42 protein-coding genes and 1 pseudogene (1 of these 43 running past the window's edge) are annotated in these 57,671 nt (G+C 71.5%); 15 read left to right on the top strand and 28 right to left on the bottom strand.

All coding sequences use genetic code 11. The annotated features are described in order from the left end of the window. Positions 1-1,282 carry the 3' portion of an AMP-dependent synthetase/ligase gene (locus tag POF73_RS31645; RefSeq protein ID WP_272122388.1) on the top strand. The gene continues 614 nt to the left of window position 1, outside the view, so the window shows 1,282 of its 1,896 coding nt (coding positions 615-1,896); its start codon lies beyond the left edge, outside the window; its stop codon occupies positions 1,280-1,282. 70 nt (positions 1,283-1,352) lie between these two features. On the opposite strand, the gene POF73_RS31640 is transcribed toward POF73_RS31645, so the two are convergent. The 13 genes from POF73_RS31640 to POF73_RS31580 form a co-directional block, all read right to left on the bottom strand. Beyond that, positions 1,353-3,527, bottom strand: coding sequence for an MMPL family transporter (locus POF73_RS31640; RefSeq protein WP_272122386.1), 2,175 nt, complete (start codon positions 3,525-3,527; stop codon positions 1,353-1,355). Positions 3,528-3,621: 94 nt separating this feature from the next. Further along, positions 3,622-4,131, bottom strand: coding sequence for an ATP-binding protein (locus tag POF73_RS31635; RefSeq protein WP_272122384.1), 510 nt, complete (start codon positions 4,129-4,131; stop codon positions 3,622-3,624). Positions 4,132-4,166: 35 nt separating this feature from the next. Then, the gene (locus POF73_RS31630; RefSeq protein WP_272122382.1) at positions 4,167-5,846 is read right to left on the bottom strand and encodes a DHA2 family efflux MFS transporter permease subunit; all 1,680 of its coding nucleotides are present in this window, start codon (positions 5,844-5,846) and stop codon (positions 4,167-4,169) included. Between the two features lie 39 nt (positions 5,847-5,885). Next, positions 5,886-6,638: an SDR family NAD(P)-dependent oxidoreductase gene (locus POF73_RS31625; protein ID WP_272122380.1), complete on the bottom strand. Its 753-nt coding sequence runs from the start codon at positions 6,636-6,638 to the stop codon at positions 5,886-5,888. Continuing rightward, positions 6,635-7,015, bottom strand: a complete 381-nt coding sequence (locus POF73_RS31620) for a holo-ACP synthase (RefSeq protein WP_272122378.1) — start codon at positions 7,013-7,015, stop codon at positions 6,635-6,637. The genes POF73_RS31625 and POF73_RS31620 overlap by 4 nt, the downstream gene beginning before the upstream one ends. Beyond that, a complete protein-coding gene (locus tag POF73_RS31615) occupies positions 7,012-7,170 on the bottom strand; it encodes a hypothetical protein (protein WP_272122376.1) in 159 nt (52 codons plus the stop codon). The genes POF73_RS31620 and POF73_RS31615 overlap by 4 nt, the downstream gene beginning before the upstream one ends. Then, positions 7,170-9,641, bottom strand: coding sequence for a beta-ketoacyl-[acyl-carrier-protein] synthase family protein (locus POF73_RS31610; protein ID WP_272122375.1), 2,472 nt, complete (start codon positions 9,639-9,641; stop codon positions 7,170-7,172). The genes POF73_RS31615 and POF73_RS31610 overlap by 1 nt, the downstream gene beginning before the upstream one ends. A 63-nt stretch (positions 9,642-9,704) precedes the next feature. After that, positions 9,705-10,724: a glycine cleavage T C-terminal barrel domain-containing protein gene (locus POF73_RS31605; RefSeq protein ID WP_272122372.1), complete on the bottom strand. Its 1,020-nt coding sequence runs from the start codon at positions 10,722-10,724 to the stop codon at positions 9,705-9,707. A 77-nt stretch (positions 10,725-10,801) separates the two neighbouring features. Continuing rightward, positions 10,802-11,299: a 3-hydroxyacyl-ACP dehydratase FabZ gene (fabZ, locus tag POF73_RS31600; protein WP_272122370.1), complete on the bottom strand. Its 498-nt coding sequence runs from the start codon at positions 11,297-11,299 to the stop codon at positions 10,802-10,804. Beyond that, complete coding sequence (locus POF73_RS31595) at positions 11,296-11,583, bottom strand: phosphopantetheine-binding protein (protein ID WP_272122369.1); 288 nt, start codon at positions 11,581-11,583, stop codon at positions 11,296-11,298. The genes fabZ and POF73_RS31595 overlap by 4 nt, the downstream gene beginning before the upstream one ends. Before the next feature lie 46 nt (positions 11,584-11,629). Further along, positions 11,630-12,376: an SDR family NAD(P)-dependent oxidoreductase gene (locus POF73_RS31590; protein WP_272122367.1), complete on the bottom strand. Its 747-nt coding sequence runs from the start codon at positions 12,374-12,376 to the stop codon at positions 11,630-11,632. Then, complete coding sequence (locus tag POF73_RS31585; protein ID WP_272122365.1) at positions 12,373-13,368, bottom strand: ACP S-malonyltransferase; 996 nt, start codon at positions 13,366-13,368, stop codon at positions 12,373-12,375. The genes POF73_RS31590 and POF73_RS31585 overlap by 4 nt, the downstream gene beginning before the upstream one ends. Then, on the bottom strand, positions 13,365-13,814 hold the full coding sequence (locus POF73_RS31580) for a 4'-phosphopantetheinyl transferase superfamily protein (protein WP_272122363.1): 450 nt from the start codon (positions 13,812-13,814) through the stop codon (positions 13,365-13,367). Before POF73_RS31580 ends, POF73_RS31585 begins: the two co-directional genes overlap by 4 nt. A gap of 292 nt (positions 13,815-14,106) precedes the next feature. Between POF73_RS31580 and POF73_RS31575 the strand changes: the two genes are divergently transcribed. The 8 genes from POF73_RS31575 to POF73_RS31540 all read left to right on the top strand — a co-directional run bounded on the left by POF73_RS31575 (position 14,107) and on the right by POF73_RS31540 (position 24,146). Beyond that, complete coding sequence (locus tag POF73_RS31575; protein WP_272122361.1) at positions 14,107-14,553, top strand: acyl-CoA thioesterase; 447 nt, start codon at positions 14,107-14,109, stop codon at positions 14,551-14,553. A gap of 61 nt (positions 14,554-14,614) precedes the next feature. Continuing rightward, positions 14,615-16,015 (top strand): FAD-binding oxidoreductase, encoded by a 1,401-nt coding sequence (locus tag POF73_RS31570; protein ID WP_272122359.1) that lies wholly within the window; start codon positions 14,615-14,617, stop codon positions 16,013-16,015. Next, positions 16,012-17,508 carry a flavin-containing monooxygenase gene (locus POF73_RS31565; RefSeq protein WP_272122357.1) on the top strand — a complete coding sequence of 499 codons (1,497 nt, stop codon included), beginning with the start codon at positions 16,012-16,014 and terminating at the stop codon, positions 17,506-17,508. Before POF73_RS31570 ends, POF73_RS31565 begins: the two co-directional genes overlap by 4 nt. Before the next feature lie 81 nt (positions 17,509-17,589). Beyond that, the gene (locus POF73_RS31560; RefSeq protein ID WP_272122355.1) at positions 17,590-18,555 is read left to right on the top strand and encodes an alpha/beta hydrolase; all 966 of its coding nucleotides are present in this window, start codon (positions 17,590-17,592) and stop codon (positions 18,553-18,555) included. Positions 18,556-18,564: 9 nt separating this feature from the next. Further along, positions 18,565-19,983, top strand: a complete 1,419-nt coding sequence (locus POF73_RS31555; RefSeq protein ID WP_272122353.1) for an aldehyde dehydrogenase family protein — start codon at positions 18,565-18,567, stop codon at positions 19,981-19,983. A gap of 81 nt (positions 19,984-20,064) precedes the next feature. After that, positions 20,065-20,487, top strand: a complete 423-nt coding sequence (panD, locus tag POF73_RS31550; RefSeq protein WP_272122351.1) for an aspartate 1-decarboxylase — start codon at positions 20,065-20,067, stop codon at positions 20,485-20,487. A gap of 73 nt (positions 20,488-20,560) precedes the next feature. Continuing rightward, the gene (gene asnB, locus POF73_RS31545; protein ID WP_272122349.1) at positions 20,561-22,408 is read left to right on the top strand and encodes an asparagine synthase (glutamine-hydrolyzing); all 1,848 of its coding nucleotides are present in this window, start codon (positions 20,561-20,563) and stop codon (positions 22,406-22,408) included. A 343-nt stretch (positions 22,409-22,751) separates the two neighbouring features. Beyond that, a complete protein-coding gene (locus POF73_RS31540) occupies positions 22,752-24,146 on the top strand; it encodes a hypothetical protein (RefSeq protein ID WP_272122347.1) in 1,395 nt (464 codons plus the stop codon). 84 nt (positions 24,147-24,230) lie between these two features. On the opposite strand, the pseudogene POF73_RS46345 reads toward POF73_RS31540, so the two are convergent. Then, positions 24,231-24,338: pseudogene (locus tag POF73_RS46345) on the bottom strand (transposase); the annotation flags it as partial. Positions 24,339-24,599: 261 nt separating this feature from the next. Between POF73_RS46345 and POF73_RS31530 the strand changes: the two are divergent. Both POF73_RS31530 and POF73_RS31525 read left to right on the top strand, forming a co-directional pair. After that, positions 24,600-26,978 carry an AfsR/SARP family transcriptional regulator gene (locus POF73_RS31530; protein ID WP_272122471.1) on the top strand — a complete coding sequence of 793 codons (2,379 nt, stop codon included), beginning with the start codon at positions 24,600-24,602 and terminating at the stop codon, positions 26,976-26,978. A gap of 117 nt (positions 26,979-27,095) precedes the next feature. After that, the gene (locus POF73_RS31525) at positions 27,096-39,599 is read left to right on the top strand and encodes a non-ribosomal peptide synthetase/type I polyketide synthase (protein ID WP_272122345.1); all 12,504 of its coding nucleotides are present in this window, start codon (positions 27,096-27,098) and stop codon (positions 39,597-39,599) included. Here the strand turns inward: POF73_RS31525 and POF73_RS31520 are convergent. The 3 genes from POF73_RS31520 to POF73_RS31510 form a co-directional block, all read right to left on the bottom strand. After that, positions 39,544-40,581 (bottom strand): LLM class flavin-dependent oxidoreductase, encoded by a 1,038-nt coding sequence (locus tag POF73_RS31520; RefSeq protein ID WP_272122343.1) that lies wholly within the window; start codon positions 40,579-40,581, stop codon positions 39,544-39,546. The two genes, POF73_RS31525 and POF73_RS31520, sit on opposite strands and share 56 nt — an antisense overlap. Positions 40,582-40,711: 130 nt before the next feature. Continuing rightward, positions 40,712-42,214, bottom strand: coding sequence for a metallophosphoesterase family protein (locus POF73_RS31515; RefSeq protein WP_272122341.1), 1,503 nt, complete (start codon positions 42,212-42,214; stop codon positions 40,712-40,714). A gap of 82 nt (positions 42,215-42,296) precedes the next feature. Continuing rightward, the gene (locus POF73_RS31510) at positions 42,297-43,202 is read right to left on the bottom strand and encodes an MHYT domain-containing protein (protein ID WP_272122339.1); all 906 of its coding nucleotides are present in this window, start codon (positions 43,200-43,202) and stop codon (positions 42,297-42,299) included. Between the two features lie 388 nt (positions 43,203-43,590). Between POF73_RS31510 and POF73_RS31505 the strand changes: the two genes are divergently transcribed. The 3 genes from POF73_RS31505 to POF73_RS31495 are packed head-to-tail and all read left to right on the top strand — an operon-like array spanning position 43,591 to position 46,332. Next, positions 43,591-44,430, top strand: a complete 840-nt coding sequence (locus tag POF73_RS31505; protein WP_272122337.1) for an arginase family protein — start codon at positions 43,591-43,593, stop codon at positions 44,428-44,430. Between the two features lie 60 nt (positions 44,431-44,490). After that, complete coding sequence (locus tag POF73_RS31500) at positions 44,491-45,792, top strand: arsenic transporter (RefSeq protein WP_443049667.1); 1,302 nt, start codon at positions 44,491-44,493, stop codon at positions 45,790-45,792. A 48-nt stretch (positions 45,793-45,840) separates the two neighbouring features. Next, positions 45,841-46,332, top strand: a complete 492-nt coding sequence (locus tag POF73_RS31495; RefSeq protein ID WP_272122335.1) for a universal stress protein — start codon at positions 45,841-45,843, stop codon at positions 46,330-46,332. A 162-nt stretch (positions 46,333-46,494) separates the two neighbouring features. Here POF73_RS31495 and POF73_RS31490 read toward each other — a convergent pair whose 3' ends face one another. The 5 genes from POF73_RS31490 to POF73_RS31470 all read right to left on the bottom strand — a co-directional run bounded on the left by POF73_RS31490 (position 46,495) and on the right by POF73_RS31470 (position 51,599). Then, complete coding sequence (locus POF73_RS31490) at positions 46,495-47,427, bottom strand: hypothetical protein (protein ID WP_272122333.1); 933 nt, start codon at positions 47,425-47,427, stop codon at positions 46,495-46,497. A gap of 69 nt (positions 47,428-47,496) precedes the next feature. Next, a complete protein-coding gene (locus POF73_RS31485; protein WP_272122331.1) occupies positions 47,497-48,705 on the bottom strand; it encodes an MFS transporter in 1,209 nt (402 codons plus the stop codon). A 138-nt stretch (positions 48,706-48,843) separates the two neighbouring features. Continuing rightward, entirely contained in the window at positions 48,844-50,034 is a 1,191-nt protein-coding gene (locus POF73_RS31480) for an MFS transporter (RefSeq protein WP_272122330.1), read from the bottom strand. A gap of 64 nt (positions 50,035-50,098) precedes the next feature. Continuing rightward, positions 50,099-50,854, bottom strand: a complete 756-nt coding sequence (locus tag POF73_RS31475) for a dienelactone hydrolase family protein (RefSeq protein ID WP_272122328.1) — start codon at positions 50,852-50,854, stop codon at positions 50,099-50,101. A 124-nt stretch (positions 50,855-50,978) separates the two neighbouring features. Further along, positions 50,979-51,599 carry an L-threonylcarbamoyladenylate synthase gene (locus tag POF73_RS31470; protein ID WP_272122325.1) on the bottom strand — a complete coding sequence of 207 codons (621 nt, stop codon included), beginning with the start codon at positions 51,597-51,599 and terminating at the stop codon, positions 50,979-50,981. A gap of 216 nt (positions 51,600-51,815) precedes the next feature. Between POF73_RS31470 and POF73_RS31465 the strand changes: the two genes are divergently transcribed. After that, positions 51,816-53,366 (top strand): helix-turn-helix domain-containing protein, encoded by a 1,551-nt coding sequence (locus POF73_RS31465; protein ID WP_272122323.1) that lies wholly within the window; start codon positions 51,816-51,818, stop codon positions 53,364-53,366. A 190-nt stretch (positions 53,367-53,556) separates the two neighbouring features. Here POF73_RS31465 and POF73_RS31460 read toward each other — a convergent pair whose 3' ends face one another. The 6 genes from POF73_RS31460 to POF73_RS31435 all read right to left on the bottom strand — a co-directional run. Beyond that, entirely contained in the window at positions 53,557-54,789 is a 1,233-nt protein-coding gene (locus POF73_RS31460; RefSeq protein WP_272122321.1) for a cytochrome P450 family protein, read from the bottom strand. Further along, positions 54,786-56,057, bottom strand: a complete 1,272-nt coding sequence (locus tag POF73_RS31455; protein ID WP_272122319.1) for a cytochrome P450 — start codon at positions 56,055-56,057, stop codon at positions 54,786-54,788. Before POF73_RS31455 ends, POF73_RS31460 begins: the two co-directional genes overlap by 4 nt. Beyond that, positions 56,054-56,692, bottom strand: a complete 639-nt coding sequence (locus POF73_RS31450; protein WP_272122317.1) for a GTP-binding protein — start codon at positions 56,690-56,692, stop codon at positions 56,054-56,056. The genes POF73_RS31455 and POF73_RS31450 overlap by 4 nt, the downstream gene beginning before the upstream one ends. After that, a complete protein-coding gene (locus POF73_RS31445) occupies positions 56,664-57,026 on the bottom strand; it encodes a DUF742 domain-containing protein (protein ID WP_272122315.1) in 363 nt (120 codons plus the stop codon). The genes POF73_RS31450 and POF73_RS31445 overlap by 29 nt, the downstream gene beginning before the upstream one ends. After that, positions 57,023-57,445 carry a roadblock/LC7 domain-containing protein gene (locus POF73_RS31440; RefSeq protein ID WP_272122313.1) on the bottom strand — a complete coding sequence of 141 codons (423 nt, stop codon included), beginning with the start codon at positions 57,443-57,445 and terminating at the stop codon, positions 57,023-57,025. The genes POF73_RS31445 and POF73_RS31440 overlap by 4 nt, the downstream gene beginning before the upstream one ends. Continuing rightward, positions 57,442-57,671: hypothetical protein (locus tag POF73_RS31435; protein WP_272122311.1), on the bottom strand; the 230-nt coding region annotated here is incomplete at its 5' end. The genes POF73_RS31440 and POF73_RS31435, both read right to left, overlap by 4 nt.

Below are 57,671 nucleotides of genomic sequence, written 5' to 3'. Positions count from 1 at the left end.
CGATGCGGTGCGGGCCGAGGACCTGCTGGCGATCATCTACACGTCGGGTACCACCGGGCCCAAGAAGGGCTGTGCGCTCACCCACGGAAACTACGTGAGCGTCCTGCGCGCCCACCCTCAGCCCCCCGCCAAGGCTGACGCCGCGGCGGACCAGAGCAACGGCACGGTCTTCGTCGTCACGGGACCGCACACCATAGCGATGCTCATGCAAGTACTGGCGTGGTGGTCTCGCTACACACTCGCCTATCGCCGTGGCAGCAGCACCGATCGCCTCGCCGACGAAGTGCGCGAGGCGCGGCCGCAGATCCTGCCGCTGGTTCCGCTCGCACTGGAGCAGATCTACAGCGCGGTGCTCGCGTCGTGGCCGCAGGAGGACACTTCACTGCTCATCGAAGCGGCACGCGCCGGCCTGGAGGTGCGTGAGCGGCGCCTGCGGGGCGAACGGATCCCTCCCCAGCTGGCGAGCTGGTTCGAGGCATCGGACCGGACGCTCTTCGCGGACGTACGAGAACACTTCGGCGGTGCGGTGCGCCGGGTGACGGTGTCCGGCGCCCCCGTGTCACAGGACATCCTCGGGTTCTTCCTCGGCTGCGGAGTTCCCATCGTCGAGTGTTACGGGATGACGGAGACCGCTGCGGCTGCCACGTCCAACTCCCCGGACGACTACCGCCTGGGGACCGTTGGCAAGCCCTTGCCCGGTATCGAGGTGGACATCGCCCCCGATGGTGAGGTGCTGATCCGCGGCGCCAACGTCTTTCCCGGCTACTGGGGTTACTGCGAGGACGGGTTCGGCGCGGTTCGCGACGGCTGGCTGCACACCGGAGACCTGGGTTCCATCGACGGCGACGGCTACCTCCGCCTCACGGGACGCAAGAAGGAGCTGATCCAGCTCTCGCACGGCGTCGCGGTGACGCCCCATCCCCTGGAGCGGGAGCTGCGGACCAGCCCCCTGATCTCCAACGCCGTGGCTTACGGTGAGGGCAAGCCGTACCTCGTCGTGCTGCTGACGCTGGACGCACCCCAGGTCCGTAAGTGGGCGGTCGAAAGAGGGCTGCCCACCGACCTGTCCGGCCTGGTGCAGGAGCCGGCACTGATCGGTGAGCTCGCTGCGGTGATGGCGAACGCCAACGCACGGCTGCAGGAGTACTACCGTGCCCGGAAGTTTGTGGTGCTGGAGCGCGATCTGTCCATGGAGGAGGGGGAATTGACCATTTCGATGAAGGTGGCACGCCCCGTCGTGTACGACCACTTCCGCGAGCGTCTCGAAGCGCTCTACGAGTGAGACGTGATGCCGCAGGCCAGAACGAGGGCGCCGACGCAGCGATTGCGTCGGCGCCCTTCTTCCTTGGGCGTCAACCGTCGGCCGGGCCGCACTTCGCATGCAGCCGTCGCAGCCAATGCGGGCAATACCAGGCGAGCTCGCCGAGCAGCCGCAGGAGGGCCGGCAGGAGAACGCCTCGGACGACCGTGGCGTCCAGAAGGATGGCCAGGCCGCTGCCCAGTCCGAACATCTGCATAAAGCTGACCGAGCTGGTGGTGAAGGCAAGCAGGCTCACGGCGAGCAGCGCCGCCGCGGCGGACACGAGGGCGCCGGAGCGGGCGAGTCCCTTCGGTACGGCCTGGGCCGGCGGCAGCCCCTGATCGTGCAGTTCCTTGATGCGGCTCAGCACGAAGACCTCGTAGTCGGTGGAGAGGCCGAAGACGATGCAGGACATCAGCACCGTCATCGCCGTGTCCATCGGCGTCGGCGTGAATCCCAGCAGGGAGGAGAAGTGCCCGTCCTGGAAGATCCACACGAGGATTCCGAGAATCGCGCCCAGCCCGAGGGCGTTGAGCGCCAGCGCGCGCAGCGGCTGTATCACGCTGCCGGTGAACAGGAAGAGCAGGACGAAGGTGCTGACGGCGATCATCGCGATCACGAACGGGAGCCGTTGTGCGATGGCGAACTCGGCGTCCATGACCTGGGCGGTCGCCCCGCCAACGAGAGCGGTGGTGTGACCGGGAGGGGCCACGGCGCGGATCCGGGCGACCAGCTGACGCGCTTCGGCCGAGGCGGACGCATGGCCGCTGCGTACGGTGAGACGGCGTACTTCACCCGCCTGCTGCGGGTGAAGGGGGCACTGGGGCGTTGCGCCGCCGGCGCGGCGTGCGGGGGCGGTGTCAACGGCGATGACTCCGGGGAGAGCTGACAGAGTCCGTCGGTAGTCGGCAACGCGCCTGCGGTCGGCCAGGCCGGTCAGCACGATCTCGGTGGTGCCGTCGCCGCTGAATCCGGGGAAGTCGGTGCGCAGAGCGGCGGCCGCGGTCCGGCTCCTGGAATTCTCGGGCAGCACACGTTCGTCGGGCATTCCGAAGTGAACGCCGAGCAGTGGTGCGGCGGCGAGCGCCAGCAGGGCGGCGGTGGGAAGGGCGGTGGTCAGGGGGCGGCGCATCACCGTGCGGGCGGTCTTGTACCAGATGCTGCTTCCGTTCCGCGGACGGGCCTTGCGGGCCCGCGTCCCGGCGTCGGCCGGGCCGACCCGGTGTCCGCTGACCGTCAGCAGCGCGGGCGCGATGACCAGCGCCGCCAGTGCCGCGGTCGCCACGACTGCGATGCCGGCGTAGGCGAAGGATCTGAGGAAGTAGAGCGGGAAGACCAGGAGCGCGCTCAATGCGGCGATGACCGTGGCTGCGGAGAACACAATGGTCCGTCCGGCCGTGGCCATGGTGTGCACCACGGCTTCCCGGATGCTACGGGCGGAGTTCATCTGCTCGCGGAAGCGACTGACCATCAGCAGCCCGTAGTCGATCGCCAGGCCGAGCCCCAGAGCGGTGGTGAGGTTCAGCGCGAAGACGGACACGTCCGTGACGCCGGCGAGCAGGCGGAGTTCCGCGAGGGTTCCCAGGATGGCCGCCCCGCCTATCGCGAGCGGGATCAGTGCGGGGACGAGACCGCGGAAGACGATGATGAGCAGCAGCAGGGTTGTCGGGACGGCTATGCCCTCGGCCAGCGCCAGGTCCTTGGCCACCTGCGCGGTGATGTCGTGGTTGGTGCCCAGTGGACCTCCCGCGCGCACCCGGAGTCCGGGGCCGGCGGCCGCGTTGGTGACGTACTCGTCGATGAGCGCGCCGGCATGCCGAGCTGCCGCTTCCTCGTTCTCCGCGAACCGTACGAGGACGAGTGCGGAGCGGCCGTCGTGCGCCTTGAGTGTGTCGTTCGGTGTGCGCCAGTAGGAGACGATGCTGTCGACCCCTGGGCGTCGGGCGAGCCGGTCGGTGAAATTGCGGCCCGTGTTCCGCACCGCCGGGGAGTCGACGGTGCCGTGCCGTGGGTGTACGAGAAGCACCAGCCCCGTGGTGCCGCCGAACTCCTTGTCGATGAGTTCGGCCGCCTTGGCGGAGGGCGCCGCGGGGTCCTGGAGTCCACCGGCTTTGAGGTGACCGAAGACGCCCGAGCCGATGCCCCCGGCCACGAGGGTCAGCAGGCCGGCGAGCACGAGGACGGTGCGTGCGCGGCGGGAGAGGAGAAATCCGAGTCGTCGTAGCATTCAGGGCCTCCGCGGGTCCCGGGGCGGACCGAACACGTACGCCCGAGAGGTGGTGTGGGTCGGGTGTCGTTGTGGTGTGAGCGAGGGGCGCAGGTCAGGTGATCCGGTGGCGCGGGCCCTGGTGACGGTGCCCTTGAGGCCCGCGGACGGCTTGTGAGCACGGTGCGTTGTGCAGGTCGGCCCACACGACGTGGCCGGCTGCGACACGGGCGGATCCCCAGGCGGTGGCCAGTGCGTCCACGATGTTCAGACCGCGTCCCGAGGTGCCCACGCCGTGATCGGGGCGCGGCCACAGCGGTGGCAGGGCGGCTCTGCAGCCGGGGCCGTGGTCGCCGACCAGGAGGTGGAGGGCTTCGCCGCCGTCGCCCAGCAGGACGTGGCTCATGGCGAGCCAGACGGGCCCCGCGCCGTGCTGGACCGCGTTGGCCACCAGCTCCGAGGCGATGAGCACACAGTCCTCCGCCAGCGCCGTGCACCGTGTCTCCACCACGAAGGAGCGCACATGCCGGCGCGCCATGCCGGCCGAGGCCTGGTGTGCAGGCAGGTACCAGGCCGGGGTGGCGTGGACGACGTGGGGGTGGTGGGGCGGTTCGGAGCAGTACATGGCTGCCTCCTGGGGGACGGGCGGTCTTGTGTGTTTCAGGGGGAGGAGGGTCCTCCCGGGTTGGTGGCGAAGGAGCCGGGTCGATGGCCGGCCGCGTGCCGTACTCGGCGGCGGGCGTGGCGTCCGCGCCGGCGGCGGGACATCGCCGCGGTGCCGTTGCCGGTGGACAGACCTCGGCTGACCAGGCAGCACAACACGATGACGGCGACGGGCAGGACCATCGAGGTGCGCCATGCGTCGACGAAGGCGTGCTGGAAAGCGTTGTCTGCGAGGGCGCGGAAGTGGACGGCCTCGGCGGGGCTCAGGCCGGTGGGAACCGGCGGGCGGGTGATGCCGTCTGCGGCGGCGCCTGAGAAGGCGTCAGTGAACGTGCTGCGCAGTGAGCGGGGAAGGCCGGCTGCGGCGGCGTCGGCGTGAGAGCGCAGGTCGGCGACCAGCCGTATGTGCAGCAGGGATCCGACGGCGACACCGCCGAGGAGGCCGCCTACCTGGCGGGCCGTGTTGAGCACTCCGGAGGCGCCCGCGGTGACGGAGGGGGTTATGTCGCCCAGTGCGATCTTGGCGACCGGGGCCAGGGTGCATCCGATGCCCGCGTCGGCGAGGAGCATGGCGGGCAGCAGCCGCCAGGCGTTCATGCCGGGCTCTGCGCAGGCCACGGTCGCCGCGAGCCCGGCCGCGTAGGCGACCAGGCCGGTGACCAGCAGCGATTTGGTACGAACCCCGTTGCTGAGCCGGCCCACGACCAGTGCGACGAGTCCGACGGCCAGCGCGGACGGCGCGGTGACCTGCGCCGCGGCGAGCGGTGCGTTGCCCAGCACGGACTGGAGGAAGAACAGGAGCGGCAGGGCGGTGCCGACCACCGCGAAGTGGACGCCGGCGCCCACGACCGTCGCCCGTACGAAGTCCCGCTGTCCGTATAGCGCGTGGGGCACCAGTGGCTCGCGGTGATTGGTCCGCTGCTGCGCCACGAAGGCGATCAGCAGGACCACTCCGGCGACGAGTGCGGCCAAGGGAGCGGTGGTCCCGGCGGGCCCTCCGGTCGACATCCTGCGGAACTCCAGCAGGCCGTAGGAGAGAGCGGCCAGGCCGGAGGTTGCCAGCAGGGTGCCGGTGAAATCCCAGCGGTGGCGGACCCGGGGGCGGTGATCGGGCACGACGAGGGCCGCCCAGACGAGCGCGACGACCCCGACCGGCACGTTCAGCAGGAAGATCCATTCCCAGCCCGCCGTGGCGACCAGTACACCGCCGACGAGGGGGCCGGCCACGGCGGCCAGTCCGATCACCCCGCTCCAGACCCCGAAAGCCGTGCCGCGCCGGTCAGCGGGGAAGAGGACGACGATGAAGGAACTGGTCTGCGGCGTCAGCAGGGCGGCCCCCAGGCCCTGGACCACGCGCAGGGCGATCAACTCGTCCGCCGAGCCGGCTGTGCCGCACAGGCCGGAGGCGGCGGTGAAGATGACCAGTCCCGTCAGGTACAGGCGCTTGGGGCCGAAGCGGTCGCCGAGCCGACCGGCCGTGATCAGGAAGGCGGCATAGGCCAGGACGTAGGAGTTCACCACCCACAGCGCCTCCCGCAGCCCGCTGCCGAGGTCGTGGCTCATGACCGGGATGGCCGCGTTGACCATCGTCGTATCCAGGATGATCATGAAGAATCCCGTACAGAGCACGGTCAGGACCAGCCACGGGCGGTCGCGCAGTTGATCGGTGCCGGACATCCAATTCACTTCCCTCCCACGACAGTTGGCGGCCTCGGCTCAGCGGGCCGTGTAGCCGCCGTCCACGACGAGTTCGGCGCCGGTGATGTAGGAGGCCGCCTTCGACGCCAGGAAGCCCACCGCCGCGGCGATCTCGTCGGGCTGGGCGCACCGGCGCAGGGGAGTGGCCTCGATGACCCGTTCGACGAAAGGCGCCGGAGCCTGAGTGGTCATGGCGGTGTCGACCATGCCCGGGTAGACGGCGTTCACGCGGATGCCGTGGGGAGCCAGCTCGACGGCCGCCGCGGTCGTCATCGTGCGCACGGCCCCCTTGGCCGCGTGGTAGGCGAAGGAGGTGCCCGAGCCGACGATCCCGTATATCGAGGCCACGTTGACGATGACGCCGCCGCCGGCGGAGCGCAGGCACGGGGCGGCCGCTCTCATGCCGAGGAACGTGCCGCTCTGGCAGACCGCTATGACACGCGCCCACTCCTGCTCGCCGACGTTCTCCAACGGGTTGTACCCCAGTACCCCGGCGTTGTTGACCAGCACCGTCAGGCGTCCGAAGCGGCGGCGGGCCAGCCGTGTCACGCGCTCCCACGCCTCCGGGCTGGTCACATCGAGCGCGCAGCCCACCGCCCGGCCGCGCCGTCCGCCGCGATTGAACGCGTCGGCTGCCCGGCGGCAGGCATCGCCGTCCAGGTCTGTCAGCAGGACCCCCATGCCCCGGTCGAGGAAGTGACCCGCGATTGCCCGGCCGATGCCGCCGAGCGCGCCCGTGACGACGGCCACCTGATTGCCCGTTGCCGTCATGGCGCGACTCTCCGGACCGGGAGCCACGCAAGAGCCGCCGCACAGCCCTTGGCATGGGCCAAGGACACTGCGGGGCGCGGGAGGTGAAGGGTGCGCAGGTGATCCGCCGCCACCCCGTGAAACTCCATGGTGGGGGCGGATCCGGGCCTGCGGCGTACTTCCATCGCATGCCAGGTGGCGGGGCACAGCGGCCATCCGAGGAGCTGGGCGACTGCCTCCTTGGCCGCCTTGCGCGCGGACAGGTGCTCGTGAGCACGCCGGTAGCCGTAGCTGAAGGCCAGCTCTTCGCGGGTGAGCCAGTCGCCCCAGCGGGCATCGTCGGGTGGCGGGACAAACGCGGGTGAGGTGAGCGCCAGGGCCCGGGTCGGAGTGTTCATCGCACGTCCTCCGGTGCACCGGTCCGACGTGGTCGCAGCGGGAACGGCGCCAGGACAGCGGCGATGATTTCGGTGACGGTGGGCCAATCGGTCCACCGGTGTTCCGGGGCGATCGCCGCCGCGACCGTCACCGGGACGGGAAGCGGTGTGTCCATCACGCGGCCTCCTTCGCGGCTGTCGAGGGCCCGGTGTCGTGACAGGGCGCGAGGACGAGGGAGGCGTAGGTTCCGCCCCAGTTGGCCGCCGTGATCAGGCACGAGGCCCCCGTCTCCGGCACTGGACCCAGGTAGTCGGTGACCGTGCCGCGGGGATCGGCGGGCGCGGGCGTCTCGGGGCTCCACCCGCTGCGCACGGTTTCGGTGGCGCAGACCGCGGACATCAGCGCGGTGGTGCTGTGCACATGCCCGACGTACGGGCTGAGATTGCTCAGCCGGACCCTGCCCGGCTCCCAGACCTCGGCGACCGCGCGGACCTCGGCGAGATCGATGGCCGCGGTGCCCCGCGCATCGCCGTAGACGGTGCCGATCTCACCCGCCGTCAGGCCCGCGTCATCCAGGGCACGGCGGAAGCTTTCGGCCCAGGCCCGGCCGGAGGGGTCGTTGCCCGCGACCCGGTAGGCGTCCGAAGTGACCGCATGGCCCTTGATCTCGGCCAGGATCGGGGCTCCCCGGCGCAGGGCGTGATCAAGCGACTCCACCACCAGCGCTGTGCTGCCCGCGCCCAGGACCGTGCCGTCCGAAGTCGCGTCGTAGGGGCGGATGGTGTCGTCGGAGAGCAAGCCCAGCCGGTCGAAGCCGCAGTGCAGCAGGGGCGTCAGCTCATCCGCGCTGACCGCGAGCATGACCTCGGCCTCACCACGCCGCACCAGGTCAGCGGCGTACGCCAGGCCGGTGAGTCCGGAAGCGCCTCCGGTGGCCAGTGTGGACAGCGGGCCGCGGATCTGCAGCGCGAGGCAGGCGTGGCCGGCCGCGGCGTTCATCACCGAGTTGGGAAACAGCCGTGGGTTGACCCGATGGGGGCCATGGGTTCCGATGGTCTCGCTGAGCTGTGCCACGGTATGCATCGGTCCGCTGAAGGTGCCGAAAATCATGCCCACGCGTTCCGAATTGGCCCGGGTGATGCGCAGACCGGCGTCGCGCAGCGCGATACGGCTGGCGGCGAGGGTGAGCAGGCCGATCTGGTCGAGGCGGCGTGCATAGGCCGGGTCGACGTGGCGGCGGCAGTCGGCGCTGTCGATCTCGGCCGCCCGCCGGGTCCGTGAGAGGGAGAGATCGGCCAGACGGGCCGGGCCGATGGCGCTCGTCCGCGCTCTCAGCGCGTCCACCAGCTCCCGCCGCCCGCTCCCGATCGCCGTGACCGGGCCGGCACCCGTGATGACCACGCGGTGGTCGGGTGCGGCGGCCGGCGGGACCGGGTGGCGGCCCAGTACCAGCGAGCAGTTGTTGCCGCCGAAGGCGAAGGAGTTGGAGACGACGACGTCGAGGGCCTGCGGCCGAGCCCGGTTGGGCACGATGTCCCGCGGCGTACCGGACGACTCACCGACGTTGATCGTCGGCGGGAGCATGCCGTCCCGCAGCGCCAGGACACAGGCCGCCGCCTCCATGGCCCCGGCAGCCCCCAGCATGTGTCCGACCTGGGACTTCGTGCTGCTCATCGGGGTTGAGGGCGAGTCGGCGAAGAGGTCGGCCACTGCCTTGGTCTCGGCCTTGTCATTGGTGGGCGTACCAGTCCCGTGGCCGTTGACGTAGTCGACCCGGTCCGGGGTGAGCGAGGCCTGCGCGAGCCCGCGGCGCATCGCCCTGGAGGCGCCGCTGCCCGCCGGGTCGGGAGCGGTGGCGTGGTAGGCGTCGCTGGTCAGCGCGTACCCGAGGACGTAGCTGAGGACTGGAGCGCGACGGGCCCGGGCCACCGACTCCGCTTCGAGAACCAGGAATGCCGCCCCTTCACCGAGGTTGAGACCGGTGCTGCGCGAGTAGGGGGCACAGGGCTCGGGGTCGAGCGCGTTGAGGCTGTCGAAGCCGGCCAGCGAGAGGATGTCGAGCACATCCACACCGCCGGCGATCATGACGTCGGCCCGTCCCTCGCGGATGGCGTCCACCGCGTATCCGATGGAGTTGGACCCGGCCGCGCAGGCGTTGGAGATCACCACTTTGGGGCCGCGGAGCTGGAAGGCGACACTGATCGCATCCGCCGAGGTGTAGAGCGGATAGCTCGTCAGCAGACCACGCCGGCCGGCCCCCGGCCCCCCGGCCAGGACGTCCCAGTGGAAGCGTTCCCCCTGGTCCAGGCCCCCGACCGAGGTGCCGACGGCCACCCCCATGCGGTACGGGTCGTAGTCGGCCGACGCCAGATGCGCGCTGTCGAAGGCTTCCTCCACGGCTGCCAGGGCCAGCCGGGTGGCTCGGTCCGGATGAGTTCCCGTCCGCCGTACGACGGCGGGCAGCGAGTCCACTTCGCCGGAGTACTTGCAGCTGAGTGTGGAGACGTCGAGCCGCTTGGTCCTGTCGATTCCGCTCGCGCCCTCGCACACGGCACGCCATACCTGCTCCACGCCGTGGCCCAGAGCGCAGCTGATGCCGATTCCGGTGACGGCGACGCTCTCTTCCCGCCGCTTGCTGGGACTCATGGTGTTCTCCTGTTCGCTGCCTTGGCGGCCATGGACGCCGGGGAAGAGTCGTACGGGGGTAGCTCAGTGGAGGGGTACGTCGAGGCTGGTGGCCGTCAGGAAGGGGGCGGAGACCGTGCGCACCGCCGTGCCCGTGCCGGCCAGACGGAAGTCCTGGCCGGAAGCCGCCACGCCGTGGTCGACGACGGCGGTGCCGATGAACCGGGCCAGTGAGGGCGACCACACGCAGTGCGTCACGCATCCCACCTCGGCGTCGCTGACCGCGATGACGGCCCCGTGGGACGGTGCGGCCTCCAAGGAGGCATCGGCGACCCAGCACACCGGGACGCGGTGCTCCTGCTGCCGGCGCTGTTCGAGGGCGTCCCGGCCGATGAAGTCCTGGCCCGTGTCGAGCATCCACTGCAGGCCCACGTCGAACGGGGTGACCGGTCCGCCGCAGTGTTCGTGCTCCAGGCCGGCGAACCGGACCTCCATCCGGCAGATGTCGAGCGCGTCCTTGCCGCATGCGACGGCGCCCGCCGCCAGGAGCTCTGCGCGCAGCCGGTCCGCGTCGCCGGACGGGGCGATGAACTTGTAGCCGTACTCGCCGGTGAGGCCGGTGCGCGAAAGCGTCACCGTGCCATCGCCCCACTCGACGGCGACACAACTGCGGTAGGCGAGGGCGGCGATGGGGAAGTCGAGATACTTTTGAGCGATCTTGAAGGAGGACGGGCCTTCCACCGCGAGCACCGTGTGCCGGGCGCTGATGTCGTCCACCGTGACGTCCGGGAATCCCGCCGCGGCCGACAGCAGGTGCGGTACGGCTTCGGAGGCCTGGGCCGGCCAGATCTCCACCAGGTAGTCGGCGCCGCGGCAGTGGATGAGCGTCTCGGCGACGATGGTGCCGTCCTCGCGCAGCAGCAAGGAGGACGTGCTCTGCCCTTCGAGCAGAAAGTCGACACTGCGTGTACCGACCCGGCCGAGGTAGGCGGTGGCGCCGGGACCGGTCACCTTGAGCAGGCCCGCGCCGTCGTAGTGGACGAGGCCGACGCCATGGCGCAGGGCCGAGTACTCCTCGTCCGTCGTGGTGTAGCTGGTCTTCATCGTTTCTCCGTAGGGGTTCAGCGGGGTGCAGTGGGTACGGACGTGTGGGGGCGCCGCGGGTGTGGCGCCCGCCGGTTCTACGACCCGTGAAGTTCGGTGACGGCCAGGCGGGCCGTCATCACCGGTTCGCTGCCGACCGATGCCTGACCGGTGACCGAGATCAGTCCGCCCAGCCGTGGGCCGCTCTCAACGCGGAAGACGACCTGGTCCCCGGGGAGGACGGGTTTGAGGAACTTGGCCTGTCGGATCTCGGCCAGATAGCCGACCCGGTCGGCGACATCCGCCACCAGGTCACCGGTGGCCGACTGCGCCGCAGCACTGCCGTAGACGACCGCGGCGAGCTGTGCGACGCATTCGACGAGCAGGACGCCGGGGTAGAGCATGCGGCCGGGGAAGTGACCGGCCAGGACGCCGTCGGAAGCGGTGACGTTCTTGATGGCCTCGGCGCTGGTGCCCGGTTCGAGTGCGGTGACCCGGTCGAGCAGGAAGAACGGGTAGCGGTGCGGCAGCAGCCGGGCGATGTCGTCGGCGCTCAGTACCGCCGCCCGCGCCGTCGAAGAGGGTGTTCCCGTCATGCTGCGGCGCCTTCGATGTGGTCGACCAGCCGGTTGAGCGACAGCAGGCTGTGGGTGTCGTCGTCGGTGACCGTGACACCGAAGGTGTCCTCCACCGCCATCGCCAGCTCCAGGGTGTCGATGGAGTCGAGCTCCAGGCCGCGGCCGAACAGCGGCTGGTCGTCTGCGATGGAGCCGGGATCGACGTCCAGCGAGAGGCGGTCGATCAGCAGGTTCTTGACCTGCGAGCAGAGCTCCTGTCGTGCCGTCGCTCGTCGGGTCGCCTGTTCGAGTGTCATCACCATGGTGGGGTCTCCTGTCGGTGTCGGGATGCTGCGGGGGCTTTCGGGGTCAGCAGAGGAGGCCGCCGTCGACGACGACCGACGTACCGGTGACGTACGCCGCCGCGTCGCTGAGCAGGAACCGCACGACGGAGGCGACCTCCTGGGGCTGCCCGATGCGGCCGAGCGGCACATGCCGCAGGTTCTCCGTCAGGCGGCCGGCGGGCATCTGACGGGTCATCGAGGTGTCGACGAAGCCGGGGACCACGCAGTTCACGCGGACCCCGTAGGAGCCCAGTTCCTTGGCGAGCACCTTCGTCAGCGCCACCCCGCCCGCCTTCGCGGCCGCGTAGTTGGCCTGGCCGGCCGGCGGACTGAGCGCACTCGTCGAGCTCACGGTGACGATGGAGCCGGTGCGCCGCTTGGCCATCAGCCGGGCGGCGGCGCGCGTGCACAGGAACGCGCCGGTGAGGTTGGTGTCGATGACCTTGCGCCAGTTGGCCTCGCCCATCATGAGCGCATAGCCGTCGTGGGTGATGCCCGCATTGTTGACGAAGGCATCGAGCCGCCCGTGGTCCTGTCTGACCTTCCGGAACATGCCCTCCACATCGGCCGCATCGGAGATGTCCGCCTGGATCAGCTGGGCATCGGGACGTATCTCCCGCACCTGGTCCAGGGCAGTGCCGGCCTGTTCCGGCTTGCCGCGGTGATTCATCAGCACGGTGGCACCGCCGCGAGCCAGCTCCTGTGCCACTGCCAGGCCGATGCCCTTGGTGGCGCCGGTGACCAGGGCGATGCGCCCTTGAAGATCGCTCACGTCATCTTCCCTTGGTTGAGGTGGGGCACGGGGACCGGATGGCCGAGGTCGCCCGCGCCGGTGCGGGCGGGTGGCGGGGACTGACGCAGTGCGTCCCAGGTCGTCAGATGGCGGGCCGTACGCGCCATCTCCCTGCCGAGACCGCCCAGTACCCGGCCGGGTCCCGCCTCGACGTAGACGTCGGCGCCCAGCGCGGCCAGGGTGGGCACGGTGTCGCTCCACCGCACCGGCGAGATCACCTGTGTCAGCAGGTCCGCGCGGTAGGCCTCGATGTCGGTGATGCGGCGGCCGGTCGTGCTGGAGACGAACGGGATGCGCGGGGCACTGAGCGGGGCGGCGGCCAGCGGCTCGCGCAGGCTGTCGCGGGCCTCGTTCATCAGCGGCGAGTGATAGGCACCACCGACGGTCAGCTTCCGGGCGCGCAGCGCCCCGGCGTCGGCCGCGGCGTCGATGACGTGCTCGATCGCGTTCACGGTGCCGGCCACTACCAGCTGGCGCGGAGAGTTCCAGTTGGCGACGACCGCGACGTCGGTTCCGAAGGAGGCCCGCCGACACAGTGCCTGCACCGTCCGCGCGGGGAGGCCGACGACGGCCGCCATCGTGCCGCGCCTGTCCCGGGCCGCCTGCGCCATCGCCTTGCCCCGGCAGGAGACCAGGGACAGCGCGGTGTCCTCGTCGAGACTGCCGCAGGCCACCAGTGCGGTGTACTCGCCCAGGCTGTGGCCGGCCACCGCGCCCGGCCGCCAGCCCGCCTTTCGGAGCCGGTCCAGCGCGGCCAGCGACCAGACCAGGACGAGCACTTGGGCGATCTCCGGGTCGGCGAGCGTCGCGGCGTCGGCATGCGTCATCAGCTCGGTCACCGGCAGCCCCGTGATCTCCTCGGCCCGGCGGGCGAGGGTGCGGGACTGCGTGCCCAACCGGTGCAGCTCGTGACCCATCCCGGGAAACTGGCTGCCCTGCCCGGGGAAGACGAAAGCGGCCGTCGTGATCATGACGGCGCACCCGGGGTGCGGGCCGCCGCCCAGGAGAGCACCAGGCCGCCCGCGATCGGGACGGAGGAGCCGACGACCTCCACTTGCTCGGCATCGGCCCAGCGCGCCAAGGGGCCGTTCAGCCGCACCGTCCACACATCCGGGTCCCTGTCGTCGTACGGGATCCCGACGCAGATGTCCGCGAGCCTGCCCGTGGGGGGAAGCCCACCCACCGCTTTGACCACGCTCTCCTTCACGCCGAACAGATGGCCGAGCACCTCGGCGAACGAGTGGTCGTCCGTCGCCCACTCCCGCGCGGTGCGGCGCTCGCGAGCGGTGAAGTACCGCTGGGCCAGGGCGTCTCCGCAGCGCTCCACGGCACGTTCCCAGCGGCACAGGTCCACCAGGTCCACACCGGCCGAATGAATGTGCGTCGGAATCTGCCCGACGGAATGGGGAATCTGCATGGCTTGCTCTCCGCGTCTTCACCGATAAGACCAGTGAAAGGGAATGGTGAATGGGTGGAATCCTTCGGGAATCCCCTCGGATGGCATGAACGTAAAGGCGCATCCTTGCTGCGTCAACACATGGGAAAGATTCATGTCAGTCCTTGTGGCGCCACTGAAATATTCCGGGGTCGGCGAGAAAGATCTGCAAGGGCCGGGAAATATTCGAACGATTCGGATTGACTCGCTTCAGGTCCATTCCTAGTGTTCCCGGAACGCAGGCACTATGTCATCGCGAGAGGATCGACGCATCATGCCACGTCTCGTGCAGTCCGCGACGAATATCATGCGCGACGTCAGCGTAGAGGCCACGGCCCGTGTCCGCTGGGGGGAGTGCGATGTGCAGGGGCACGCCTACTACGCCAGCTACATTCCCTGGTTCGATCTCGGGCGAGAGAAATTCGCGCTCGATATCGGTGCCGACTATCGGAAGTATCAGATCGCCACCACCGATCTTCAGGTCCGCTACCACGGCGCCGCCAAGTACCTGGACGACCTGGTGATCAGGACCTGGGCAGCCACTCCCGGGACGCTCACGTATTACTACGAGATCTACCGGAAGAACGGCGGTCGGCTCATCGCCGAGGCCCGTACGGTCCATGCGTTCGTCGATGCCGAGCGTGGCGTGCTGACCAAAATTCCGGACGACATGCACCAGGCCTTCGTGAAATTCCTAGAAGATCGCCGGAAAAGCGCGTGAAGGCCCGTGGGGAACAGTCCGGAGAAATTTCCAGGACGACTCGAAAATCTGGAGACATTTCATGAAGGATGATGTGTTGGACCGCTTGCGCGGGCTGCTTCTCGGCGAGGTGCTGGGGCCGCAGGACGCCGGATACGACACCGCCCGCCGCGTCTACAACGCCATGATCGACAAGCGGCCCGCGGTCATCGCCAGATGCCTGGGAACCGCGGACGTGGTCAACGCGGTCCGCTTCGCCCGAGAAGAAGGACTGCCGATCGCCGTCCGTGGCGGCGGCCACAGCGTCGCCGGCCACGGCACCTGCGACGACGGCATCGTCATCGACCTGTCCCCGATGCGGGGCGTTCACGTCGACCCGGTGAACCGCACGGTCCGGGTGCAGGGCGGTGCCCTGCTGGGGGACGTCGACCGCGAGACGCAGCTGCATGGTCTCGCGATTCCCACCGGCCAGATGTCCGAGACCGGCATCGCTGGGCTCACCCTGAACGGCGGCGTGGGCATGATGCTCCACAAGTACGGTCTGACCTGCGACAATCTCCTCTCCGCCGACATGGTCACGGTGGACGGCGAACTGGTCACGGCGAGCGCCGACCGCCGTCCGGAGCTCTTCTGGGCGCTGCGTGGGGGCGGCGGCAATTTCGGCGTGGTCACCTCCTTCGAGTTCCGTGCACACCCCGTCGGGCCGATGATGCTCGCCGGATTCCTGGCACACCCGGTCGAAGAGGCCCCGCAGGTTCTGGAGTTCCTGCGGGACTTCAGCGCCACCAGTCCGGCACACCTGAGTGCCGACGCCCTGTTCATCCACGCCCCGGAGGCGGGTTTCGTCCCGGCGGAATTCTGGGGAATGCCGCTGGTGACGCTCTTCGTCCGCTATTTCGGACCGATGGAAGACGCGTGGGAGGCCGTACAGCCGCTGCGTGACTTCGGGAACCCGCTGTACGACAGCGTGGGCCCGATGCCGCTGGTAGCGGTGCAGTCGATGCTCGATACGTTCACGCCGGCCGGCAATCTCCATTACTGGACCAGCGAATTCGTACCCAGCCTCGGGTCCGAGCAGATCGCCGCCCTCGCCGCCATGGGCAGCGACCTCCCCTCGTCGCTCACCACCATCAATGTCCACCCCTTCGACACGGCGGCCACCGAAGTCCCGCCCGACGCCACCGCTTTCGCACACCGCGAGGACAGCTGGCTGATCCATGTGATCTGCCAGTGGAAGGACGAAGCCGATTCCGACCGGTGCCGCGCCTGGGTGAAGCAGACCGGCAGACTGCTCAAGCGATTCGGTTGTGGAAACACCTACCTGAACACCACCTCCGAAGACGACGAGACCGACCGCGTCCGAGCGTTCTGGAACGAGCACCGTCTGGCGCGCCTCGCCGAGGTGAAGGCCGAATACGACCCGGACAACGTGCTGCGGTTCAACCACAACATCCCCCCGGCGGCCCGCGAGTCCGGGTCATGAATCACTCGGCGTCCGCACAGCGGTCCCGGCGGGTCCCCCATGTGGTGATCATCGGCGCCGGGGTGAGCGGCCTGGGCCTGGCCATGTCCCTCAAGCGTGCCGGGCACCACGAATTCACCATCGTCGAAAAGGGCGACGACATCGGCGGGGTGTGGCGGGACAACACCTATCCCGGCGCGGCCTGCGACATCCCCGCCCCCTTGTACTCCTACTCGTTCGCACCGCATGACTGGTCACAGCGCTACGCCGGGCAGCAGGAGATCCTCGACTACCTGCGCCGCTGCACGGACCGGCACCAGCTGCACGGGCATCTGCGGCTGCGTACCGAAATCCGCGCCGCGCACTTCGACGAGCTCGCCGGACGCTGGCGGTTGCACACACAGTCGGGTGAAACTCTGGAGGCGGACGTCCTGGTACCGGCCTGTGGCCAGCTCAGCCGCCCCTCCTACCCCGAGATACCCGGCGCCGACCGCTTCAAGGGGCACGCCTTTCACTCCTCGCGCTGGCACCACACCCATGACCTGAGCAACCGCAGAGTCGCGGTTGTCGGAACGGGCGCAAGCGCCATCCAGATCGTGCCCCAAGCTGCAAAGAAGGCCGCACATCTGACGGTCTTTCAACGATCGGCACCCTGGATAGTGCCCCGCTGGGACCGGATCTACCCCCCGCGCAAGGGCATCCGCCGACGGCTCGCCCACAAGGCGGCACGCCTGGGGTGGTGGCTCTTCAACGAGCTGACCGTGCCCGGCCTGACCCGCCGCCGGCCGATCATGCGCCTGTCGTCCTACGGCTGCACCGCGCAACTGGAGCGACAGGTCGACGACCCCGCCGTCCGGGCACGCCTCACACCCCGGGACGAAGTGGGGTGCAAGCGGATCGGCATCTCCAGCGACTACTACCCGGTCTTCAACGAACCCCACGTGGAGCTCGTCACCGATCCCATCCGCGACATCACCGAAGACGGCATCCGCACCGAAGACGGCGCCGAGCACCGCGTCGACACCATCATCTACGCGACCGGCTTCACCGCCACCGACTTCCTCACCTCCCTCCACATCACCGGAAGCGGCGGCCGGAAGCTGGCCGACACCTGGCGCGAGGGCGCACGCGCCTACCTCGGGATGACCGTCCCCGGCTTCCCCAACATGTTCCTGCTCTACGGACCGCACACCAACGTCGGCGCCGGATCGGTCATCTACATGGTCGAGAGCCAGATCCGCTACGTCCTCGACGCCGTGCGGATCCTCACCAGCGGAAGCCGGCGGATCCTCGACGTACGGCCTCCGGCCGAGGAGGCCTTCACCGCGGAGATGCGCCGACGGGTCCAGGGCACCGTCTGGTCGACGTGCCGCAACTGGTACCGGGGAGCCAACCGCTACGTCACCACCAACTGGCCGGGCCAGACCGCCGAGTACCGCCGCCGGACCCGGCGGCTGAACCTGGCCCATTACCGGCCCGACAGCCAAGGACACACCCCCGGCACCCCACCGTGACGCGGCCGTCCGCCGCACCCGGATTCCGCTGTCCCAGCATTCCGCCGGCCCCGAAATCCCAGCTGTCCCAAAGGAGTTGCCGTGTCGTTGCACCCGGAAGCCGCCGCCTTCCTCGACCGCCTGGAAGAGCAGCGCATGCCGCCCCTCGACCAGGTGGGCGTCCCCACAGCTCGCGAGCTGATGAACGGTCTACGGCAGGCCCAGGGCCCCGCCGAACCGGTGGAAGCGATCACCGAGACCTGCGTTCCCGGCCCGGCCGGCCTGCTGCCCGTCCGCGTCTACCGGCCTGCCCGACGCCCCGGTCCGCGCCCGCTGCTGGTGTTCTTCCACGGCGGAGGCTGGATCGCCGGGGACGTCGAACTGGTCGACAAGCCGCTGCGGAGCCTGGCCAACGCCAGCGGCGCCGTCGTGGCGAGCGTCGAGTACCGGCGGGCCCCGGAGACCCGGTTCCCCGGGCCCACCGAAGACGCCCATGCGGCCGTCGGCGCCCTGGCCGCGCGGGCGGAGGAGTTCGGCGCCGATGCCGGGAGGCTGGTGGTCGCCGGGGAGAGCGCGGGCGGCAATCTGGCCGCTGCCGCCTGCCTGATGGCCAAGGACCGCGGTGGGCCGCAGATCGACCTGCAGATACTCATCTGCCCCGTCCTCGCGCCCGCCGAGAACTCCCCGTTCGACTCCTACCGGCAGTACGCCTCGGGCTACCTCAACACCCGGACCGCCATGCTCCACTTCTGGGACCTCTACCTCCCCTCGCCGGGAAAGGCGGCCCACCCGTACGCCTCCCCGCTGCTCGCCACGGACCACAAAGGTCTGCCGCCCGCGCTGATTCTCACCGCCGAGTGCGATCCGCTCAGAGACGAAGCCGAGGAGTACGGCCGACGTCTGCAGGCCGACGGCGTACCCGCCGCCGTCCGACGCCATGACGGCGCGCTGCACGTCTTCTTCCTGCTCCCGGGACTGACCGCCGCGCGTCACGCGAGAGACCACATCGCCCACACGCTGCGCGGCCACTTCGGCACACCGCGGCCACCGCGACCCCGTGCACGCTAAGGAGCTCATGTGCCTGCATACGACCACATCTACATCGACGGCTCATGGAAGCCGTCGCACAGCACCTCGACGCTCACCGTCCTGGACCCCACGACGGAGCAGCCGCTGGCGCTGGTACCGGACGGTACGGCGCAGGACGCCGACGACGCCGTCGGCGCGGCACGCGCCGCCTTCCCCGCATGGTCACGTACCCCGGTGGCCGAGCGCACCGGCTACCTGGACGCCATCGCCGCGGAACTGGGGCGCCGTGCAGGCGACTTGGCCCAGCTGATCACCCGCGAGGTCGGAAGCCCACTGGCGTTCTCCCGGGCCGTACAGGTCCCGCTGCCCATCAACAGCTTTCTGCAGGCAGCGCGGACGGCCGGTGCATACGGCTTCGAACAACGCCGAGGCCCGTCGCTGGTCGTGCGGGAGCCCTACGGAGTGGTCGCGGCGATCACACCGTGGAACTACCCCGTGCACCAGGTGGCCGCCAAGGTTGCCTACGCGCTGGCCGCCGGGAACACCGTTGTCCTCAAGCCCAGCGAACTCGCGCCGCTCAGCGTCTGGGAACTGACCGACATCATCGATTCCGTCGGGCTGCCGCCGGGAGTCTTCAACCTCGTCAGCGGCACCGGCCCCACCCTCGGGGAAGCTCTCGTCACGCACCCGGGAGTCGACGTGGTCTCCTTCACCGGCTCCACGGCGGCCGGCCGCAGGGTCGGCTCCCTCGCCGCCGACAGCGTGAAGAAGGTGATGTTGGAACTGGGCGGCAAGAGCCCTGCGGTGATGCTGCCGGACGCCGACCCCGCCCTGGTCGTCCCCGCGGTGATGGCGGCGGCGTACCTCAACAACGGGCAGACCTGCTCCGCCCTCACCCGCCTGATCGTGCCGCGGGCCAAGCTCCGCGAAACCGAGGAACTGGCTCGCGCCGCCGCCCCGTCCTGGACGCCCGCGAACCCCGCCTGCGAACACACCCGACTGGGGCCGCTGGTCTCCGCCGCCCAACGAGACCGGGTACGACACCACATCGGCAACGCCCTGGTGAGCGGAGCGAAGCTCGTCACCGGTGGTGCGGCGCCGCCGCCGGAACCCGGCCGGGGGTACTTCGTCCGCCCCACCGTGCTCTCCCAGGTCACCCGCGACATGGCCATTCACCACGATGAGGTGTTCGGCCCGGTCCTCGTCATCGAGAGCTACGACAGCGAGGACGAAGCCGTCCGCATCGCCAACGACACCGTCTACGGCCTGGCCGCCGCGGTGTGGTCGGCCGACGAGGACCGCGCGCTGGACGTGGCCCGCAAGCTCCGGGCCGGACAGGTTCAGATCAATGGCGCGCGCTTCGACCCCAACGCGCCGTTCGGCGGCTACAAGCAGTCGGGCAACGGCCGCGAAGGAGGCCGGACGGGTCTGGAGGAGTTCCTGGAGACCAAGGCCATCCAGACCTGACCCTCCCGCACCCCGTGCCCGACCGCCGGCCTCACCTTCCCGTATCCCCGAATCCGCACAAGCACCCATGGAGGGCGAACCATGTACTACCGCACCATGTTCAAGTCCAAGATCCACCGCGCCACCGTGACCCAGGCCGATCTGCACTACGTCGGATCACTGACCCTGGACGCCGACCTGATGGACGCAGCAGGGCTGCTGCCGGGGGAGAAGGTCGACATCGTCGACATCAACAACGGCAACCGCCTGTCCACCTACCTCATCGAAGGACCCCGAGGCACCGGCGTGGTCGGCATCAACGGTGCCGCGGCCCGGCTGATCAATCCCGGCGACACCGTCATCGTCATCTCCTACGCACACATCTGGGACTCCGACGCATCCGGGCTCGTCCCCAAGGTCGTTCATGTGGACGGCAGCAACAAGATCGTCTCTCTGGGATCAGACCCGGCCGAGAGCACGCCCGACGGCACCACCGAGCGCGGCGACCACATCCACGTCGACTGAATCCGGCCCGGCCAACGGCTGGCGCCGGCCAATCCGGACCAGCCGAGCCGCCCCAGCACCTTACGGAGTAGGCATGTGTGGCATCACAGGCTGGATCGCCTTCGACACCGACCTCACACATCACCAGGAAGCCGTCGACGCCATGACCCGGTCCATGGCCGCCCGGGGCCCGGACGCATCGGGAGTTTGGATCAGCCGGCACGCCGCCCTCGGACACCGGCGCCTGGCCGTCATCGACCTCGACGGCGGCGCCCAGCCCATGACCGAGGAGACGGCGGACGGCCCCGTTGTCATGACGTACAGCGGCGAGGCGTACAACTTCGTCGCCCTGCGCCGTCACCTGCGCGGGCGCGGCCACCGCTTCCGTACGTCCAGTGACACCGAGGTTGTGCTCCGCGCCTATCTTGAGTGGGGCGACCGGCTCGTCGACCACCTGGTGGGGATGTACGCCTTCGCCATCTGGGACGGCCGTCGCGACCGGCTGCTGATGGTGCGCGACAGGCTGGGAGTCAAACCGCTCTACTACCACCCCACCGCCGACGGCGTTCTGTTCGGCTCGGAGCCCAAGGCCATCCTCGCCCATCCCCGGGTCGAGGCAGCGGTCGACCACGACGGACTGCGGGAGATCATGCTGGGCGTCAAGACACCTGGCGTCGCGATCTGGCGGGGGATGCGGGAGGTTCACCCGGGATCCCTGGTCACCGTCGAGCGTGGCGGGGTGCGGGAAGCCCCTTACTGGCGGCTCACCGCCCGCCCGCACACGGACGATCTCGCCACCACCCACGCACACACACGTCAACTCCTCAGCGGCACGGTTCGCGAACAGCTCGTCGCGGACGTCCCGCGATGCCTGCTGCTGTCCGGCGGACTCGACTCCAGCGCGATCGCCGGATTCGGCGCCGGCGAACTCGACGCGCACGGACAGCGCCTGCGCACCTTCTCCGTGGACTTCCTCGGACACGCCGACCGGTTCACTCCCGACGCCCACAATGTCAGCCCCGACGCACCCTACGTCCGTGCGGTCGCCGCATTCCTCGGCACCGATCACACCGATCTGGTGCTGGACGGCGCCGGCCTTGCCGACCCCGGCCTGCGCCACGCCGCCGTCAGGGCGCGCGATCTGCCCGTCGGGCGCGGCGACATGGACCATTCCCTGCTCCGGCTGTTCACCGCGATCCGCGACCACGGCACCGTCGCCCTGTCGGGAGAAGGCGCCGACGAGATGTTCGGCGGCTACTGGTGGTTCCACGATGCCGCGCTGCGCGAAGCCCCCGGATTCCCCTGGCTGATCGCGGCGCTCGGCCGTGTACGCCAAGAACGCGCCTTCCTTCCCCAGGATTTGTCGACGGCACTTGACCTGCCCGGACACGCCACCGGGCGCTACCGCGAAGCGGTCGCCGAGACCCCGTCGCTCGACGGCGAAGACGCGGCACAACGCCGCTCACGCGAACTTCTCCACCTCCATATGACGCGCAGCCTCGCGGGCATGCTGGAACGCAAGGACCGGCTCAGCATGGCGGTCGGGCTGGAGGTGCGCGTGCCGTTCTGCGATCACCGCATCGCCGAGTACGCGTTCAACATCCCCTGGTCCTTCCATGTCGCTGACGGCCGGGAGAAGAGCGTCCTGCGGGCCGCCGCGCGCCCGGTCATTCCCGACACCGTTTTCGGACGGCTCAAGAACCCCTATCCGATGACCCGGGACCTGGGCTATGTCCGCTCGCTCCAAGACCAGATCCGCCAAGTCCTGACCCACCACCCCGGCCACGACGTCTTCGCCTTGTTCGACAAGACCGCAGCGATGAAAGCGGCATCGGCGGACCCCGCAGACCACCCGAACCCGCACGGGCACCGAGCGGCGCTGGAGAAATTCCTCGACCTGCGCACCTGGCTCGACATCTACCGCCCCGTGCTGATGCTGTGACCGCCTCGGGTCACCGAGCCACCAGGTCACCGGACCGCAAGGTCACTCCGAGTCCGCGACACCGATTGCGTGAATTTCACACCCACCGAACACTCCCTGGTCGGCGACAGTGCCGATGTGCGTGCGGGGGGACGGGCAACCCAACAGCGCGCCGCTCTCGGCCCACGAGAAGAATTCTCACGCCATTGACACCGCTTCGCGGTATTTCTTCCATTGTGGTAGCCCGCCACCACGAGGCCCCGTCCCACGAGCGACCTGCTACTTCGTCCATTTCGCACGCCGGCCCCTCCCGCAGGCAGAAAGCGGGTGAACGGCAGGGCGTGCCCGTACAGCACGAGGCACCATGGACTCCCACCGAGCCGTCCGCCACCCCCTTGCACTGCTCCGCGAAGGAGCCGGCCTGACGCATGGCGCATACGCGCAACTCGTCGCGGAAACCCATGCCGCACTCGGATTCGGAAACATGGCAGCCCGTCGGGAGAAAGTCGCCCGCTGGGAATCCGGCAAAGTGATACCGGAAGCCAAGGCGCAGCTCGCCATGGCCCATGTGCACGGGATACCGCGTGCGGAGGTGCTGCGCCTCGGCTGGCCCGATTGGCTCTTTGCCGCCACCGGCCATTCCGAGCTGCTCACCGCACCCTGGACCTGCGACACGGCGCTCCAGGCCCTGGACCGTACCGGTAAGGCGACGTCCAGGCCGGTGGAAAGGGGGTACCAGGCGCTGTCCTGCGAAGAGGGCATCGCCGACCTGGCCGCGTCCTGGCTGGCGGCGGCAACCGGCCCGCGATGGCAGCCCGCCGACGGTCACCAGCGCATCGACGGTTCGATCGTGGACCTGCTGGAGCAGCGCCAGCTTCAGCTGCATGATCTCCTGGTGACGCTCGGAGCCCGCGCCGTATGGCCGCTGGCGGACGCGGAACAGCGGGCGATCTCCGATCTCGCCCGTAGCGCCTCCTGTGACGAGGTCACCGGTGCCCGCCTCCTGGCTCTGGCGGCAGACGCCACGAGCTTTTCCGGACTGCGCGCGTTCGAACTGGGAGACAACATGCGCGCTCAGTCGTCCTACATCGCCAGCCTGCGGGCAGCGGCCGCCGCAGGGGACTCCCAACTCGGTGCGTATGCGCTGACCCTGCTGGCCAGGCAGAAGATCGATCTGCGCGATGTGGCCGGTACGCATGCCCTCGTCGACGCCGCCGAGCGGCTCTGCGTTCATTCGCGCCCCAGTCCCCGCCTGTCGGCACATTTCGCGATCACACGGGCCCTCGCCAGCGCACTGCAGGGCGACAGGGAAGCCGTCGAGCGTCATATCGAGGCAGCCCGTACCCTCCACTCGGCATCCCCGCACGACGACGATCCGAGCTGCGTCGACTGGGTGACCCCCGAATCAATACTCATCCAGGCCGGCAATGCCTATGTCTATCTCGGCGACCGGGCCAAAGCACTGGAGTACCTGCTCCCACTCTTCGATGTCACTCCCGACGACCACCCCACCGAAACCGCGATCACACAGCGTGACGTCGAGTTCGGTGATGCGCACATCGCCTTGGCGTATGCCACCTCCGGAGAAATGGACATGGCAATACAATGGGCGAGAAGAATTCCCCCTGCGCTGAAAAAATCCCGGTCCTACCCGGTGAAAGTCTATTTCCAGCGCGTTCTGTCCAAACTCAACGAGCACCGCCGCACGCCGGCCGTACACGAGTTCCTGAGGGAACAGAAGCTCGTGGCCCAGGTCTAGGGCCTGGAGAGTGGACGGGTTCCGGTTCCGTGGCGGGCAATACGGGCAACAGCCGGCGCACGGGCCGGTTGCATCCTCACCCGGGCGAGCGGCGATCGGTTGCACCGACTTGCGCCGCCCGGCCAGCAGCACCCCTCGCAGATACTCGCCCTGCCATCGGCGCTGATCAGGCCGCGCAAGCGGCTCGAACACCTCCGACGCGAAGTCCTTCGGACGGCACCCCCCAGGGCACTTGCGGGTGATCGCGACGGTCGCTGTGCTCGACGTCCTTGTCGGACATGGTCTGCTCTCCTGTGCGTGTGGTGATCACCGGGGTGGACGCGGTCCGTGACCGGAGGTGCACCTCGGCCCGACATGATCGGCCGGAGGTGCCGCGGACTATGGTGGAATCGCCACGGACCGCACATTCCGTCGGTGGCCGGTGACCCGCGACGGGGGAGGGCGGTGGCAGACGTGCGCCCTGACTTCGGTGTGCTCGGACCGGTGACGGCCTGGGACGCGGACGGGCACGCGATCGCCCTGAAGGGGCCGCGACACCGGTCGGTGCTGGCGCGGCTGATCGTTGCCCGGGGCCGCGTCGTGCCCGTCCTCCGCCTCGTCGACGATCTCTGGACCGACCCGCCCGCCGACGCCGTGGGCGCGGTGCGCACCTTCGTCGCCGCCCTGCGCCGTGCCCTGGAGCCCGACCGCCCGCCCCGCACTCCGGCCCGGCTGCTGGTCACCGAGGGCCCGGGCTACGCCCTGCGCGCCGCGACGGACGCGGTCGACGCCTGGCGGTTCGAGCAGACGGTCGCGGACGCCGCGGCGCTGCCGCCCAAGGAGGTGGCCGTACGGCTGGAGGAGGCGCTCGGCCGGTGGCGCGGCCCCGCCTACGCGGAGTTCGCGGAGCAGCCGTGGGCCCGGGCCGAGAGCCGCCGACTGGCCGAGCTGCGCCTGCACGCCGTGGAGCTGCGTGCAGAGGCGCTGATGTCCCTCGGCCTGGCCGACCGGGCGGCAGCGGACCTTCACGCGCACGCGGCCGAGCATCCCTGGCGCGAGAACGCCTGGCGGCTGCTGGCCCTGGCTCTGTATCGCACGGGCCAGCAGGCAGACGCGCTGGACGTGCTGCGCCGCGCCCGTGCGCTGCTGGCCGAGCAACTGGGCGTGGACCCGGGCCCGCGACTGCGCACCCTGGAGACGGACATCCTGCGGCAGGCCGACCACCTGGACCAGGCGCGGGATCGACTTGGCCGGGAGCCGGACCGCTTCGGCCAGCGGCCGGACCGCGTCGGTCGGGCGCGGGATCGACTCGGTCAGCCGTCGGACCGCCTCGGCCAAGAGGAGGACCAGCGGGACCCCCTTGGCCAGGAGCAGGACCCCCTCGGCCGTGGCTTGGACCACCCCGCTCATGAGTCGGACCACCCTGCCCATGAGCCGGACAACCCCGCGGGCCGGGTCTGGGAGCAGGTCGCCGCCGCCTATGACCGCACCGTCGCGCCCGACGCCCGGGCACGCCTGGAGTCGACGACCGGCCTGTTGCGCAGCCTCGCCGTGACCGGAGGCAGCGGACTGCTGGCCGCCCGCGAGCACCGGGTCGCGGCGATCGCGGCCGCGGAGGAGCTGGGCGACGCGGAACTGACGGCCCGGGTGATCGGCGCCTACGACGTCCCGGCCATCTGGACCCGCGTGGACGACCCGGAACAGGCGGCACGCGTGGTCGCGGCGGCCGAGCGCACCCTCACCGCCCTGCATGCGCTAGGCCAAGGCCAAGGCCAAGGCCAAGGCGAGGGCCAGGGCCACGGGCATGAGGCGGCCAGGGCCCGGCTGCTGGCCACGATCGCCTTGGAGTCGCGCGGCACTCCGCACACTCGCCGCACCCCGCATACCCACGGCACCGCGCTCATCCATGGCACCGCGCTCACCCGCGGCGCCGCGCTCACCCGCGACACCCCTCGTGCCGGCGGCACCCCGCACACCCCCAGCACCCCACCTGCCGACGCCACCGCCCACGCCCGTGCCTCCCAAGCCGCCCGCCAAGCCGAAGAGATCGCCCGTCGGTTGGACGATCCGGTGCTGCTGGCGTTCGCCCTCAACGCAACCTTCATGCAGTGCTTCGACCGCACCGGGCTGGCGCCGCGCCGTGACGAGATCGGTGCGGAGCTGGTCGCGCTCTCGGCCCGCAACGGTCTGGCCAACTTCGAGATCCTCGGCCACCTCGTCCGGCTCCAGGCTCGCAGCGCACTCGGCGACTTCACCACGGCGGACCGCCATGCGGCCGCGGCGGACGCACTCGCCGTACGTCACGAACGGCCGCTGGTGGGCGTGTTCACCGGGTGGTATGCCGCACTGCGGCTGGACGTCACCGGCCAGGCACCGGCAACGGAGGTCGAGGCGGCCTACCGCAGCGCGGCCACCCTCCTCCACGACGCGGGCATGCCCGGCCTCACCGAAGGCCTCCTCCCGCTCGCCCTCCTCTGCCTGCGCCTGCGCCACGCACAGCCTCTGCACGCCGATGCCGATGCCGACACCCACGCCGATGCCGACACGGACTGGGGCCCGTACGCCCCCTGGGCACACCCTCTGCTCCTCCTCGAACAAGGCCACCACGCCGAGGCCACCGAAGCCCTCCATACGACGCCCGACCCACCCCGCGACCTCCTCCAAGAGGCCCTGTGGTGCCTCACCGCCCGAGCCGCACTGGCCCTCGGTGACCGGCCGTCCATGGCCCGCGCCCACACCGCGCTCACCCCGGCGGCGAACCAACTGGCCGGTGCCGGCAGCGGTTTGCTCACGCTGGGCCCGGTCTCGGCACACCTTGCCGACCTGGCCGACGCCCTTGGGAAGCACGCGTGAACTGTTTGACGAAACTCGGGGTCGTACCCCTGAATGATCGAAATCGCTCGTGCCCGGCACCGGACTTCGGCAGGGCGCAGCCGCGGGCCCCGTCCGCCGCCACCTGAAAGGAAGCGCATGCCGACTCCCGGGCGCCGCACCGCCTCCACGCTCCTCGACATCCTGCTGCACGCCGCCGAGGAGACCCCGGAGCAGGTCGTCGTCCATGTCCGAGGAGACGGCAGCGAACACACCGTCACCTTCGCCGAACTCCACGACGACGCCCTGCGCGTGGCGGGGGGCCTGCGTGCGGCGGGCGTCGAGCCCGGTACGCCCGTCCCGCTGCTCGCCGGGCTCGGTGAGGACTTTCAGCCGATGTTCTGGGGCGCCCTGGCGGCGGGGCTCGTGCCCGTGCCGCTCGCTCCGGAGGCGGGTCGGGCGGGACCGGTGTGGGAGTTCCTCGGCAGGCCCGCCGTCCTGGTGGACGACTCCACCGAAACCCTGCTCGGCGAGTTCCCGGCGCCGGTGCGTGCCCTGCGGCTGGGGGCGCTGCGCGACGCCCGCCCGTTGCGCTCGCTGCCCGCGCGGCACCCACAGGACCTCGCCTTCCTGCAGTTCTCCTCCGGCAGCACCGGCGCCCCCAAGGGTGTGGAACTCACCCACGAGGCCGTGCTCGCCAACCTCCGGCAGATCCACGCGGCAACGGCGGTCACCTCGGACGACGTCGTCGCGACCTGGATGCCGTACTTCCACGACATGGGCCTGATAGGCACCCACCTCGTGCCCATGGCTGCGCGCCTGAAGCAGGTACGGCTGGAACCGCTGACCTTCGCCAAGCGCCCCGCCCGCTGGCTCGAAGCGGTGGCGCGGCACCGGGCCACCCTGTTGTCGGCGGCGAACTTCGCACTGGCGCTGGCCGTGCGGCGGGTGCCGGGGAGCACCTGGGCCGGGCTGGACCTGAGCTGCGTACGGCTGATGCTCGTGGGCGCCGAGCCGATCGCGCCGCGCGTGTGGCGGGAGTTCGGCGCCAAGGCGGGGGCGGCGGGGCTGGACGCCCGGGCCATGCTGCCCGTGTACGGGCTGGCCGAGGCCACGCTCGCGGTGACCGTGCCCCCGCTCGGGGAGATCGCCGAACCCCGGGCACTGGACCGGGCGGCACTCAGCCGGGGTCGGGCCGTTGCATCGGAGCCCGGAGCGGAGGCCGTCGAACTCATGGACGTGGGCCGCGCCGTGCCCGACTGCGAGATCCGGGTCACCGACGACTCCGGCGCGCCGCTCGGCGACCGGCGCGTCGGTCACATCGAGGTACGCGGTCCCCAAGTGGCCCGCGGCTACCACCGTGCCCCCGGCGCCGAATCCAACGCCGACGCCGACGCGTTCTCCGCCCGCGGCTGGCTGCGCACCGGCGACCTCGGTTTCCTGGACGAGGGCCGCCTGTGTGTCACCGGCCGTCACAAGGACGTCGTCTTCGCAGGCGGACGTACCTTCCACGCACCCGACCTCGAAGAGACCGCCGCCACCACACCGGGGCTGCCCGAAGGGACGGTGGCGGCGATCGGGTCCACCGATCCGGACACCGGTGGCGATCGGGTGGTCGTGTTCGTGCAGTGGGCGCGGCCCGCCCTGGCCACGGCCCTTCCGGTGCTCGACACGGTGGCGGCACGGGTCCGGGAAGCGCTGGGACACGACGACGTACGGGTGTTGCCGCTGCCCCCGGGCGCGTTCCCCCGGACGACCAGCGGCAAGCTGCGACGCGCTCTGATGCGCGCCCGGTTCGAGGCGGGCGCCTATGCGGCGGTCGAGGAGCGGCTGTCTGCGGGGCGGGCCGGAGCCGAGCCCGCCCGCGGGGAGGAGGGCGGTGCGCAGGGCGCCGCCGTGCCGCGCTCTCGGCGTGACGTCGAGGAGGCGGTGCGGGGGATCTGGGCCCGGACACTGGAGCTCCCGCCGGCGGACATCGACCGCAACGACCGGTTCTTCGCCCTCGGGGGCTCCTCGCTGAAGGCGATGGCGGTGCTCGCCGGGATCGAGGACGCCTTCTCCGTCAAGGTGGAGCCTCGGGTGCTGCGGGACCACGACACCGTCGCGGCACTGGCCGGGCATGTGCTGGGGTTGCGCACGGATCTTGACGGAGCGTCAGCAGGTCTGCGGCGGGAGGAGAGGACGGACGCCGGGCGCGTGGCGTCCGGCGAGACCACCGAGAAGCGGCCGGTGGCGGTTCTCGGAATGGCCTGCCGATTTCCCGGTGCGCAGAACCCCGAGGACTTCTGGGAGTTGCTCGGGTCCGGCCGCGACACGGTGACGGCCGTACCCGACGGCCGTTGGGAGAGCGCGCCGGGCACCCCCGGCCTCTTCGGCTCCTTCCTCCCCGAGCCCGCCCACTTCGACGCCGCCTTCTTCGGCCTGGACGACGACGAGGCCCGAGCGACCGACCCCCAGGCGCGGATCTTCCTGGAGCTGGCCCACGAAGCGCTGGAGCGCGCCGGGTACGCGGGGCCACGCCGGACCGGCCGCAGGATCGGAGTGTTCGCCGCCGTCGGTGACAGCGGTTACCGCGAGATCCTGGCCGCCGCCACGGACGGCGACCTCGCCGCCCACCGCGGAGCGCTCACCGGCAACCTGCCCAACCTGATCGCCGCCCGCCTCTCCCAGACACTCGACCTCGACGGCCCCGCCCTGGCGGTCGACACCGCCTGCTCCTCCGCGCTCGTGGCGCTCCACCTGGCACGGCGCAGCCTCCAGAGCGGCGAGTGCGACATCGCCGTGGTCGGCGGCGTCCAGCTCGCCCTCACCCCGACCGGCCACCGGCTCCTGGCCCGCGCCGGCGCGCTCTCCCCGACGGGCAGCAGCCGCCCCTTCGGCGCCTCCGCCGACGGAATCGTGCCCGGGGAAGGCGGAGCGGCCCTCGTCCTCGGCCGCCTGGACGACGCGCTGCGGGACGGCGATCCGGTTCTCGCCCTGGTCCGCGGCACAGCCGTCAACAACGACGGCCGCTCCCTCAGCCTGCTCGCCCCCAACCCGCGCACCCAGCGCGAGGTCATCACCCGGGCCTACGACGAGTGCGGCATCGACCCCGACTCGGTGTCGTACGTCGAGGCACACGGCACCGGCACTCCGGTCGGCGACCCGATCGAGGCGCAGTCGCTCGGGCACGCCTTCCCGCCCCGCACCGACGGCCTCCCGCGCCTGCTCGGCTCGGTCAAGGCCAACATCGGACACCTGCTCAACGCCGCCGGTATGCCGGGTCTGGTCAAGACGGTCCTGGCACTGCAGCACCGCCGGATCCCGCCCTCCCCGAACTCCGCCCCGCCCGCCCCCTACCTGGAACGCGTCGCCCCCGGCTTCGAACTCGTCACCGAGCAGCGGGAATGGCGTACGGCAGGGCCGCTGATCGCGGGCGTCAACGCCTTCGGCTTCGGCGGCACCAACGCACACGCCGTCCTGGAGGAGGCTCCGCCCGTACGGACGCCTTCCGCATCGCCATCCGCCGACGGCCCGCACCTGCTCACGCTTTCGGCCCACAGCGCCGAGGCCCTGCGGTCGGCCGTCAACGACCTGGCCACGTACGTACGGACGCACCCTGAGCTGCATGAGGCGGACATCTGCGCCACCGCCGACACCGCGCGCGACAGCGGTCCTCACCGCCTCGCCGTGGTCGCCGACGGTGACCTCGCGGACCGTCTCGCCGCCGTCCGCACGGCGGACTTCTCGGTGGCCCGGTCGCGTCCACGGACGGTGTTCCTGCTGCCGGGGCAGGGAGCCCAGAGACCCGGTCAGGGGCGCGCCCTGTACCGGGCGGCCCCGGTGTTCCGGGAGGTCCTGGACGAGGCATCCTCGCTGACGGGGCCCGTGCTGGGGCGCTCGCTCGCCGACTGGTGCCTCGATCCCCGGACGGATCCCGGTGAGTTGGCCAGGACGGAGGTGGCCCAGCCGCTGCTCGTCGCGTTCGGGGTGGGCCTGGCCCGGCAGTTGGGGGAGTGGGGGCTGGCCGCGGACGCCGTCGCCGGACACAGCGTGGGCGAGATCGCCGCCGCGTGTGTCTCCGGTGCGCTGAGCCTCGCCGAGGCGGTGGGGTTCGCGGCGGAGCGGGGGCGTCTGGTGGGGGACCTTGCGCTGCCCGGCGCCATGGCCGCGGTCAGGGGTGACGAGGACACCGTCGCCGAGTTCGTCTCGGCAGCCGGCGGCTCGCTGAGCGTGGCTGCCGTCAACGGGCCCGAGCAGGTGGTGATCTCGGGCACCGAGGACGCTGTGGAGCGGGCCCTCGCGGAGCTGGCGGTACGTGGCGTGGCCGCGCGCAGGCTCCGTGTCTCCCATGCCTTCCACTCGCCGCTTCTGGAGCCGGTCCTCGACCCGCTGCACGACGCCGCGAAGGCGCTGACCGTCAAACCGGGGGCCGTACCCATGCTGAGCACGGTCACCGGGGAGTGGCGGCCCGGACTCACACCCGACTACTGGCAGGCGCATGCCGTGCGGCCGGTGCGGTTCGGGGCGGCCGTGGGACGGCTTCTGGACGAGGGCTACGACACCTTCCTCGAACTCGGGCCGGGGAGCACGCTGGGCGGGGCCGTCCGTGCTGTTGCCGGTGCACGGGGTGCTCTTGACGTGGCGGTTCTGACGACGGGGCTTTCCTCGGAGTCGGGGCCAGAGGGGGAGCCCGCCGGGGCGCGGGTGCTGCTTGAGACGGCGGGACGATTGTGGGCTCGCGGTGCGGTTCTGGATCGGGCCGTGCTTGGTCGGACAAGGGTGGATGGGGCAGTGCCTGATCGGGCCGTGCTTGATCGGTCGGCCGTGCTTGATCGGTGGGCCGGGGTTGTCGGGCGGCCGAGGGTGCCTTTGCCGACGTATCCCTTCCGGCGCAGGCGTCACTGGCCGCGCAGGACCGGCGCGGTGGCTGTCGTACGGCGACTCGACTGGAGGGACGCGCCGCTCACTTCGGCGGCCGGGCCTCGCGTGGTGCGGCTGATCGGTGCGGCCCGGCCGCTTGGCCGGGCCCTGGCGGAGCGGCTCGTCGGCCGTGGGGTGACGGTGCTGGGGGAGGGCGGTGCGGACGGTCCGGTTGCCGCGTCGGCGGACACCGTGGTGTGGCTGGGAGGCGAGGAGGGCGCCGGCGACGGAAGCCGGGAGCGCGTGGATGCCGCCACCGACGCCGCCGTCACGTCACTGCGCCCCGTACTCGACGTCCTCGCCGCCGACTGCACGCGTCTGTTGGCGGTCACCGAGGACGCGTATGTCACCGGCAGCACTTCGACCGAACAGGCCCGTCCGGCGCAGGCACTGCTGCACGGCTTCACGCCGGCGCTCGCGCAGGAGCACCCAGGACTCGCCGCCCGCAGCGTCGACCTGTCCTCCCGCGACACGCTCGACGCCCGGGCCGACGCCTTGGAACGGGAACTGTGGTCGGTCCACGAGCCGGGTGCGGAGGGCGCGTTCGCGTGGCGCTCCGGGGTCAGGCTCAGCCGTACGCCGGCCGATGTGTCGGACGTCCTGGACGTTCCGGACGTGCCCGCGGTGCTCGAAGCCCTGCCGCCGGACGGCACCTATCTGATCACCGGGGGAGCGGGCGGGCTCGGCTCGGCGCTCGCCCGTGACCTGGCGGGGCGGGGCGCATGCGAACTGATCCTCACCGGGCGTTCCGACACCGCCCCCGACGATCTGCTCGTCGAGCTCCGGGCTCAGGGCGCCCGGGCCCGCTACCACGCGGCCGACGTGTCCGACGAAGCCGCCGTCGAGGCCCTGTTCGCCACACTGCCCCCGCTGGACGGGGTGTTCCACGCCGCCGGTACCGTCCGGCCGGGCACGCTCCGCGCCAAGACAGCAGCCGCGAAGGGCGGCGAGAACGGCCGGGAGAACGGCGGCGAGGAGGCCGGTGGGACCGGCGGTGGGACCGGCGGTGAGGAGGCCGGTGGGAACGGCGGTGAGATCGAGCGGGTGCTCGCCGCGAAGGTGCGAGGCACGGTGGTGCTCGCCGAGGCGTTGCGGCGGCACGGTCAGGCACCTGCCGTGTGCGTCGTCTTCTCCTCCCTCTCCTCCGTACTGCCCGACCTGGCGGGCGCGCTCGGCGACTACGCGGCGGCCAACGCCTTCCTCGACGCCTACGCAGCCGCCGAGCGAGCCGCCGGCCGACCCTGGCAGGCGATCGGGTTCGGTCCCGTATCCGACGCGGGACTGGCCGCCGGGGCACCGGCCCTGGCCCGACTGCGCGACCGCGGGCTCAGCCCCATGACCACGCGGGCCGCGATCGCCGCGCTGCGGGTGGCTGTCGCCTCCGATGCCGCGCACCTGCTGGTGACCTCCCCAGCACCCTCGACGCCGATGACCCCCTCGCCCTCCTTGCCCCCCGCGCCACCCTCGACACCGGTGACGCGCTCGGAGACGCCGGCGCCCGCCATCGCCGTCAAAGCGAACCCTCCCGGCGACGTGCACGTCATGGACCTGGTACGCCGCATGCTCGCCGAGGCACTGCACCGCACCCCCGAGGACATCGGCGACGACGAACAGTTCCTCGGCCTGGGGCTCGACTCCCTGACCGCCGTCGACCTCGCACGTCGCCTGGAGACGGAACTCGGGCTGCCCCTGCCCGCCACGCTGCTCTTCGAGTACCGGACGATCGGCGAGCTGACCACCCACCTCAGCCGGCAGACGCCAACCGCACCGCACGCCGCCCGCGCCGCGCACCGCGGCCAGGTGGACACCCCGCGCCCCCTCACGCCGCTCCAACGTGCCTTTCTCACCACGGAGGCCCTGTACGAAGGTGTCACCGCCTACGGCTACCTACGGCAGACCGTCCGCGGCCCCCTCGATCCCGAACTCCTCGGCCGGGCACTCGCCCACCTCGCGGCCCGCCACCCCATGCTGCGTCTGCGCGTCACCACGGACGGCACCCCGCCGCGCCAGTACGTCGCCCCTGCCGACCCCACCCACTCGGCTCCCCACTGGTACGAGGTGCACGAGCCGGACGCTGTGGCACCGCCGCTGCCCGACCTCGAACAGCGCCTGTACAACCGCCCGTTCGACCTGACGACCGAGGGCCCGGTGCGGGCCGTACTGGTCCGCGACCGCCTGGACGCCCACCTGGCCCACCTGCTGCTGGTCGTCCACCACAGCGCGGCGGACGGCTACAGCCTCAAGATCCTGTGCGAGGAGCTCTGGTCGCTGTACACCTCGCTCACCGAAGGGAAGCCTCTCCAACTCGCCACCCCGCACGCCGAGTTCGACGACTACGCGAACCTCCTCACCACCGACCGTCAGTCGCCTGCCTTCACCCGCGACCAGCAGTACTGGCGTGACCGCATCGCCGAGCACACCACGTCGGCGACGGCCCCGGCATTCCCGTACGACGGTGATCCGGAAGCCCTCCCGGAGCCCCCGCTCACCCACCACCAGACGACGGTCGACGCGACGCTCACGGCGGCGCTGCGGGAACTGGCCGCCCGGCACGAGGTCTCCCTCTTCCACCTGCTGCTCGCGGTGTACGGCCGCTGTCTGGCCCGCTGGAGCGGACAACGGGACGTCGCCGTGAACGTGGCGCGCGCCCGCCGCGAGGCGCCCCTGCCCGGAATCGACCGGCTCGTGGGACCGCTCGCCGACACACTGCCGGTGTTCGCCACCGTCGACCCGGACGAGCCCGTGACCACGCTGGCCCGGCGACTGCGGCGGATCTGGCACGAGGCGGAGTCCCACGCGACCCTCGCCAGCCCCGACATCGCCGCGCTGCTGCCCGCCAGCGGCCCGGCCCCGCGCACGGTCGCCCCGGCCGGCTTCAGCTTCGCCCGCTTCCCCGTGAGCCAGGGCCGCGACTGGCCGGTCACCGTCTCCCCGACCGCTGCGGCCACCGCCTCCGCCGCGACCCGGCTGGGACTGCTGTGCTGGGAGTCCGACACGGCCCTGCGCCTCTCCTGGAACCACCCCGCCCACCTCTTCCGAAGCGCGACAGTCGAGCGTCTCGCCGAGGAATACGTGGGCGAACTCCGCGCCGCGACCGGACAGCGGCCCTCGGGATCCGGCACATCGCCTGTCGCACGACCCCTGAGGCCGCCCGCCCCGGCGCCCGCCGTCGCAGCGCCCCTTCTGCCCCTTCAACCCCCTTCGCCGCTTCCGCTGACGCCCGGCGACGACGGAATCATCGAGCGCCTCCACGCCCGATTCCGCGCGACGCCGACCGCCGTGGCCATCAACACCGGCAGTACGACCCTCACTTACGCCGAACTCGATCACGCCTCCGCCACTCTCGCCGCCCGGCTACGGGCGACCGGCGTACACCCCGGCGACCTGGTCGGTCTGCTCACCGAACCCGGCGCGGACACCGTCATCGGCGTCGTCGGCGTCCTCCGCACGGGTGCGGGTTGGGTGCCCCTGGACGCCGGTCACCCCATGGCCCGCCTCCAGGACCAGGTGAAACGAACCGGCCTCGGCGTCGTGGTGTGCCACACGGCAACGCACACCACCACCTGCCGACTCACCGGCATCACCCCCATAGCCACCGACGACCCGTCCCCGCCTGCGTCGCCGCCTTCATCCGCGTCTCCGCCCGCACAGTGGCCGGTCCGCCCGCCGACACCCGCCGCCCCGGACGCCATCGCCTACGTGATCTTCACCTCGGGCTCCACCGGCCGACCCAAGGCCGTCCCGATCACGCACCGGTCCATGCTCAACTACCTCGACTGGTCCTTGACCACGTTCGGCTACGCCCCCGGCGACCACCTCGCGCAGACGGCATCCGTCTGTTTCGACGCCTCCGTACGCCAGTTGCTGGCACCGCTGCTGGCCGGAGCCACCATCCACACACTCACCCGAGACCTCCTGCGCGACCCCGAGGCACTGCTGGACCGCATCGTCAACGACCGTGTCACGGTGTGGAGTTCGGTACCGACGCTCTGGGAGCGGCTGCTGACCGCCGCCGAGACCCGGGTACGTCAGGACGGGACACCCCCGGACCTGTCCGCACTGCGCTGGGTCCACGTCGGCGGCGAGGCACTGCCCGCCGCCCATGTCCGCCGCTGGTTCGACCTGCTCGACAGCTGCGGGGGACAGGAGCACCGGGTCGCCAACCTGTACGGCCCCACCGAGGCCACCATCAACGCCACCTGCCACGTCATCGACACCCGGCCGGCCGACGAGGTACGCCGGCTGCCCATCGGCCGGCCGGTGACCGGCACCGAACTGGCCGTCGTCACCGAGGACGGACGTCCCTGCGCGCCAGGCGAGCCGGGTGAACTGCTCATCGCCGGAACGGGACTGACACCCGGTTACCTCGGCGAGCCGCAGCTCACCGCGGAGGCCTTCGTCGAGCGCGACGGCCGCCGCTGGTACCGCAGCGGTGACCGGGTCCGCCGAACCGAGGACCGCGAGGACGGCGCGTTGGAGTTCCTCGGCCGCCTCGACAGCCAGGTCAAGGTCCGCGGCCACCGAGTGGAACCCGGCGAGGTCGAGGCCGCGCTGCTCGCCCACCCGGACATCGCCCGAGCCGCCGTACTGCTCGTCGACGGACGTCTCGTGGCGTACGTCGAACCCCGACCCGGCGCGGACGAGCCCGACCCACGCGAGGTGCGCGGCTTCCTGTCGCGAACGCTGCCGCCGTACATGCTGCCCGGACGCGTCCACTCGATCCCGGCGATCCCGCTCACCGGCACCGGCAAGATCGACCGCAACCTGCTGGCGCGCGAAGCGGAGGGAACGACCGGCGCGGCTGCCCCTGCGGGAACGCCTGCCGGAACTCCTCCCGCCACCCCGACCGAGCACACCCTGGCGCGCATCTGGTCGACCCTGCTGGGCATACCGGACGTCACCCGCGAGGACGACTTCTTCGCGCTCGGCGGCGACTCCATCATGGTGCTGGAACTCTTCGCGCGCCTGCGCAAGGAACTCCCGGCGGTCCCGCGCCCGACCGCCCTCTACACCCACCGCACGCTGAGCGCACTGGCAGCGGCCCTCGACGCCGCCGCCACCGAGCCGACCTCCCTTTCGGACGTGGGCGCGGACGTGGACGCGGATGTGGACGCGGATGTGGCCCTGGACCCGGACGCGTCCTCACGCTCGGCGCAGCCCATGGCCCCCTACCCCCTCACCCCCTCCCAGCGCGGATTCCTGCTCGCCGACACCATCGACCCCGGGGCGGGTTCCGGCTGGCTCGCCCGGTTCCGGCTGAGCGGGCGGCTGCGCCATGACGTCTTCCAGGGCGCCGTCGACGTCCTGGTGGCCCGTCACCCGATGCTGCGCACCGTCTTCCCCGCGGGGGCCCGCCCGCCCATGCAGCAGGAACTGCCGGACTCGCTGCGCCTGCCCGTGGAGGCGGAGCCCCTCGCACACCCCGACCTGCTTCAGCAGCGCACCGCCGAGGAGGCACAGCGCCGACTGGAGCCCTGGGCCTGGCCGTTGCTGAGGCTGCGGCTGTTCACCCTGGCCCCCACCGAGCATGTGCTCCTGGTCCACGCGCACCACCTCATCGGCGACGGCTACAGCGCCGCCCTCCTGGCCCGCGAACTGCTCACCGTGTACGACCGCCTCGACCGCGGCCTCCCACACGGCCTGCCACCGCTCGACAGTTCCTTCCGCGACCACGTCGCCCTGTCCGCCGTACACCCGCACCCGAGTGGACCCGAGGCCGAGGACTACCGCGCCCGCCTCCGCGCGCCCTACACACGCCCCGTGCTGCGCCGGCCGGCAGCCGAGGAGGCCGGCGAGCAACCGGCGTTCCACACCACGGGATTCACCCTCGACGCCGCGACGACCGAGGGGTTGCGGCGACTCGCCCGAGACGCACAACACACCCTGTACGCACCGCTGCTCACCGCGTACTACCGCGCCCTCACCGAGCTCACCGGCCGACGCGACCTCGTGCTCGGACTCGCCGTCACCGGCCGCGAGGAGTCCACGGCGGACGCGCATCGGGTGTTCGGCCCGTTCGCGGAAGCGGTGGCCCTGCGTCCGACCCCGTCCGCCGACGGAGGGAGCAGCACGGATCAACTCGCGCCATTCGACGACGACTTGAGGCGTCTCGGCACCGAGACGGACCTGGCCCGGGCCGAAGGCCCCAGCGATGTGCGCACGGCGGCGGGACTGCCGATCCACGCCCAGTTCTTCTTCACCTTCCTCGACTTCACGTCCCTCGGATCCGAGACCGGTGTCGCAGGCGCAGGCGCAGGCGCAGGCGCAGGCGCAGGCGCAGGCGCTGGCGGTGCCGGAGACGGTGGCCTGACGCTGCGCACGGACGAGTCCGACACCGCCCTGGCCCCGCCTCCGGTGGGCACCGATGTGTTCCTGGCCGTGCGGCCGTTGGCGGATGGCGAGGGGGGTCTGCGCGTCACCGTACGGGCCCGTGCGGCGGCCCTCACGCCTCGCGAAGTCGCCGGGTTCGCCGAAGGGATACAGGCGCAGGTGAGGGACGCGCTGAGCGAAGCCGAACCGGCCCCCGCCCCAGTCCCGGCCCCCGCCCCAGTCCCGGCCCCCGCCCGCGGGCGCCGTCCGCACCTCGACGCCGCGCTCGTCGGATACTTGCCCGCCCCGCACCACCTCGCCGCCCTCGCCGGACTGCCGGCAGCGAGTCCCGGCCTCGGCCGCGAGGAGATCCGCGCGCTCCTCTTCCCGGACGGCCGCGCCCGACTGCTGGAGGAGACCGGGACCCCGCTCGGGAACTCCGGTTTCGTAGCTCTCCCCGTCTTTGCCGACGAACTGGCCTCGGGCGGCGATCTCGCGGCCCGCACCGCCCGAGCCGTCGAGCACGCCGCCTCCCTCGGTGCCCGCTGTGTCTCACTGGCGGGGATGATCCCTTCCCTCACCGGCTACGGCTACGACGTCCTGCGGGAGACCAGGACCGACGCGGCCCTCACCACCGGACACGCCACGACGACCGTCGCCGTGGTCAGGACCGTCCGCTCCGCGCTCGCGGCGACCGGCCGCCGACTCGACGAGCTCTCCCTCGCCGTCGTCGGATGCGGCTCGATCGGCACTTCGTCCCTACGCCTGCTGCTGGCGACCGCGCCCTGCCCACCGGCCCGACTGCTGCTCTGCGACCTGCCGGGCAGCAGGGCACGACTCCGGCAGTTGGCGGCGGACCTGTCGGCCGGGCATCCCGTGCTGCCGGTCGAGGCCGCCGAGTCGGGGCGGACACTGCCCCCGGAGGTGTACGAGGCCGATGTGATCGTCACCGCCGTGAGCGGCGCGACGGCCCTTTTGGACGTCGGCCGGCTCCGCCCCGGCACGATCGTCGTGGACGACTCCTTCCCGCACTGCTTCGACACCGCGAGGGCGCTGGAGCGGATGAGCCGCGACCAGGACGTTCTGGTCGTCGGAGGCGGTCTGCTGGCCGTCGACTCCACGCGGCCGCGGCTGAGTGAGGACCTGCCGAGCGTGGCGAGCACGGGGTTCGCCACCCGGTCCGGGATTTTGGGCACCCTGGCCTCGTGCCGACTGGAGTCCCTGCTCCACGCCCATCTGATGGACGACGGCCGACCCCGGAACGAACTCCCCCTGATCCACGGCCTCGTAGACCTGCCCCGGGCCCTCGCCCACTGGGACGCGGCCGAGGCCGCCGGAGTGCGGACCGCCCCGCTGCACCTGCTCGACCGTGTCCTCGAAGGCGACGGGCTGCCCCTCAGGCCTCCGAACGCCAACCCAGCGCCGGACCGAGGCGGATGGCGATGTCGGTGAGGATCTGCACGTAGTCCTCGTACTCGAAGGTGAAGGGCAGCGCGAACGCGACCTCGTCCACCTCGCGGAACGCGGCATGCGCATGGAGGCGTTCGGCGATCTCCTCCGCGGTGCCGACGAGGTCCGGGGCGAACAGCAGTCGGGCCGGGCCCTGCGGTGCGGTCGTCCGAGGGGTGCGCTTGGCGGCGTACTCCTCGTACTTCGCGCGCTGTTCGGGCGTGGCGGAGTCGGTGGGGATGACGACGAGGCCCTGGGAGACACGGGCGTGCTCGCCGTCGGGGTGATGGGCGCGGAAGGCGCGGATGTGCGCGAGCTGGATCTCCGCGAAGTCCGGCGCCCGCTCCGCGTCCTCGGGGCCCTCAGCCTTGACGACGCTGCTGGTCAGCAGGTTCATCCCCTGCTCGCCGGCCCACCGCGCCGAACGCAGGCTGCCACCGCCGTACCACATACGACCGCCCAGCCCCGGTGACTGCGGCTGCACCCGGTCCGCGAACACCTCGAATCCCTCGGTCCCGCTGAAGTCCGTGGCCGGCTTGCCCCGCACGAAGTCCAGCAGCCGCCGCACCCGCTCGTAGCCGAAGTCCTCGGCGTCGGCCGTGTCCGGGTACAGGGCCTCCTTGACGCGGTCGTAGTGCATCGGCGGGCCCACACTGACGCCCGGGTTGAGGCGGCCGCCGGACAGGATGTCGACCGTCGCGAGATCCTCGGCCAGCCGCAGCGGGTTCTCCCAGCCGAGCGGGATGACCGCCGTGCCGAGGTCGATACGGCGGGTCCGCTGGGAGGCCGCGGCGAGGACGGCGACGGGGGAGGAGATGCCGTACTGCAGATGACGGTGGCGCAGCCACGCACTGTCGAACCCGAGCCGCTCGCCCAGCTCGATGATCTCCAGGGTGGACTCGTGGCCGCGGCGTGGATCCGCCTCGTCGAAGAGTCCGATCGTGAGGAAGCCGAGCTTGCGCAGCGGGCGTGAGGTCGACGGCATGGACTCCTCCATCGTTGAACTTTCAATGGACGTGTTCCCGTGCCAACCCGATCGGCGCCCGCGCTGTTCCCGTCGCACGCGACCACTTCGACGGGGTCGTCACCGACCGGTTCGACGGGATCGTCGCCGATCAGTTCAACGGGATCGTCACCTCGTCCTCGACCGGCGGGTCGATCTCATGGGCGAGGCTGCCGGTGGCGGCGTAGCAGCGCAGGCGGACGGTCTCGGGGGTGACGTCCAGACGGAGGAACTGCTTGAAGAACGGCGGGCTGTACGTCGCCGAGCTCGGGGAGAACAGCTGGGTGTGGATCTTGCGCACGGGGAGGCGGAACCGCTTGGCCCGGTCGGGGCGGCGTCCGGTGCCCAACAGGCCCGCGACCAGGCGGGTGCGCCACGTGATGCGGACGTCCGGGGCCGCTGCGCGACCCGGCTGGATCTCCAGCCGTTCGGCGATGACGGCCGTGGCCTGCGCCTCCGTGAGCCCGAAGAAGCGCCGCATGCGCAGCCTGCGGCCGTAGAGCGCGCTGTAGAAGGCCAGGGAGTCCCCGCGCAGCGGATAGCAGCGGAAATCCTTCTCGGTGACGTTCGCGATGTCGACCCGCGGAATCGTGTGCGTGGCGTGCATGAACGCACCGCCGCCGCCCGAGACGACGTACTGGATGGTGCGGCCGTCCACCGGCACCGGGTAGCGCTGGTAGTTGTGGATGTCGCCGCCTATCGCCGCCACATAGCGGTGGGCCGGATCGCGGACGATCTCGTCGACGGTGCCGCCCCCTTCGATCGCGCAGGGGTGGTGTTCACCGTCCACGTACAGGGGCTGGCCGGTGATGAGGATCTTCGGCCGGGGATCCTTCGACACCTCGCGCAGCCAGGCGCCCTGTTCGGCGTCGATGCCCCCGAGCAACCCGGTGTCGATGCCTATGATCCGCACCGGCCCGGCGTCGATCGCCCAGTACGGCCCCGGCTGCACCGCCCGCTGGGCCGGAGCCGACCGCAACTTCCGGTCCTCCGACAGGCGTTGGCCGTCCCCCTTGCGCGGCCTGTGCCACAGCAGGGAGCGCAGCCACGCCTTGCCGAGGGGGCGCGGGGCGGCCTCGGGGGACAGGGGCGGGGCGTCGTCGCAGAAGACGCGCATGAACGCGCCGAGGTCCTCGTACCAGTCGTGGTTGCCCGGTATCGCGTAGATGGGCGCCCGGTAGTCCTGGTACGGCCGGAAGAACTTGGTGCCGTAGTCGTCGGCGCTGCCCACCGGGTAGATCACGTCACTGGCGAGGACTGCGAACCGGGTGTCCTGACCTGTCTTCAGAAAGCCCGGCACGACGGAGTACTGGGGCTCGTCGCCCTCGCCGGTGTCACCGATGACGAGGAACGAGAAGCGGTCCGGGTCGTCGCGCCGGATCACCTTGTCGGCGGGCGCCCCGGCGTCCGCCCGCTGCGCCACCCAGCGGCTGCGGGTGCGCCCCGTGGGGTCCCCGAACCAGGACGCGAGCACGCCGTTGCGGGCGGCCCACAGCGTCTTCGGGTTGAGCCAGGAGATCTTCTCGACCTTGGGTGGCAGCAGTCGCTTGTACTCGCCGAGTTCGGTGGCGCCCCAACCGGCGCCCGCGGCGGTATCGCGTGAGGAGTCAGACACCGATGCACCGTAACAATGATCTAGAGAAGGCCGAGAGGGGAGGCGGGCTCCGGCACGTCGCCTCCGCCCTGCCTCCCCCGACTCACCACTTGCGGGCGTACGGTTTCCGACGCTGCTGTGCCGATCCGGCCGCTCGCGTGCTGAACTCCGGGTCACCGCCGGGGCGTTGCCGCGAGGCGGTGCCCGGTCGGGTGCCGTGGCCGGTACCGGCGGGGCCCGGTGAGCCGTTCGCCCCGGACCGGCTTCGCTCGGGCTCGCCGAGGACGAGCAGCGGGTCGAACATCACGACCACCCCGGCCAGCAGCAGGAAGCTGGCCGGCCCCAGCAGCATGGGCAGCAGCAGAGAGGTGGGCGAGTCACCGGCCCACGAGGAGCTGGACGTGCCGTGCAGATGCACGCTGACCGCCGCCATGCCCGTGTAGTGCATCCCCGAGACGGCCACGCCCATGACCAGGCTCGCGCCGAGACTGGTCAGAAAACCGCGGACGGTGACGGCCGCCCAGAGCGCGGCTGTCGCGGCGACGATCGCGATCAGGACGGAGAGTCCGACGGCCGGCGTGTCGTACTGGATGGTGCCGTCGAGGCGCAGTGCCGCCATGCCCAGGTAGTGCATGGCGGCCACACCGAGCCCGGTGATGACGCCTGCGCAGCTCAGTGCGCCCCTGCCCGCGCCCCGATAGCCGACGATGAACACGCCTATGCCCACCACTACGACGGCCACGGCGAGGCTGAGGACGGTCAGGCCCGTGTCGTAGCGGATCCGGGCCTCCTCGACCTGGAAGCCGATCATGGCGATGAAGTGCATCGTCCAGATGCCGCAGCCGATCGAGGCGGCGCCGAGCGCCAGCCAGCCCGGCTTCCACGACTGGTCGTTCGGCAGGGACCGGACGATGCACCGCAGCCCCAACGCCCCACCCAGGCAAGCCATCAGATAGGCCGCCACCGGGGTCACCGCACCGTAGCGGAACCCGTCAACCGTGCCTTCCATAAGCCAACTCCCCCCAGAGCCATGGCTAGTTGTGGAGCAAGGTGTACGGGGCAGAGATGTGTGAAAGCAAGCCTTTACCGCCGGTAGCCGTTGAACTCTGCATCACCATGGGTCGACTCCGGTCACACAGGATTGAATTTCGGCCAATTCGAAGCCGGATTCAGGAATGCCTGCCAGTGCCTGCCCATGCCTGGTACCGGGCCACATGTGGTGTCGGACCTCGGGGTGTGGCACAGATGGAGGGAGGCCGGCGGCGGAAGGGGCAGAGGGTGCGGGAACTCGCGATCATCGAGGCGCCGTCCGTGCTCGGTCTGCGGCCCTCAGGGGTGGAGGAACTGCCGACGGCGTTGCTCGACGCCGGTCTGTCGGACGGTCTCGGTGCGGTGCGGTGCGGGCCGGCCGGGTCGATCCGTCGGCGTACGACCCGACGAGGGACGCCGACACCGGGGTGCTCAACGCGCACGCCATCGCGCGCTACTCCGCCCGGGTGGCCGACACGGTCGGCGCTGTCCTCGACACCGGCCGTTTCCCCGTCGTCCTCGGCGGGGACTGCAGCATCCTGCTCGGCAACCTCCTCGCCCTGCGCCGTCGCGGCCGCCACGGACTGCTCTTCCTCGACGGTCACACCGACTTCTACCAGCCCTCCGCGGAGCCGAACGGCGAAGCCGCCTCGATGGAACTCGCCCTGGCCACCGGCCGCGGCCCCCGGCTGCTCGCCGACCTGGAGGGCCGCGGCCCCCTGGTACGGGACGAGGACGTCGTGGCCCTCGGCTTCCGCGACGGCGCCGAGTCCGCCCGGGCCGGTATGCAGCCGCTCCCGGCGGCACTGCATGCCGTTGACCTCGACGGCGTCCGTGCGGCCGGCGTCGACGTGGTTGCCCGGGAAGCGGTCGGCCGGCTGGCCGGTGGTGGGGGCGGCGGTGCGGGGCGTGGTGCGGGTGGCGGTGCCGGTAGTGGTACCGGCGGCGGTTCGGGTGACGGCTTCTGGGTCCATCTCGACGTCGACGTCCTGGACGACGCGATCATGCCCGCCGTCGACTACCGCCAGCCCGGCGGGCTGACCTGGGGCGAACTGGAGAGCGTGCTGCGGACGGCGCTGGGCGACGCGCGGGCCGTGGGGCTCGACGTCACCATCTTCAACCCTCGCCTCGACCCGGACGGCGGCATCGCCGTCCGCCTCGCCGAGTGCCTGCGCCGCGGGCTGTCGGCGCGGGCCGCCCGCACGTGATGGCCGCTGCGGCGGCGACCCTCGTGCTCCCCGTTTGGGGACCTTCGCACGTGGCGTGGCATGCTCGACGTCAGCTGTGACCTCCCACTTCGAAAGGTTCCGACCCTGAACGGCCCGCTGGCGGAAGCGCTCTCTGTCGTCCTACTCGTGGTGGTGCTGGTCTGCGCTGTCGTGCGACCGTGGGGGCTGCCGGAGGCGGTCGTCGCCGTCCCGGCCGCGGGGCTGGTCATCGCCACCGGGGCGATCTCGCCGGCCCATGCGTGGGACGAGGCCGCCCGGCTCGGGCCGGTGATCGGCTTCCTCGCGGCCGTACTGGTACTGGCCCAACTGTGTGACGACGAGGGCCTGTTCCACGCGTGCGGAGCCTGGATGGCGCGCACCGCCGCAGGTCGACCGCGCCGTCTGCTGGGGCAGGTGTTCCTGGTCGCCTCGCTGATCACCGCGGTGCTGAGCCTGGACGCCACGGTCGTGCTGCTGACCCCCGTGGTCTTCGCCACCGCCGCCCGGCTCGGCGCCCGTGCCAAGCCGCATGTCTACGCCTGCACCCACCTGTCGAACACGGCCTCGCTGCTGTTGCCCGTCTCCAACCTCACCAACCTGCTGGCCTTCGCCGCGAGCGGGCTGAGCTTCACCCGGTTCGCCGCGCTGATGGCGCTGCCGTGGCTGGTCGCCATCGGGATCGAGTACGTCGTGTTCCGGCGGTTCTTCGCGGTGGATCTGGACGCCGGCGCCCAGGCCCCGGCCGCCTCCGGTTCCCCCGAGCTGCCGTTGTTCGCCCTGGTCACGGTGGCGTGCACGCTGGCCGGGTTCGTGGCGACCTCGGCGGTGGGGATCGACCCGGCGTGGGCCGCCTTCGCGGGCGCGCTGGTGCTGGCCGTGCGCGCCCTGGTCCGGCGCCGTACCAGTCCTCGGGCCCTGGTGCGGGCCGCCGGCCTCCCGTTCCTGGCGTTCGTCCTGGCCCTGGGCATCGTCGTTAGGGCGGTCGTCGACAACGGGCTGGACGAGGCACTCGGCCATCTCGTCCCCGACGGCACGGGACTGCCCACGCTGCTGGGCATCGCGGCGCTGGCCGCCGTACTGGCCAACGTGATCAACAATCTGCCGGCGGTGCTCGTGCTGCTGCCGCTCACCGCACAGGCCGGGCCCGGGGCGGTGCTGGCGGTACTGCTCGGGGTCAACATCGGCCCCAATCTCACCTACGCCGGTTCCCTGGCGACCCTGCTGTGGCGGAAAATCGTGCACCAGCACGACACTGACGTCGAGCTGGGGGAGTTCACCCGGCTCGGCCTGTACACGGTGCCCGCCGCGCTCACCTGCTCCGTGGTGGCACTGTGGGGCGCACTGCAAGTGATCGGAGCCTGATCGCAACGGCCCGCCGGGCCGGACCGAGAAAGCCGGAGGCTGACCCGTATGGCCGTCATCGTGTGGATCGTCGAGGGCACCTGGCCGGCCTGCGTGGACGCGGCCCGCACCCGGGTGCCCGAAGGCTCGGAGATCGTCCTGCTCCACATCACCGGGCACGAGAGCCCTGGAGCCGCGCACGGTGCCTTCGCCGGTCTGCTCGGCCGGGGACACCCCGAGCGGGATCCCGGCACCCGGATGGAGGAACTGGCGGCCGACTCCGCCCGCCGACTGCTGCGGGAGGCGGCCGATCGGCTCGGCAGGCCCTGCACACGCGAGGAACACTCCGGCCGGGTCGAACGCGAGGTCGTCGCAGCCGCCGAGGGCGCCGACCTGCTCATCCTGGCCAGGGACGGCGATCGCACCCATCTGGGGCCCAAGAGCCTGGGCCCGGCCAGCCGGTTCGTCGTGGACCACGCCCCCTGCCCGGTCCTCCTGGTGTGGCCGGAGGCCACCCCCGGCCTGGGCAGCATGCCGCCACCGCCCCCGCACCACCACTGAGGCCGAGCGTCACCATCCCACCGGGGAAGAGCGTCAACCGTCGTACTCCTCGGGCAGCCGGATCCCGGGCCCGCCGAACCGCATCCCGGTTCTCCCGCAGCTCTCGTCCCGCCCGCAGGTCTTGTCTGGCCGGCATTGCCGTCCGGATGTCAGAGGGGCCGGCTAACGCCGTCGTGTGGTCAGGCGTTTCACCGCCTGTTCGGCCTCGCGTGCCTCCCGCTCCGCCCGGGTCAGTGCGGCAGTGGTCGCCCGGCTTCGTTTCTCGGCCTCTCGCTTCTCGTGGTCGGACTGCCGGAGCTCTTCCCGGGCCTGCTGCAGGTGCTGCTCGGCAGCCGACACCTGTTGGCGGGCCTTGTCGTGCCGGTCTCGGGCCCGCCGCAACTCGACGTCGGCATCGTCTTGTTGGGCGCGTCTGTCGTGCAGCCGCTGCGCCGCTTCTTCGGCCGCACTCCGGGCCTGATCGAGCCGCTCCTGGCGCCGACGGCGCCGTTCGGCGAGTTCGTCCTTCGTCGGGGTGTGAGCCGAGGGCGTGGGCGCCGCGGTCCGGGTCGGCTTCGGCGCAGTGCCCGCGGGCCGTTCGGTGCCGGTGGGAAACTCCGACGGCGGGGTGAGCGCGCCCTCCAGACGGCCACCGGCCCACAGGTCGGCGGCCTCCGGGTCGGCCAGCACGGCGCGCAGGGTGGACTCGACGTCCTGCAGTACGGATGCCGACAGCCGGTGCCCGGCCCCAAGGGCCAGCTGAGCGGCCTGCCGGGACAGCGCGGAGACCATGCGTCGGCGCTGCTCCGACAGCTCACTGATGCCGGAGGCGTCCAGGGTGCGGTACGCCTCCCGCAGCACCGGTCCCAGTTCCAGGAGCCGGCTGCTCTCCGCCGGCTGGGAACGCAGCAGCAGGTTCGCCGCCCAGGCCGCCAGGGTGGGGCGGCGGGCGGCACGGATGCGGCGGGCGTCCTCGCTCCGGCCGGCCGTCTTGGCCGCGAGCGCCATCTCCGCACGGCGGGAGACGAATTGGGCCGGAGGGGTGACATAGAGCTCGTCGAGCACCGCCTCCACATCGGGGTCCTGCCCGCCCCGAGTGCTCTTGCGCGCGGACATGGCACCAGCCTCACCCGCAGCCGGTGGCCCCGCATCCCGGACCTCGCGGCCGCCGACCGCGAGCGGGTGTCAGCAAGGCCGGCCGGACCGCCGACCCGATGACCTGACCTGGTTCGCGGCGATGACCATGATGACGACGGCGGCCAGGACGGTCCCGGCGCCGACGTAGAGCGGCGCCGTGTAGCCGAGGCCCGCCGTGATGGCCAGGCCGCCGAGCCAGGCGCCGAGGGCGTTGCCGACGTTGGACGCGGACACATTGGCGCTCGCGGCCAGTGCCGCTCCCTGGGCGAAGTCGGTGACGCGAGTGATCAGACCGGGCACACCGGCGAACCCGAACAGCCCTGTCAGAAACACGAGAACCACCGAGGCGAAGGCGCTGCCGGCCAGCAGACCGAACACCACCAGGGTGACGGTGAGGCCCAGCAGGGAGAGGACCAGCGCGCGGTCACGGTCACGGTCGGCCGCGCGCCCACCGATCAGGTTCCCGACGACCAGGCCGACGCCGTACACCATGAGCAGCCAGGCGACATCCCCGGAGGAGAAGCCGCCGACCTCGGTGAACGTGTACGCCAAGTAGCTGAACGCGCCGAACATCCCGCCGTAGCCGAGCGCCGTGGCCGCCAGGGTCAGCCAGACCTGCCCGGACCGGAAGGCACGGATCTGCTCCCGCAGGCCGCTGGGCGGTACCGGGTCCGACGGGCCCGTCAGGGGAGCCGAGCCCTGCCTCCCCGCCCGGCCGGGGATCAGGGCGACGATGCCCGCCAGCGCCAGCACACCGATCGCGGTGACCGCCCAGAACGCGGCCCGCCAGCCCCAGCGCTCGCCGACCAGTGCGCCGAACGGCACGCCCAGCACGTTCGCGACCGTCAGACCGGCGAACATGACGGCCACCGCACGGGACTTGCGCTCCGGCGCGACCAGGCTGCGGGCGACCAGGGAGCCGATGCCGAAGAACGAGCCGTGGCACAACGCTGCGACGACCCGCCCCAGCAGCATCACGGCATAGCTCGGCGCGACCGCCGACAACAGGTTGCCGATGACGAACAACGCCACCAGACCGACCAGGACGCCCTTGCGGGGCAGCCGCGCCGTGGCCGCCGTCAGCACGATCGCCCCTACCGCCACACTCAGCGCGTACCCCGAGATCAGCCTGCCCGCGGCTGCCTCGGACACCGCGAAACTCGACGCCACCTGCGGCAGCAGCCCGGCGATCAGGAACTCGGTCAGTCCGATACCGAAACCGCCGAGGGCCAGTGCGAAGAGCCCACCTTCCCTCATGGGACCACCCTCATCCCCGGTGGCGGACCAGTCGATGGACAAAGATCGACGACGCTTGGACGAAAGCGAGAGGGGCGGGGCTCGGGACGACCGGCCCGCCGTCCCCCCGCGCGCTCACCCGCTCACTCGCTCACCTGCTCACGCCTTCGCCGGCACCGGCCTTCGGAGCAGATAGGCCGCCGCGGTCGAGACCAGGACGGCCATGCACGCGATGAACACCAGCCCCGCGTTCTCCAGGCCGATCGGGCCCGACAGCACCCCCACACCGATCACCGGTACCGAAATACCCGCGTAGGCCACCACGAACAGTGTCGAGATCACCGCCGCACGCCGGTCCGCCGGAGACGCCCCGGCCACCGCGGCCAGCGCCCCGCGAAACGACAGCCCCTGCCCGCCCCCTCCGACGACGGCACTCAGCACCACCAGCGCCATCAGGTCCCACCGCAGCGCCCCCGCGAGCAGCGCCAGCCCGGCGAGGAGCCCGGCGCAGCCCAGCGGCAGTGAGCGCCCCACCCCGACCCGGCCGACCGCCAGTTGCCCGGCGGTCGAGGCGAAGAAGGCCAGCGCGACGACCAGTCCGCTCACGGCATGGTTGGTCACGTCCAGGGACTCGGCGAGGAATTCGGGGCTGACCGATGTGAACACCCCGAACAGCGCGAACCCCACGAACGAGGCGATCGCCGCGGGCCCGAACACCGCCCGTACGGGCGCGGGCAGACCGGGCCGCTGCGGCCGTACGGTGCTCAACGGCACCCGCTCCTGCACGGTCTCGGGGAGCCGTAGCAGGACGGCGGCCGAAGCGGCCACCAGGACCAGGTGCACGGCGAACGGCAGGTACAGCGGCCAGGGGGCGTACTGCGCGAGCACCCCGGCGAGCAGCGGACCGCAGCCGAGCCCGCCCATGTTGGCGGCCGTCGCCACGAACGTGGCCCGCGAGGCGCCGCCGGACGGCGCCAGCTCCATCACATACGCGGTGGCGGCCCCGGTGAACAGCCCGGCGGACAGGCCCGACAGCAGCCGCCCCACATACAGCCACCCCAGTCCGGTGGCGCCGAGGAAGCACACGGCGCCGGCCGCCGCGAACCCCAGACCGCACAGCAGCACCGCCCGCCTGCCCACGGCGTCCGAGGCGTTGCCCATCAGCAGCAGCACGCCGATGACCCCGAAGGCGTAGACGGCGTACACGACGGTCACCGTCAGCTCGGAGAACCCGAACTTCTCCTGGTAGAGCGGGTAGAGAGGGGTCGGCAGAGTGGTGCCGACCATGCACACGGCGAACACCGCCCCACTGAGCAGACACGCCCGCCACCCTCGCCGATCACCGTCCACGCCGCCGACGATAACCCCGCACCCGTCCCGGCTCCGGGCCGCCGCGCCACCGGCCCGGAGGCTCTCAGAACGTCCGCTTCAGCAGATCGAACAGCGCCGCCCAGTGCCGTTCGGCCGCGGCCTCGTCGTACACGGCGGTGTCGGCCTGGGTGTAGCCGTGGTGGGCACCCTCGTAGACCTCGCACCGGTGGCGGACTGCGGCCGCGGTCAGCGCGGCTTCGAGGCGTTCCATCTGCTCGGGAGGCATCGACTGGTCCGCGTCGGCGTGCGCGAAGTACAGCTCCGCGGTGATGTGTTCGGCAACCAGGTGCGGGCTGTCCGGCGCGTCGGTCGCCAGCCGCCCACCGTGGAAACCGGCCGCGGCGGCCACCCGGTCCGGGTAGGTACCGGCGGTGCGCAGGGCGAGCGCCGCGCCCATGCAGTAGCCGGTGAGGGCGACCGGACCGTCGGCGACCTCGGGCCGCTCGGCCATCCAGCGCAGATAGGCGCCGGCGTCCCGCATCGCGAGCTCGGGCGTCAGGGACTGCATCACCGGGCCGATCTGCTCCCACAGCTGCGGCCGCGCGGCCGGATCGATGAACTCGGGGAGCTCGAAGACCGGGCTGCGGCCGTGCCGGTAGAAGACGTTCGGCACGAGCACCGTGTAACCGGCCCCGGCGAGCCGGTCGGCCATCGACCGCAGGTGGGGACGCAGCCCGAAGGCGTCCTGGTAGAGGAGGACGCCCGGCCGGGGAAGTCCGTCGCCCGGATGGGCCAAGTAGGCGTCCGCCACGCCGTCCTCGGTGGGGACGTCCACGTCTGTCGTCTGTACGGAGGTCATGGGGGTGCCTCTCTGCGCGGTCCACGGCGAACGGGTCGCCGGCCCCGGCGGAACCGGGCCGCAGGCATGGTTTCACGCACCATCCAAACGGCTTCGCGGCACCCCCTCCCGCTTGGAGGCGGCTTTACTCGAACCGGGACGTGTCGCCCGCTCCCTTCCGTACGATCTCCGCCTCGCCGGACGAGAAGTCGATCACCGTCGTCGGCTCGGTGCCGCAGTCCCCGGAGTCGACCACCGCGTCCAGCACATGGTCGAGCCGGTCCTTGATCTCCCAGCCCTGCGTCATCGGCTCGTCCTCGTCGGGCAGAAGCAGCGTGCTCGACAGCAAGGGCTCTCCGAGCTCGGCCAGCAGCGACTGCGTCACGACATGGTCGGGGATGCGCACGCCCACCGTCTTCTTCTTCGGGTGCTGCAGCATGCGCGGCACCTCCCGCGTCGCCGGCAGGATGAAGGTGTAACTGCCCGGCGTCGACGCCTTGATCGCCCGGAACACGTCGTTGTCGACCCGCACGAACTGGCCCAGCTGTGCGAAGTCCTGACACACGAGAGTGAAGTGATGCCGGTCGTCCAGGCGGCGAATGGTCCGGATCCGCTCGATGCCGTCGCGGCTGCCCAGCCGACAGCCCAGCGCATAACAGGAGTCCGTCGGATACGCGATGAGCGCACCGGACCGGATGCTCTCGGCGACCTGCGCGATGGTGCGCGCCTGAGGGTTGTCGGGGTGCACGTCGAAGTACTTCGCCATTCGCCGAGCCTATGCCCTGAACGGCCGGGAGCCGCGCACGCCCGGGCGTGCGACCGCGCGGTGGCGGACGTACCGCGCCCCCCGAACCGTGGGGATGAGCGCCGCGAGGCTGGGAACCCGAACCCGATGGGCACGTCGGCGTGCCGTCGTGCGGGGGTGAGGTAACGTCCCCGACCGGTACGTCGTGGATAAATGCAGGACGAGGTGAAGGCCGACATGGCTGGCGGAGAGGACGGGGTTCGTCGGGCGGGGGCGGACGGTGCCGAGGACTCGGTGTGGACGCGGGAACTGCTGGATCATCTGCGGCCGACCGGGCGGGACGTCCGCCGGGTCGTCGCCTGGCTCGCGGAGACCGTGCAGGGCACGGTCGCGCTGCAGGACGACGGCGGTGCGCTCCTCGCCGGCACGCGTCCGCCCATGGACGTTCACCTGGTCGCGGCCGTCGCCGCCGGCCGTATCGCCTCCGCCGCCTGGGAGGGGCAGGGCCGTCATCTGCGGCTGGTCGGGGTGGAGTACCCGGACTCCTCGTCGGCGGGCGTCCTCGCGGTGGCCCGTGAGACGCCGTTCGACCGGCGTGCCTCCGACATCGTCATGCACACCGTCCAGGTGATCGAGCTCCTGCTCAGGGCCGGCGAGACGACCGCCGCCGGACGCCGGCTCGAACAGGCGACGTCCGATCTGCGGCTGGCCATCCTGCAGTTGCTGATGGTGGAGGACACCGTCTCCGCGCGCCGCGTCGCCGCCGGACTGTGGCCCGGCCTGCTCGACACGGACACCGCCTGCGTCCACGTCGTCGAGGGCACCGCCGAGGACCGCGACCGGCTCGCCGACGAGTGCATCGAGACGACCGGCGAGCGGGCACTGGTCGTGCTCTGCCCGGCCGTGGACGAGCACGTGATCGTCGTGACACCCGGCGAGGCCGAGGCCCGGGAACTGCGCGCGCTCATCGGCCCGCGTCCGCGCACGTTCATCGGCGGCAGCGCCCGGCAGAGCCTCGCCCGCACCGCCACCGCGTACGGGCAGGCCGTCAGCGCCCTCGCCGTCGCGCACTTCCGTCCCGACAAGGCCGCCGTCTACGCCGAACGCACCCACCCCGAGCGGCTCATCGACCCGGTGGCACTGCAGGGCTGGACGGCCCGGCTGCTGAGCCCGCTCGACACGCTGCCGCACCACACCCGCGCCGAACTGCTCGCCACCACCCGGCTGGGCCTGGAGTTCACCGCGGTCAGCGCGGCAAAGGTGCTCGGCGTCAGCCGCAACACCGTCCGCGCCCGCATGGAACGCGTGGAGGCGCTGTTGAAGGCGGACTTCACCGACCTCACCGCACGCGCCGTGGTCCACCTGGCGCTCAACATCCAGGTGGGCCTGGCCGACACCCCGGCCGCCCCCGGCACCCCGGCCGCCCCCGGCACCCCGCAGGCGCCCCCCGTCTCGCTGCGCGACCTGCTCTCCGGGCCCGGCATGCGCACCTGGGCGCAGGACCTCCTCGCCCGCCTCGGCCAGGACACCCGGGATCTGCGCCGCACCGTGCGCGCCTGGATCGGCGAGGGCGGCAACGCCGAGCGCGCCGCGCAGACCCTCGGCGTCCACGCCCAGACCGTCCGCGAGCACGTCCGCAGTGCGGAACCCGTGCTCGAACGGCAGCTCCTCGCCGGCGGCAGCGACCTGTACGAGGTCGTCCTGGCCCATCTTGCCGTGGGTGACCTGGATCAGCCCGCGCTGCCCGGGGGCAAGTCGGGCCTTTTGGACTCGCTTGTGCACGGGTGAGCCCCGAGGACTGCACAGCGGGCATAAATGCGATACCAATCACGCCGCCCTGGACGTAGGTTCAACCTGCCGCGGGGACACGACCGGAACGGGGGACCGGTCGCGTCCTCGCGCCGACAGCCGCCTACAGGCCGTCAGAGCCGGTGAACAAACCCCCGCGAACCCCCGCCTGCCCTGCGACGCCCGGCCCTCAGCCCCGCAGCCGCACCGGAATCTCCTGCCAGCCGAACGCTATGAACGACGGCACCTGACGCAGCTCGTCCGCCGTGACGGCCAGCTGTATGTCGGGGAAGCGGTCGAAGACGGCGGGCAGTGCCGTCAGGGCCTCGACGCGGGCCAGCGGGGCGCCGATGCAGCGGTGCACGCCGATCCCGAACGCCAGATGGTCGTCGGCCCCGCGCGCGGCGTCGAAGGTGTCCGCATCCGGCCCGTAGTGCGCGGGATCCAGTCCTGCGGCCGCGTACGTCGTGATGATGGCGTCCCCGGCCGGGATGGTCACGTCCCCGACCTTGAGGTCGCTGACGGCGAACCGCAGTGGCAGTGACGCGATCGACGGGTGCACCCGCAGCGTCTCGTCGATCACGGCGTCCCAGCCGATCTCCCCGGACCGCACGGCCGCCAGCTGCTCGGGGCGGTTGAGGAGGGCGACGACCGCGTTGCCGATGAGGTTGACGGTCGTCTCGAATCCGGCGCCGATCACCAGCAGGAGTGTGTACAGCAACTCCTCGTCGCTGAGCCGGTCACCGTCCTCGTCGCGCACCCGGATCAGCTCGGTCGTCAGATCGTCCCCGGGGTGCTCGCGGCGATGGGCGATCAGCGCGCCCAGCACCGTGCCGATCTGCTGCTGCACGAACACCGCGTGCTCCGGGCTCGGGTCGGAGGTGTCCATGATGGCCGCGATGAGGGTCCTGGTGGCCTCCCGCAACTCCTCGGGCACACCGAACAGTTCGCAGATCATCCGCATCGGCAGGGGGTGGGCGAACCCGGCCTTCAGATCGACCTCGTCGTCGCCCCTGTCGAGGTCGTCGAGCAACTCCGCGGTGATCGCCTCCACCCGCGCACGCATCTTCTCCGTACGCCGCTGTGTGAAGCTCGGCGCGACCAGCTTGCGCAGCCGTGTGTGGTCGGGGCCGTACGTCGAGAGCATGTTGATCACGCCGACCCAGCCCAGGATCCAGGCCCAGGAGGGGTGTTCGGCGATCTCCGGGAACAGCTTCCAGTGCAGCCGGGGATCCTTGCTGACCTGCGGGTCGAGGATGAGCTCCTTGAGGGTGTCGTAGCGGGTGGGCGCCCAGGCGGGAATGCCGCCGGGCAGCTCCACGGGCACGATCGGGCCGAGGGCGCGCAACCGGGCGCTCTCGGCGGGGATGTCGGCGCCGAACGGGTCGATGGCGAAGCGCTCGGTGCGGTCGGTCACGGTCATGACGGGGCTCCTGGCTGGTCGGGGGTACGCGGGCTGAACCGGACGGGCAGGGCGGTCAGGGAGCGGTGGAAGGGGCCGGGCCGCCAGGTCAGGCGGTCGCGGGGCAGCACCGGCTCCAGATCGGGCAGCCACTGGGTGAGCCGCTCGATCGCCTCGGTCGCGATGAGCAGCGTGTGCTGCCGGACCGGGCAGGCGTGCGGGCCCGCCGACCAGGACAGATGCGAGGCGTCCTTGGGATGGCGGCCGCCGGCGGGCTCCCGCTCGCCCGCCGGGGTGGCTTGCGGGCCGTTCGCGTCGTGCCCGAGCGCCAGTGCCCCGTAGGAGATGACCACCGGCACCGCCGCCCTGATCCACGCGCCGTGGAAGGACACCGGCCGACGGGCGTAGTGGATGCCGTAGTTGGCCAGCGGCGTCTCGTGGTGCAGCACCTCCACCACCGCGTCCATCACGGGCCGGGCACCGCTGGTCAGCGTCGAGTAGTACTGCGGGTTGCCGAGGATCCGGGACAGCGCGTTCGACACCAGGTTGGCCGTCGGTTCGTGTCCGGCGCCGAGGGTGAGGAACACCTGCCAGGTGACCTCCTCGGGCGTCAGCCCGGCCGGGTGGTCCAGCAGCCAGCTGGGCAGGTCGTCGCCCCGCCGCTCGGACTTGGCGGCGATCAGCTCCAGCACATAGCCGCCGTACTCCGCCTCGCCCTCGGCCGCCTCGGCACCGCCCTCCATCATCTTGCCCAGCGCCACGTCGAGCCGGTCGCTGTGGCTGTCCGGCAGCCCGAAGAGGCTGTTGAACACCAGCGCCATCAGGGGCCGGGCGAACTCGCCCACCAGATCGGCCTCGCCACGCGGCCCGAACCGGCCCACCAGCACGCGCACCGCCCGGTGCACCCGGGCCCGCAGGTCGTGCGGCTCGATCCGGTCGAACATGTCGATCAGCGAGCCGCGGTAGCGGGCATGGGCCGCACCGTCGGCGAACAGCGTGTTGGGCCGCCAGCGCATCATGCCCAGGATCGGTGAGTCGTCGGCGACCGTGGACTCCCACGGCCGCGGGTCGTGCGAGAACGTGTCGGTGTCGTGCAGCAGATCCAGCGCCGCCCGCCGGCCGGTGACGACATACGCCGGCACGCCGGGCGCCAACTCCGCCCAGCCGACCGGCCCCTGGGCGCGCAGGGCGTCGTAGTAGCGGTACGGATCCAGTGCGAACCCGTCCTCCCACAGGCGCACGGGCGCCGAGCGGGAGAAGGCCTGCCGGTCGGGGGAGTGCGTGGTCACCGGTCCTCCGGAGCGTGACGGTCGATCAGATGCTGGACCAGCGCGAGCAGCGCGTCGACGGACGAGTCCGCGTCCCGCGCGTCGCACGTCACCATCGGCGTGCCCGCCTCCAGGTCCAGGGCGGCGCGCAACTGCTGCGCGGTGTGGTGCCGGGGCGCGTCCGGGAACGCGTTGAACGCCACGGCGTACGGCAGCTCCGACTCCTCCACCAGCCCCAGCACGTCGAACGACGCGTCGATCCGGCGGCTGTCGACCAGGACCAGGGCGCCCAGCGCGCCGTACGCGATGTCGTCCCACAACGCACGGAACCGCTCCTGCCCGGGCGTGCCGAACAGATACAGCACGACCCCGCCCGGCAGGCTGATCCGGCCGAAGTCGACCGCGACGGTGGTCGTCGACTTGTCCCGCACCCCGGCGAGATCGTCCACCTGCGCGGACGCCTCGCTGAGCGGCTCCTCGGTGTGCAGCGGCCGGATCTCGGAGACCGAGTCGATCAGGGTCGTCTTGCCCACGCCGAACGGGCCGGCGACCAGGATCTTGACCAGGTCGCGGGCGGTGTCGGGCAGATGGACGTCCACGGGCGCGCTCGCGCCGTCGCGGGTGTCGCTAGGTGTGCTTGAGGGCGCGAAGGCCATCGGCCACTCTCTTCAGCAGGTCGGGGTCGAAGCGTGCGGCGGGCGGGATCGGCGCCCGGGCCAGCACCAGGTCCCGGTCGATGAGTTCCGCCGCCAGGACGCGCACCGCGGACACCGGCAACCGCAGCAGAGCCGCGGCCTCCACGACCGTCAGCGAACCTTCGTGCAGGGCGTCCAGCAGGGCGAGTTGGGCGGCGGGCAGTCCGGCCGGGGCGGGCTCGCGGGTGCCGGTGAGCACCGACAGCCGCTCCAGATGGGCCCGGCTGGGGCGGGCCACACCGCCGGTCGACAGATACGCGGGGACCAGGGGGCGGCCACCACGGCGGCCGGTCATGCCGGCGCGCCGCCGTCGGCACCTCGGGGCGCGGCGGCCATCGCCTTCTCGCCCAGCTTGGCCACCTGCGAGTGCACCCGGTGCGCCAGCAGATCCAGACGCACCTCCGCGGCCCCGTAGGCGGCCACGCAGGTGCCGTGGTCCGTCGGCACGATCAGTACATAGCCGTGGTCCGACTCGATCACCACCTGCCGCACCTCGGCCCGGTCCCGGTCGGCGAACGCGGCCGCCGCGGTACGGCACGCGCCCTGCACGGTGCTGGTGATCGCTGCCACCCGCTCGGCAGAGGGCCGGGTGAGCGCGTCCGTGTAGCCGGTCACCAGTCCGTCCCGCGTGAGCAGCACGGCGGCCACCACATGCGGCACCTGCAGGATCGGGTCCAGCACCCACGCGTTCTCTCCCGCATCGCGGCCGGTCATCGAGCCGTTCCCCCTTCAACGTCGGTCTGATCGGTGTCGTCCGCCGCGGCCTCGGCCCGCTGCGGCACTGTTCGGACGGATTCCTGCACGGCCGGGGTTTCCCGTCCGGCCCTGGTTTCCCGTACGGCCGCGGATTCCCCTACGGCCTTGGCGTCCGGCGCGGCCGTCGAGGCGTCGTCGGCGCCCTCACCGACCGCCGACCGGGCCGCGAACGTGCCGGCCTGCA

It is taken from the genome of Streptomyces sp. HD (assembly GCF_028369295.1).
Taxonomy (GTDB): domain Bacteria; phylum Actinomycetota; class Actinomycetes; order Streptomycetales; family Streptomycetaceae; genus Streptomyces.
The sequence above is the reverse complement of the archived record's forward strand: the minus strand, read 5'-3'. Positions and strand labels throughout refer to the sequence as shown.

Coding starts and splice junctions, on each gene's coding strand:
- POF73_RS31640 (WP_272122386.1), bottom strand. CDS start 3,527: ATGCTACGACGACTCGGATTTCTCCTCTCCCGCCGCGCACGCACCGTC.
- POF73_RS31635 (WP_272122384.1), bottom strand. CDS start 4,131: ATGTACTGCTCCGAACCGCCCCACCACCCCCACGTCGTCCACGCCACC.
- POF73_RS31630 (WP_272122382.1), bottom strand. CDS start 5,846: ATGTCCGGCACCGATCAACTGCGCGACCGCCCGTGGCTGGTCCTGACC.
- POF73_RS31625 (WP_272122380.1), bottom strand. CDS start 6,638: ATGACGGCAACGGGCAATCAGGTGGCCGTCGTCACGGGCGCGCTCGGC.
- POF73_RS31620 (WP_272122378.1), bottom strand. CDS start 7,015: ATGAACACTCCGACCCGGGCCCTGGCGCTCACCTCACCCGCGTTTGTC.
- POF73_RS31615 (WP_272122376.1), bottom strand. CDS start 7,170: ATGGACACACCGCTTCCCGTCCCGGTGACGGTCGCGGCGGCGATCGCC.
- POF73_RS31610 (WP_272122375.1), bottom strand. CDS start 9,641: ATGAGTCCCAGCAAGCGGCGGGAAGAGAGCGTCGCCGTCACCGGAATC.
- POF73_RS31605 (WP_272122372.1), bottom strand. CDS start 10,724: ATGAAGACCAGCTACACCACGACGGACGAGGAGTACTCGGCCCTGCGC.
- fabZ (WP_272122370.1), bottom strand. CDS start 11,299: ATGACGGGAACACCCTCTTCGACGGCGCGGGCGGCGGTACTGAGCGCC.
- POF73_RS31595 (WP_272122369.1), bottom strand. CDS start 11,583: ATGGTGATGACACTCGAACAGGCGACCCGACGAGCGACGGCACGACAG.
- POF73_RS31585 (WP_272122365.1), bottom strand. CDS start 13,368: ATGATCACGACGGCCGCTTTCGTCTTCCCCGGGCAGGGCAGCCAGTTT.
- POF73_RS31580 (WP_272122363.1), bottom strand. CDS start 13,814: ATGCAGATTCCCCATTCCGTCGGGCAGATTCCGACGCACATTCATTCG.
- POF73_RS31575 (WP_272122361.1), top strand. CDS start 14,107: ATGCCACGTCTCGTGCAGTCCGCGACGAATATCATGCGCGACGTCAGC.
- POF73_RS31570 (WP_272122359.1), top strand. CDS start 14,615: ATGAAGGATGATGTGTTGGACCGCTTGCGCGGGCTGCTTCTCGGCGAG.
- POF73_RS31565 (WP_272122357.1), top strand. CDS start 16,012: ATGAATCACTCGGCGTCCGCACAGCGGTCCCGGCGGGTCCCCCATGTG.
- panD (WP_272122351.1), top strand. CDS start 20,065: ATGTACTACCGCACCATGTTCAAGTCCAAGATCCACCGCGCCACCGTG.
- asnB (WP_272122349.1), top strand. CDS start 20,561: ATGTGTGGCATCACAGGCTGGATCGCCTTCGACACCGACCTCACACAT.
- POF73_RS31540 (WP_272122347.1), top strand. CDS start 22,752: ATGGACTCCCACCGAGCCGTCCGCCACCCCCTTGCACTGCTCCGCGAA.
- POF73_RS31525 (WP_272122345.1), top strand. CDS start 27,096: ATGCCGACTCCCGGGCGCCGCACCGCCTCCACGCTCCTCGACATCCTG.
- POF73_RS31520 (WP_272122343.1), bottom strand. CDS start 40,581: ATGCCGTCGACCTCACGCCCGCTGCGCAAGCTCGGCTTCCTCACGATC.
- POF73_RS31510 (WP_272122339.1), bottom strand. CDS start 43,202: ATGGAAGGCACGGTTGACGGGTTCCGCTACGGTGCGGTGACCCCGGTG.
- POF73_RS31500 (WP_443049667.1), top strand. CDS start 44,491: ATGCTCGACGTCAGCTGTGACCTCCCACTTCGAAAGGTTCCGACCCTG.
- POF73_RS31495 (WP_272122335.1), top strand. CDS start 45,841: ATGGCCGTCATCGTGTGGATCGTCGAGGGCACCTGGCCGGCCTGCGTG.
- POF73_RS31490 (WP_272122333.1), bottom strand. CDS start 47,427: ATGTCCGCGCGCAAGAGCACTCGGGGCGGGCAGGACCCCGATGTGGAG.
- POF73_RS31485 (WP_272122331.1), bottom strand. CDS start 48,705: ATGAGGGAAGGTGGGCTCTTCGCACTGGCCCTCGGCGGTTTCGGTATC.
- POF73_RS31475 (WP_272122328.1), bottom strand. CDS start 50,854: ATGACCTCCGTACAGACGACAGACGTGGACGTCCCCACCGAGGACGGC.
- POF73_RS31470 (WP_272122325.1), bottom strand. CDS start 51,599: ATGGCGAAGTACTTCGACGTGCACCCCGACAACCCTCAGGCGCGCACC.
- POF73_RS31465 (WP_272122323.1), top strand. CDS start 51,816: ATGGCTGGCGGAGAGGACGGGGTTCGTCGGGCGGGGGCGGACGGTGCC.
- POF73_RS31460 (WP_272122321.1), bottom strand. CDS start 54,789: ATGACCGTGACCGACCGCACCGAGCGCTTCGCCATCGACCCGTTCGGC.
- POF73_RS31450 (WP_272122317.1), bottom strand. CDS start 56,692: ATGGCCTTCGCGCCCTCAAGCACACCTAGCGACACCCGCGACGGCGCG.
- POF73_RS31445 (WP_272122315.1), bottom strand. CDS start 57,026: ATGACCGGCCGCCGTGGTGGCCGCCCCCTGGTCCCCGCGTATCTGTCG.
- POF73_RS31440 (WP_272122313.1), bottom strand. CDS start 57,445: ATGACCGGCCGCGATGCGGGAGAGAACGCGTGGGTGCTGGACCCGATC.